General features: G+C 41.6%; 52 protein-coding genes and 1 tRNA gene (2 of these 53 cut by a window edge). 35 read left to right on the plus strand and 18 right to left on the minus strand.

What is annotated here, in order from left to right; all coding sequences use genetic code 11:
- The 6 genes from rssA to ACHUGF_RS10395 form a co-directional block, all read left to right on the plus strand.
- Positions 1–315, plus strand: partial view of a patatin-like phospholipase RssA gene (gene rssA, locus ACHUGF_RS10370; RefSeq protein WP_394130956.1) — the final stretch only. 663 nt of this gene lie to the left of the window's left edge; 315 of the gene's 978 nt are visible here — the last part of the coding sequence; its start codon lies off the left edge, out of view; the stop codon is at positions 313–315.
- 338 nt (positions 316–653) lie between these two features.
- Positions 654–2,771, plus strand: coding sequence for an anaerobic ribonucleoside-triphosphate reductase (nrdD, locus tag ACHUGF_RS10375; protein WP_394130958.1), 2,118 nt, complete (start codon positions 654–656; stop codon positions 2,769–2,771).
- Positions 2,771–3,250 carry an anaerobic ribonucleoside-triphosphate reductase-activating protein gene (gene nrdG, locus ACHUGF_RS10380; protein ID WP_394130960.1) on the plus strand — a complete coding sequence of 160 codons (480 nt, stop codon included), beginning with the start codon at positions 2,771–2,773 and terminating at the stop codon, positions 3,248–3,250. The genes nrdD and nrdG overlap by 1 nt, the downstream gene beginning before the upstream one ends.
- Before the next feature lie 239 nt (positions 3,251–3,489).
- Positions 3,490–5,025, plus strand: a complete 1,536-nt coding sequence (locus tag ACHUGF_RS10385) for a response regulator (RefSeq protein ID WP_394130961.1) — start codon at positions 3,490–3,492, stop codon at positions 5,023–5,025.
- 153 nt (positions 5,026–5,178) lie between these two features.
- Positions 5,179–10,725 carry a response regulator gene (locus ACHUGF_RS10390; protein ID WP_394130963.1) on the plus strand — a complete coding sequence of 1,849 codons (5,547 nt, stop codon included), beginning with the start codon at positions 5,179–5,181 and terminating at the stop codon, positions 10,723–10,725.
- A 41-nt stretch (positions 10,726–10,766) separates the two neighbouring features.
- Positions 10,767–11,879 (plus strand): response regulator, encoded by a 1,113-nt coding sequence (locus ACHUGF_RS10395; RefSeq protein WP_394130964.1) that lies wholly within the window; start codon positions 10,767–10,769, stop codon positions 11,877–11,879.
- Positions 11,880–12,101: 222 nt separating this feature from the next.
- Here the strand turns inward: ACHUGF_RS10395 and ACHUGF_RS10400 are convergent, their stop codons facing one another.
- Complete coding sequence (locus ACHUGF_RS10400) at positions 12,102–13,670, minus strand: methyl-accepting chemotaxis protein (protein ID WP_394130966.1); 1,569 nt, start codon at positions 13,668–13,670, stop codon at positions 12,102–12,104.
- A 522-nt stretch (positions 13,671–14,192) separates the two neighbouring features.
- Here ACHUGF_RS10400 and ACHUGF_RS10405 point away from each other — a divergent pair.
- From ACHUGF_RS10405 to ACHUGF_RS10415, 3 genes are all read left to right on the plus strand, one after another.
- The gene (locus ACHUGF_RS10405) at positions 14,193–14,549 is read left to right on the plus strand and encodes a YibL family ribosome-associated protein (protein ID WP_394130967.1); all 357 of its coding nucleotides are present in this window, start codon (positions 14,193–14,195) and stop codon (positions 14,547–14,549) included.
- Positions 14,550–14,631: 82 nt separating this feature from the next.
- Complete coding sequence (gene ribA, locus ACHUGF_RS10410) at positions 14,632–15,249, plus strand: GTP cyclohydrolase II (RefSeq protein ID WP_394130969.1); 618 nt, start codon at positions 14,632–14,634, stop codon at positions 15,247–15,249.
- Positions 15,230–16,126 (plus strand): hypothetical protein, encoded by an 897-nt coding sequence (locus ACHUGF_RS10415; RefSeq protein WP_394130970.1) that lies wholly within the window; start codon positions 15,230–15,232, stop codon positions 16,124–16,126. Before ribA ends, ACHUGF_RS10415 begins: the two co-directional genes overlap by 20 nt.
- A 47-nt stretch (positions 16,127–16,173) precedes the next feature.
- Here the strand turns inward: ACHUGF_RS10415 and ACHUGF_RS10420 are convergent, their stop codons facing one another.
- From ACHUGF_RS10420 to suhB, 9 genes are all read right to left on the minus strand, one after another.
- Entirely contained in the window at positions 16,174–16,521 is a 348-nt protein-coding gene (locus ACHUGF_RS10420; RefSeq protein WP_394130972.1) for a VF530 family protein, read from the minus strand.
- Positions 16,522–16,745: 224 nt separating this feature from the next.
- The gene (locus ACHUGF_RS10425) at positions 16,746–18,206 is read right to left on the minus strand and encodes a carbon starvation CstA family protein (protein ID WP_394130974.1); all 1,461 of its coding nucleotides are present in this window, start codon (positions 18,204–18,206) and stop codon (positions 16,746–16,748) included.
- A 129-nt stretch (positions 18,207–18,335) separates the two neighbouring features.
- On the minus strand, positions 18,336–19,046 hold the full coding sequence (btsR, locus tag ACHUGF_RS10430) for a two-component system response regulator BtsR (protein WP_394130976.1): 711 nt from the start codon (positions 19,044–19,046) through the stop codon (positions 18,336–18,338).
- A complete protein-coding gene (locus ACHUGF_RS10435; RefSeq protein WP_394130978.1) occupies positions 19,043–20,719 on the minus strand; it encodes a LytS/YhcK type 5TM receptor domain-containing protein in 1,677 nt (558 codons plus the stop codon). The genes btsR and ACHUGF_RS10435 overlap by 4 nt, the downstream gene beginning before the upstream one ends.
- 36 nt (positions 20,720–20,755) lie before the next feature.
- Entirely contained in the window at positions 20,756–21,124 is a 369-nt protein-coding gene (locus ACHUGF_RS10440; protein ID WP_394130979.1) for a replication protein RepA, read from the minus strand.
- Entirely contained in the window at positions 21,105–21,779 is a 675-nt protein-coding gene (locus tag ACHUGF_RS10445; RefSeq protein WP_394130981.1) for an AAA family ATPase, read from the minus strand. The genes ACHUGF_RS10440 and ACHUGF_RS10445 overlap by 20 nt, the downstream gene beginning before the upstream one ends.
- Before the next feature lie 147 nt (positions 21,780–21,926).
- Positions 21,927–22,229: a PilZ domain-containing protein gene (locus ACHUGF_RS10450; protein ID WP_394130983.1), complete on the minus strand. Its 303-nt coding sequence runs from the start codon at positions 22,227–22,229 to the stop codon at positions 21,927–21,929.
- A 102-nt stretch (positions 22,230–22,331) separates the two neighbouring features.
- The gene (locus tag ACHUGF_RS10455) at positions 22,332–22,736 is read right to left on the minus strand and encodes a phosphate-starvation-inducible protein PsiE (RefSeq protein ID WP_394130985.1); all 405 of its coding nucleotides are present in this window, start codon (positions 22,734–22,736) and stop codon (positions 22,332–22,334) included.
- A gap of 169 nt (positions 22,737–22,905) precedes the next feature.
- A complete protein-coding gene (suhB, locus tag ACHUGF_RS10460) occupies positions 22,906–23,709 on the minus strand; it encodes an inositol-1-monophosphatase (protein WP_394130987.1) in 804 nt (267 codons plus the stop codon).
- A gap of 155 nt (positions 23,710–23,864) precedes the next feature.
- Here suhB and trmJ point away from each other — a divergent pair, with 155 nt between their 5' ends.
- The 15 genes from trmJ (at position 23,865) to ACHUGF_RS10535 (ending at position 39,817) form a co-directional block, all read left to right on the plus strand.
- Positions 23,865–24,587 carry a tRNA (cytosine(32)/uridine(32)-2'-O)-methyltransferase TrmJ gene (gene trmJ / locus ACHUGF_RS10465; protein ID WP_394130988.1) on the plus strand — a complete coding sequence of 241 codons (723 nt, stop codon included), beginning with the start codon at positions 23,865–23,867 and terminating at the stop codon, positions 24,585–24,587.
- 21 nt (positions 24,588–24,608) lie between these two features.
- A complete protein-coding gene (gene cysE / locus ACHUGF_RS10470; protein ID WP_394130990.1) occupies positions 24,609–25,430 on the plus strand; it encodes a serine O-acetyltransferase in 822 nt (273 codons plus the stop codon).
- A 242-nt stretch (positions 25,431–25,672) separates the two neighbouring features.
- Positions 25,673–26,134, plus strand: a complete 462-nt coding sequence (iscR, locus tag ACHUGF_RS10475) for a Fe-S cluster assembly transcriptional regulator IscR (protein WP_394130992.1) — start codon at positions 25,673–25,675, stop codon at positions 26,132–26,134.
- 79 nt (positions 26,135–26,213) lie between these two features.
- Entirely contained in the window at positions 26,214–27,428 is a 1,215-nt protein-coding gene (locus ACHUGF_RS10480) for an IscS subfamily cysteine desulfurase (protein WP_394130993.1), read from the plus strand.
- A gap of 62 nt (positions 27,429–27,490) precedes the next feature.
- Positions 27,491–27,874 (plus strand): Fe-S cluster assembly scaffold IscU, encoded by a 384-nt coding sequence (gene iscU / locus ACHUGF_RS10485; protein ID WP_394130995.1) that lies wholly within the window; start codon positions 27,491–27,493, stop codon positions 27,872–27,874.
- A gap of 14 nt (positions 27,875–27,888) precedes the next feature.
- Positions 27,889–28,212 (plus strand): iron-sulfur cluster assembly protein IscA, encoded by a 324-nt coding sequence (gene iscA, locus ACHUGF_RS10490; protein WP_394130997.1) that lies wholly within the window; start codon positions 27,889–27,891, stop codon positions 28,210–28,212.
- Between the two features lie 41 nt (positions 28,213–28,253).
- Positions 28,254–28,778: a co-chaperone HscB gene (gene hscB / locus ACHUGF_RS10495; RefSeq protein ID WP_394130999.1), complete on the plus strand. Its 525-nt coding sequence runs from the start codon at positions 28,254–28,256 to the stop codon at positions 28,776–28,778.
- A 52-nt stretch (positions 28,779–28,830) separates the two neighbouring features.
- Complete coding sequence (gene hscA, locus ACHUGF_RS10500) at positions 28,831–30,690, plus strand: Fe-S protein assembly chaperone HscA (protein WP_394131001.1); 1,860 nt, start codon at positions 28,831–28,833, stop codon at positions 30,688–30,690.
- A gap of 8 nt (positions 30,691–30,698) precedes the next feature.
- Positions 30,699–31,034: an ISC system 2Fe-2S type ferredoxin gene (gene fdx / locus ACHUGF_RS10505; RefSeq protein WP_394131002.1), complete on the plus strand. Its 336-nt coding sequence runs from the start codon at positions 30,699–30,701 to the stop codon at positions 31,032–31,034.
- Between the two features lie 182 nt (positions 31,035–31,216).
- Positions 31,217–32,476, plus strand: a complete 1,260-nt coding sequence (locus ACHUGF_RS10510; protein WP_394131003.1) for an NRAMP family divalent metal transporter — start codon at positions 31,217–31,219, stop codon at positions 32,474–32,476.
- 77 nt (positions 32,477–32,553) lie between these two features.
- Positions 32,554–32,967: a RidA family protein gene (locus ACHUGF_RS10515; protein ID WP_394131004.1), complete on the plus strand. Its 414-nt coding sequence runs from the start codon at positions 32,554–32,556 to the stop codon at positions 32,965–32,967.
- A 448-nt stretch (positions 32,968–33,415) separates the two neighbouring features.
- Positions 33,416–34,984: an amidohydrolase family protein gene (locus ACHUGF_RS10520; protein ID WP_394131006.1), complete on the plus strand. Its 1,569-nt coding sequence runs from the start codon at positions 33,416–33,418 to the stop codon at positions 34,982–34,984.
- Positions 34,985–35,417: 433 nt separating this feature from the next.
- A complete protein-coding gene (locus ACHUGF_RS10525; protein ID WP_394131008.1) occupies positions 35,418–36,050 on the plus strand; it encodes a TetR/AcrR family transcriptional regulator in 633 nt (210 codons plus the stop codon).
- Positions 36,051–36,217: 167 nt separating this feature from the next.
- Positions 36,218–36,649, plus strand: a complete 432-nt coding sequence (ndk, locus tag ACHUGF_RS10530; RefSeq protein ID WP_394131010.1) for a nucleoside-diphosphate kinase — start codon at positions 36,218–36,220, stop codon at positions 36,647–36,649.
- Between the two features lie 498 nt (positions 36,650–37,147).
- Entirely contained in the window at positions 37,148–39,817 is a 2,670-nt protein-coding gene (locus ACHUGF_RS10535) for a TonB-dependent receptor (RefSeq protein ID WP_394131012.1), read from the plus strand.
- A gap of 505 nt (positions 39,818–40,322) precedes the next feature.
- Here ACHUGF_RS10535 and ACHUGF_RS10540 read toward each other — a convergent pair.
- The gene (locus ACHUGF_RS10540; RefSeq protein WP_394131014.1) at positions 40,323–40,691 is read right to left on the minus strand and encodes a TraR/DksA family transcriptional regulator; all 369 of its coding nucleotides are present in this window, start codon (positions 40,689–40,691) and stop codon (positions 40,323–40,325) included.
- Between the two features lie 159 nt (positions 40,692–40,850).
- Positions 40,851–41,786, minus strand: a complete 936-nt coding sequence (locus ACHUGF_RS10545; protein ID WP_394131015.1) for a tRNA-dihydrouridine synthase — start codon at positions 41,784–41,786, stop codon at positions 40,851–40,853.
- 328 nt (positions 41,787–42,114) lie between these two features.
- Between ACHUGF_RS10545 and ACHUGF_RS10550 the strand changes: the two genes are divergently transcribed.
- The 7 genes from ACHUGF_RS10550 (at position 42,115) to ACHUGF_RS10580 (ending at position 49,418) form a co-directional block, all read left to right on the plus strand.
- Positions 42,115–42,588 carry an HvfA family oxazolone/thioamide-modified RiPP metallophore gene (locus ACHUGF_RS10550; protein WP_394131017.1) on the plus strand — a complete coding sequence of 158 codons (474 nt, stop codon included), beginning with the start codon at positions 42,115–42,117 and terminating at the stop codon, positions 42,586–42,588.
- A 183-nt stretch (positions 42,589–42,771) separates the two neighbouring features.
- Complete coding sequence (locus ACHUGF_RS10555; protein ID WP_394131019.1) at positions 42,772–43,644, plus strand: HvfB family MNIO-type RiPP peptide maturase; 873 nt, start codon at positions 42,772–42,774, stop codon at positions 43,642–43,644.
- Positions 43,641–44,399, plus strand: coding sequence for an HvfC family RiPP maturation protein (locus tag ACHUGF_RS10560; protein WP_394131021.1), 759 nt, complete (start codon positions 43,641–43,643; stop codon positions 44,397–44,399). Before ACHUGF_RS10555 ends, ACHUGF_RS10560 begins: the two co-directional genes overlap by 4 nt.
- 385 nt (positions 44,400–44,784) lie before the next feature.
- Positions 44,785–45,153: a YbaN family protein gene (locus ACHUGF_RS10565; RefSeq protein WP_394131022.1), complete on the plus strand. Its 369-nt coding sequence runs from the start codon at positions 44,785–44,787 to the stop codon at positions 45,151–45,153.
- Positions 45,154–45,291: 138 nt separating this feature from the next.
- Positions 45,292–45,840 (plus strand): adenine phosphoribosyltransferase, encoded by a 549-nt coding sequence (apt, locus tag ACHUGF_RS10570; protein WP_394131024.1) that lies wholly within the window; start codon positions 45,292–45,294, stop codon positions 45,838–45,840.
- 148 nt (positions 45,841–45,988) lie between these two features.
- A complete protein-coding gene (gene dnaX / locus ACHUGF_RS10575) occupies positions 45,989–48,928 on the plus strand; it encodes a DNA polymerase III subunit gamma/tau (protein WP_394131026.1) in 2,940 nt (979 codons plus the stop codon).
- Between the two features lie 160 nt (positions 48,929–49,088).
- Positions 49,089–49,418, plus strand: a complete 330-nt coding sequence (locus tag ACHUGF_RS10580) for a YbaB/EbfC family nucleoid-associated protein (protein ID WP_394131028.1) — start codon at positions 49,089–49,091, stop codon at positions 49,416–49,418.
- Positions 49,419–49,659: 241 nt separating this feature from the next.
- On the opposite strand, the gene ACHUGF_RS10585 is transcribed toward ACHUGF_RS10580, so the two are convergent.
- Both ACHUGF_RS10585 and ACHUGF_RS10590 read right to left on the minus strand, forming a co-directional pair.
- On the minus strand, positions 49,660–50,265 hold the full coding sequence (locus tag ACHUGF_RS10585; protein ID WP_394131029.1) for a hypothetical protein: 606 nt from the start codon (positions 50,263–50,265) through the stop codon (positions 49,660–49,662).
- A 616-nt stretch (positions 50,266–50,881) separates the two neighbouring features.
- Complete coding sequence (locus ACHUGF_RS10590) at positions 50,882–51,244, minus strand: S24 family peptidase (protein ID WP_394131123.1); 363 nt, start codon at positions 51,242–51,244, stop codon at positions 50,882–50,884.
- Positions 51,245–51,306: 62 nt separating this feature from the next.
- Here ACHUGF_RS10590 and ACHUGF_RS10595 point away from each other — a divergent pair, with 62 nt between their 5' ends.
- From ACHUGF_RS10595 to ACHUGF_RS10605, 3 genes are read left to right on the plus strand one after another with little or no spacing between them, the layout of a single operon-like run.
- Complete coding sequence (locus tag ACHUGF_RS10595; protein ID WP_394131030.1) at positions 51,307–52,152, plus strand: hypothetical protein; 846 nt, start codon at positions 51,307–51,309, stop codon at positions 52,150–52,152.
- Complete coding sequence (locus ACHUGF_RS10600) at positions 52,145–52,402, plus strand: hypothetical protein (RefSeq protein ID WP_394131031.1); 258 nt, start codon at positions 52,145–52,147, stop codon at positions 52,400–52,402. The genes ACHUGF_RS10595 and ACHUGF_RS10600 overlap by 8 nt, the downstream gene beginning before the upstream one ends.
- Positions 52,403–52,446: 44 nt before the next feature.
- Positions 52,447–52,881, plus strand: coding sequence for a phage virion morphogenesis protein (locus ACHUGF_RS10605; RefSeq protein ID WP_394131125.1), 435 nt, complete (start codon positions 52,447–52,449; stop codon positions 52,879–52,881).
- 194 nt (positions 52,882–53,075) lie between these two features.
- Here the strand turns inward: ACHUGF_RS10605 and ACHUGF_RS10610 are convergent, their stop codons facing one another.
- Together ACHUGF_RS10610 and ACHUGF_RS10615 are read right to left on the minus strand one after the other, a co-directional pair.
- Positions 53,076–54,011, minus strand: coding sequence for a hypothetical protein (locus ACHUGF_RS10610; RefSeq protein ID WP_394131032.1), 936 nt, complete (start codon positions 54,009–54,011; stop codon positions 53,076–53,078).
- A gap of 127 nt (positions 54,012–54,138) precedes the next feature.
- Positions 54,139–55,328, minus strand: a protein-coding gene (locus ACHUGF_RS10615; protein ID WP_394131034.1) for an IS3 family transposase whose coding sequence is annotated in 2 segments (ribosomal slippage) — positions 54,139–55,061 and positions 55,061–55,328 — 1,191 coding nt in all. Because the reading frame shifts where the segments join, the coding sequence is not laid out codon by codon here.
- A gap of 75 nt (positions 55,329–55,403) precedes the next feature.
- On the opposite strand from ACHUGF_RS10615, the gene ACHUGF_RS10620 reads away from it, so the two are divergent.
- Positions 55,404–56,099 (plus strand): DNA adenine methylase, encoded by a 696-nt coding sequence (locus ACHUGF_RS10620; protein WP_394131127.1) that lies wholly within the window; start codon positions 55,404–55,406, stop codon positions 56,097–56,099.
- A 199-nt stretch (positions 56,100–56,298) separates the two neighbouring features.
- On the opposite strand, the gene ACHUGF_RS10625 is transcribed toward ACHUGF_RS10620, so the two are convergent.
- Positions 56,299–56,375, minus strand: a tRNA-Pro gene (locus ACHUGF_RS10625).
- A gap of 282 nt (positions 56,376–56,657) precedes the next feature.
- Positions 56,658–57,671, minus strand: the 3' portion of a protein-coding gene (locus ACHUGF_RS10630; RefSeq protein WP_394131036.1) for a DUF3413 domain-containing protein. The gene runs 780 nt beyond the window's last position; 1,014 of the gene's 1,794 nt are visible here — the last part of the coding sequence; its start codon lies beyond the right edge, outside the window — the gene reads right to left on this strand; the stop codon is at positions 56,658–56,660.

A 57,671-nucleotide genomic window follows, 5' to 3' on the forward strand; every position in this document is an offset into this window, starting at 1 on the left:
CAGCAACAGCATGATATTTCAGGTTTCATGGATCTGTGGGGCAAGGGTAAAGAGTATATGAGCAGCTTTACCGAGAAGTTGTCACTCGGTAGTAATGACCCAGGTATGTTAGCTGTGATGTCACAATCGATGGATATTCTTGAACAGCGTCATAAGCGCTCGAGATTGATGGGCGACCCACCAGAGATATGTATTGTGCCGGATTTAGTTGATATTGGCACATTAGAGTTTCATCGCGCTCAAGAGGCGATAGATGCCGGTCAACGAGCCGTTGAAGATATTGCTCATATCATTAAGGCAAACCTTGCTTTATAACGTTTTTTAAAAGTGCAGTTTTAAGTATTGCGAGTAAAGTTTTGAACTTGCTCGCAAAACATGCTCTATCTAGCGCAAATTTTGCCAGTAAAATGTGCACTACTTCAATGTCACTCTTTTGCTATCTAGCTGCCAATGCTTCATTGGTCAAGTGCAAATTTAGTATTCGTTGCACCTGATAGCAGAAATAAATTTATTCCTTTCTTAACCTGAAAAAACTGATCTAGATCAAAGCATAAATCATCTCAATAACGCCTAATGCACCACATATAGTGTTCTTTGTTATTTTATATCCAATATATAGTGATTGCTAAATGGGTAAGAGGAGTTTGATAAATATGCTTGTTGTCATTAAAAGGGATGGTTTTCGCACTGCATTTGATAAAACGCGTATCAAAGACGCGGTCATTGCAGCAATGGAGTCAGCAGGTCAATCAGACGATGATTATGCATTTACGCTTGCAGAAGTGGTTTACCAACAGTTTGCTTCACAAGCTGAAGTAGAGATCCATCATTTACAAGATGCGGTTGAAAATGAGCTGATGTCCGGCCCATATAAGGCGGTTGCCCGTCACTATATTGAGTATCGTCATGACCGCGATATTCGTCGTGATGCTAAAAGCAAACTGAACTGCCAAATCCGTGGTTTGGTGGAGCAAAGCGATTCGAGCATTTTGAATGAAAATGCCAATAAAGACGCGAAAGTTATTCCAACTCAGCGTGATCTGTTGGCGGGTATTGTGGCGAAGCACTATGCTAAATCGCATTTACTGCCTAAAGATGTGGTTGCTGCGCATGAGAGCGGTGAGATCCATTATCACGATTTAGATTACGCGCCTTTTTTCCCTATGTTCAACTGTATGTTGATTGATTTAAAAGGCATGTTAACTCATGGCTTTAAAATGGGTAATGCTGAAATTGAAACACCAAAATCCATTTCAACTGCAACCGCTGTCACCGCTCAAATTATCGCGCAAGTGGCTAGCCACATCTACGGTGGCACCACAATTAACCGTATCGATGAAGTGTTAGCAGAATTTGTTCAAACCAGTTACCAAAAACATAAAGTAGTGGGTGAGCAATGGCAGGTAAGTGATGTTGAAGCTTTTGCTATGGCGCAAACGGAGAAAGAATGTCATGACGCTTTCCAATCACTTGAGTATGAAGTAAATACCTTGCATACAGCCAATGGTCAAACACCATTCGTGACCTTTGGTTTTGGCCTGGGTACTAGCTGGGAAGCACGCTTAATTCAAAAGTCTATTCTCACTGTCAGAATGGCTGGCTTAGGCAAAAATCATAAAACAGCAGTATTCCCTAAACTTGTGTTCGCTATTCGTGATGGCGTTAATCACAAAGCTGCGGATGAAAACTATGATGTAAAACAAATGGCGCTGAAATGTGCAGGCATGCGAATGTACCCAGATATTCTTAACTACGAACAAGTTGAACGAGTAACAGGTTCATTTAAAACCCCAATGGGTTGCCGTTCATTCCTTGGTGCATACGAGCAAGATGGTGAGCTTGTGCACGAAGGTCGTAATAACTTAGGTGTTGTCAGTTTAAACCTGCCACGTATTGCGCTAGAAGCAAAAGGCAATGAAGCCGCATTCTTTAAGTTACTTGATGAACGCTTAGTGATTGCACGTAAAGCCTTGGATACACGTCTAGCACGCTTAGTTGGTGTGAAAGCACGCGTTGCGCCGATTCTATACATGGAAGGTGCCTGTGGTGTGCGCTTAAAAGCTGATGATGATATTTCTGAAATCTTTAAAAATGGCCGCGCATCCATTTCACTGGGCTTTATTGGTTTACATGAGACAGTTAATGCTTTGTATGGCACTGAGACTCATGTGTATGACTCTGAGGAATTACGTGAAAAAGCCATCGCTATCATTGAACGTTTAAAACTGGCGACTAATCAGTGGAAGCAAGAAACCGGTTATGGCTTTAGCTTGTATAGCACGCCTAGTGAGAATCTATGTAGCCGTTTCTGTGGTATTGATGCGAAAGCGTTTGGTGTGGTTGAGGGCGTGACTGACAAAGGTTACTACACCAACAGTTTCCACTTAGATGTGGAAAAGAAAGTTAATCCATTCGATAAAATTGATTTTGAGTTGCCATACCCAGAAATTGCGAACGGCGGCTTTATTTGCTACGGCGAATATCCAAATATGCAACACAATATTGAAGCATTAGAGCAAGTGTGGGATTACAGCTATAGCCGTGTACCTTACTATGGTACCAATACCCCAATTGATGAATGTTATGACTGTGGCTTTGTGGGTGAATTTAACTGTACGAGTAAAGGTTTTGTTTGCCCTAAATGTGGTAACCATGAGCCAAGCCGCGTGTCAGTGACACGTCGCGTTTGTGGTTATCTTGGTAGCCCTGATGCGCGCCCATTTAACTATGGTAAGCAAGAAGAAGTGAAACGCAGAGTGAAGCATATCTAATGCACTACCATGTTTATCACCCTATTGATGTCGTCAATGGCAAGGGCACGCGTTGTAGTTTATTTGTCAGCGGTTGCGAGCATGAGTGCCGTGGCTGCTACAATCAATCAACATGGCGAGTCGATTCAGGCCATGTATATGATCAAACGCTAGAAGATCAAATCATTGCCGATTTGAATGATAGCCGCATCATACGCAAAGGCTTGTCACTCAGTGGCGGCGATCCACTTCATCCTGCTAATGTATCTGCTGTATTACAGTTGGTGCAGCGTGTGAAGGCTGAGTGCCATGGTAAAGATATCTGGTTATGGACTGGCTACCAGTTAAATGATTTATCTGTTTTACAACAGCAAGTTATTGAACATGTTGATGCCTTAATTGATGGTAAATATGAGCAACAATTTGCAGACCCTTCGCTCAAATGGCGCGGAAGCAGCAATCAACAAATCCATTGTTTTAATGAACAAATTGAAGTTTAGTTTTAAGTTGCCGAGTTAACTCACCGATTAAGGCCAATGCATTTGCATTGGCCTTTTTGTTTGCCAATTAACCTGTACAGACAATTATTGCTATTCTTTGCTTGGTTGTTGTAGGGCGTTATCATCTGGTATTTTGTATAATTAATAGTTGATTTTTATGCAAATATCACCGATAAAATCTAATACGCCAAATAAGAATAATATGCGACTAAGTCTACGTTCATTACTGAGGCACTGAAATGCAGCAAGGTTATAAGTTAGTCAGAAAGGAATCCCCTTATAAAGGCTTGTCAGTATTGATAGTCGATGATTTTGATTCTGTTTTACGTGCCCTGTATAAAGCGTTTGAATCACTTGGGTTTAAACATATATACAAAGCAAAAGATGGAAAAGAGGCACTACTTCGACTTGAAAATAATACGGTAGACATCATTATTTCTGACTGGAAAATGCCCAAAATGGACGGTTTAGAGTTACTCGGTGTTATTCGTAAACACAAAAGCTATAAACACCTGCCGTTTGTGATGTTGACAGGTAACCTTGTTCAACACGATGTCGTTAAAGCAATTGAAGCCGGCGTATCGGAATACCTCATTAAACCATTTTCGATGGCCACGTTATCTGAGCGGGTACATAAAGCGTTTGTATCGCCAATCCGCAGCAATATTACAACCAAGCAAGATGAGCAGGTTGAGCTACCTATTGAAGATAAAAAGCGAACAGTACTTATTGTGGATGACGAACCCAATAATTTGCAGGTATTAAGCGGGTTACTTAAAGACGACTACAAGGTCATTGCCTCTCGCTCAGGTGCGAGTGCAATCGAGTTGTGCAATAAGCCTGAAAAACCAGATTTGATATTACTCGACATCATGATGCCAGAGATGGATGGGTTAAGTGTATGTAAAGTATTAAAAGATAATCCTGAAACTGAATTTATCCCAATTATTTTTGTGACGGCATTGTCGCAAAATGAAGACATCGTCAATGGCTTGAATCTAGGTGCAGTGGATTACATCACTAAGCCTATTTTTCCAGAGGTGGTTAAAGCAAGAGTGGCGACTCACGTGCAAAGTGTGGTTCAAAGAGAAAAATTAATTCACCAGTTAGATGCATTAGTGAATAGCATGCGAGCACGTGATGAATTTCTACACACTTTTAATCATGATATGCGCAACCCGCTTACGGCTATTGAATCAGTTTTACCAGAGCTAGCAAATGAAGTAAATGCAACCGATGCGAGTCAAGTCGTCGCTGAAAACGTGCAAGTTATGGCAGATATGTTGAATAACCAAACCTTATTACAAGACGTCGAATCGGGTGTTTTTAAAGAGCCTTTGAACAGCGTTAATCCGGTAAATGTTGTTCGAAAAGTCATGATGAGTTTAAAGGCAAGTATTCAGCAAAAATCACTTAAACTGGCTATTGAACTTTCTGCTGATCATCAATATTTAGGCCATGAATTGTTAAGTTTCATTATGCTGTCTAACTTGGCGAAAAATGCAGTTGAAGCAGCACCAGAAGCAAGCACAATAACGGTTAAGTCTCAGTCAGCTGGTGAGCTGGTTAGATTGACCGTTACCAACCTTGGTGAAGTACCTGTGCATATTCAGGGGAAATTTTTCAACAAATTTATCACGGCTAATAAAGAGGATGGTACGGGCATTGGCGCCTATTCCGCCAAGCTGTGTGTCAGCGCGCAGCGGGGTGAAATCCAATTAGTGAGTAACGATGGTATTCAGACCAATTTGGTGATGTTATTTCATAAAGCGTAATAACTTGCCCCAGTTAGCAAAATATAACGGGTGTTGGTAGTGTTTAAAACAGTACTTTTTGCCGAATAAATAGCGACTTAAAGCGTTGCCCTCATGGCTGATGTAAGCTAGATTAACGGATACGAATGTAGATAGGATGTTTACAGAATGCGAATGGCAGCCACCCTTGTATTTAGTCAAATTGCAGCAAGTTTGAATAATAAAAGACCTAAAAGTTTACTGCTCTTGAGCTTGGTATTTTTGTTCAGTGCCATTATTCCTGCGCATAGCCAATCCACAAATGACAAGCTATCAGATTCAGATAGTCTTGCTGCTGAGCAGGTAGACATTCCACCATCAATTGATTCTCAGGCAATTAACTCACCGTCACAATCTCGCAAGACAATAGAAAAGTTCTCCTCTGTAGAAGAAGCACTACTGACTGAGGTGGAGCTGCTCAATATCATTCTTGATTTGAAATATTTAGATGAGGTATTAACCGCCTCAGTATTGAGTTATACCTTTTCCGGCGATGAGCGCTGGTTAACCCGCTATTATGAATTTGAACCTAAACTCACAGCACAAGCTAATCGGCTACTAGAAAACCAATATCGAGATGAACAGCGTTATATTCTCGAGTTCCAAAAAGTGTCAGATGAGTTATTTCAGCTCGAAGACACCGCCATTAGTATGGTGAAGCAGGGTGAACGTCAACGTGGTATGAGTGTGTTAAATAGCGATGAATATCATGATGCTAAAGCACGCTATATGGATTTATTGATAGTGCTAGAAAGAGAGTTTAAAAAGCGTGAGCGCGCCAGTGCAAATAAGGGCGGTATCGCGCTTACTGCACAAGAAGAACAGTGGTTAGCAACCCATACCGTTAAAATTGGCATAGAGGATTTACCGCCGATTTTATATCTTGAAGACAATGGCGAGATAGCAGGGCTTGCTGGAGTCGTTGTTAAGCAAATCATTGAAAAAACAGGCATGAAGGTTGAATTTGTTGAATTGCCTTGGGAAACAATGCTTGAGCAGTTTCGAGCGGGGGAAATTGATGTTGTTCCTCATTCTTATTTAAGTGAAGAACGAAAAAAGTACGGCCAATATTCCACCCCTTACTACCTAGTGAGAGAAGTATTTTTTGTTAAAGAGGAAAATGAACAATTTCAAACCGCGAAAGATCTCGCATTAGCTAATATTGCTGTTCAAGCAGGTTATACCACCATAGATAAAATCTTGGCTGTGTACCCAGATATCACTATTACCGAAATTCAAAACGTGGAAGAAGGCATAGAGCTCGTGCTCAATGGCGTAGTCGACGCTATTTTGGACTCCGAGTCTGTGATATTGGATCGCATAGAAAAGCGCAATGTCACAGGATTACGCCTGATTGATGAAGATGTCATATCAGCGACATCTGTACATATGCTATCAAACAAGCAATCACCCATTCTTGGCAATATACTGCAGAAAGGTCTAGATACTTTAAAGTTAAAAGATTTAATCATTACTCGTGAAGATTGGTTTAAATCGACGGCAAAAAGTCATCAGGATGTAAGCCGCAGCAGCTACTCCATGACAACGATATGGCGAGTGATCGTTATCGTAGTGGTTTTATTGATTATCATGGCTTGGTTTATGGCAAAAGTGTTCCAAGCAAGTGATAAAGAAATTGCGCGTAAATTTGGCAGTAAAAGCTTTAAACAATCTTTGGCCTGGGCTCAAGTTTTTCTTTGTGCTTGCTTGATTCTATTAACGTCAATCGTCACACAGTATGCACAGCAGCGTAGTGATGAAACTGTAGAGTATAATTTGCAAACCTTATTGAACTCTACCCATGACCGACTGCAGGGGTGGGTTGATCTTGAAATGTCTTCCATAGCCTTAATTGGTGAATCGCCCAAATTCGTAGATTTAGTACAACAACTACTGGAGGTACCGGCAGACCCTAAGTCGTTAACGGGGTCGGCGTTACAAGCCAAAATCTATGATTTTATCGAATTACGCCATGGAAGCAGTGATTCTATTGGGTACTTTGTCATATCACCTGAACACATTAGCTTAGCATCTAGCCGAAACAGCAATATTGGTAGTATTAATGTGATTCAGCAAGCTAGACCAGAGTTGCTCAAAAAAGTGTTTGCTGGAGAAAATGTTTTTATTCCACCTATCCGATCCGATGTGTTTTTAAATGACTCACGACAACACATCACGCGTGATTTACCGCCAACCATGTTTTTTGCTGTACCAGTTAAAGATAGCGCAGGCAATGTGATCGCTGTATTAACCAAACGTGTTGATTTTAATGGTGCGTTTTCCTCGATTTTGTCAGCTGGATTTATCGGTCACTCAGGTGAAACCTATGCCCTTGATAAAACGGGTATGCTGCTGTCGAATGTTCGCTTTGAAAGCGAGTTAAAAGAAATAGGCTTAATTGAACCCCATCAACAAGCCTCACTCAATTTACGTATTGCTAATCCTGGCGTGGATTTGTTGAAATTTCCTCAACCCGCTAACCATAACTGGCCATTAACACTCATGGCTGCTGAAATCGCCAAAGAAAGAGCAGGGATAAACTTGAACGGTTATAACGACTACCGCGGTCAAGTGGTGGTTGGTAATTGGATGTGGGACGATAAGCTAGGTTTAGGGATCGCAGCTGAAATGGACGTGTCTGAAGCGAGGCAAGTTAATACCATTTTCAAGTACACGGTTTGGTCAATGTTATGCTTGTCTATTAGTGCCATGTTCGGTACCAGTTTGTTCACTTTGCGCATAGCCAGTCGAGCAACTAACTCATTAAAACATGTGCAGTCAGAACTTGAAGCGCAAGTGAATGAACGTACGGCGGAATTAAAACTCAATTCTGAACGCACGCGAACCATCATTGATAATGCATCCGATGGGATCATAGTGGTGAATAAAAAAGGAATTATTCAAGAATTTAGCCCAGCAGCAACGGATATTTTCGGTTATAGCGCTAAAGACATGCTAGGTGAACCCATTGAAAACATCATGGAGCAGGCATTTCATGAACTCTATCAACAGCGTAAATCAGAGGCAATTGAACAACATCTCATCTTAGCTATTACAGGTTATTGCAAAGATGGCCGCAACATTGAAATAGAAGTGGCTGTGGGAGATGCTGAACTTGCGGGAGAGCATTTGTTTACCGCCATTGTGCGTGATGCCACGGAGCGTAAAGAAGCTGAGCGTGAGTTAATGCTTGCTAAGCAGAAGGCCGAAGAAGCCACTCAAGCGAAAAGTGATTTCCTCGCGAATATGAGCCATGAAATCCGTACCCCAATGAATGCGATTATTGGTATGAGTTATTTAGCCTTGCAAACAGGGCTAAATCGTAAACAGTCTGATTATATAAATAAAATACAAACTTCCTCAGAGTCACTATTAGGCATTATTAACGATATTTTAGACTTCTCAAAAATTGAAGCAGGTAAGCTTGACCTTGAATATATAGATTTTCAATTGGCTGATACCTTAGATAATTTAGTGCAGGTAGTGAGTCAAAAGTCGCAACAAAAAGGCCTAGAGTTGTTGGTTGATGTTGACCCACAGTTGCCCTTAGCCTTGATTGGTGATCCACTACGTTTAGGGCAAATCCTGCTTAATCTGACAAACAATGCCATTAAGTTTACTGAGCAAGGCGAGGTTATTGTCAAAGCTGAGTTGATGTTCAAGACTCGTGATTCGGTGAAAGTGAAGTTTATGATTAGTGATACTGGCATCGGCATGAATGAGCAACAACTTAGCCGGTTGTTTCAGTCATTCAGTCAAGCAGATGCCTCTACTACACGTAAATATGGCGGTACTGGATTAGGACTCACAATTTGTAAGACATTGACCGAGCTGATGCAAGGCGACATTTGGGTTGAAAGTGAACAAGGTAAAGGTAGTCAATTCTATTTTACAGCCCAGTTTAAACCATCGAATATGGTTACTCCACAAATAGACGCTATTGCATCAAGCATGGAAAAATTACATGTATTGATTGTTGATGACAGCACTGCGGCAAGGGAAATATTACTGAATATTTGTGAAAGCCTTGGCTTTGTGACTGATATTGCATCATCGGGCTCTGAAGCGTTAGAAAAAGTAGCTGCTGCAGATGCGAATGGGCACCCATTTGGGCTTGTGCTTGCTGATTGGAAAATGCCTGAGATGGATGGTATTGAGTTTGGCCGTCAATTACAAAGCGACCTCTCGTTACGTCACCAACCTCATTTCATTATTATCACGGCTTATGACCGAGATGACATGATCAAGCTTGCTAAATCCATTAGATTGGATGCATCTATATCTAAACCCGTTAATGCTTCAAACTTGTATGACACTGTGATGCGTGTGATGGGTAATCAGGTCAGTAGTGAAGTTGAACAATCATCACATTTACTGGATGTTTCTGCTGCTAAAGGCATTGTAGGAGCCCATGTGTTGTTGGTTGAGGATTACATCCTTAATCAGGAAATTGCCACTGAGTTACTCCAATTGGCGGGACTTGAAGTCTCATTAGCCAATAATGGTCAAGAAGCTGTCGATGCTGTTAAAGCAAATCATTATGATCTGGTATTAATGGATATTCAGATGCCTGTAATGGATGGCTTTCAAGCAACAAGAGAAATTAGGCAAACGGGTGAATTTGATGATTTACCGATTATCGCCATGACTGCTAATGCCATGGCCGGTGATAAAGAACGATGCCTTGAAGCTGGTATGAATGACCATTTACCTAAACCAATCAATCCACAGCAAGTGTATCAAACACTGGCCAAATGGATTACGCCAACAGGTAAAACATTGGATACGCCGCTCCAACAATCAGAAATCAATCCTAAAGATGTGTACATTGCAGATTTTGATACAGATGCAGCAATACAAAGGATGGGCGGTAGTGTAAAAAGTTATATCAAAGCATTGAAGCGAGTCCGTGAAACTGAAGCTGATGTGATTGAGCGTGTTCAGCAGCATTTAAATGATAGTGATATTCGCTCGGCTATTATCGCTATCCATTCGCTGAAAGGTATTGCGGGCAACATTGGTGCACAATATTTATTTGAGCCAAGTAATCAGCTTGAACTCACATTGAATGATTTAGAAAAATCTGACTCAGAGCAACTAGAAAAGTTAAAAACTGACACTGAAATAGCGCAACAACTGCAAACCATAGAAAAGCTTGTTAGCAAGATGGTGAGTGAAATTGACGTAGCATTACAAAGTAAATGGGCTAATAGCACTAGTAAACCGTCGCCTCAATTATCTGTGGCTGAAGTCATTGAACTATGTCAGAGCTTGATGGTACAAATTGACGACTTTGACAGTACTGCTATTGATACATTTGAGCAAATCGAAGCCTTGATAAAAGACACGTCTAACTCTGAGTTTTTACAGTCAGTCCATAATGATCTTTCAAACTTTGATTTTGATAGCGCACAAGACAAAGTGCAGCAATTACAGCTCAGTTTACAGCAGCATTCGGCAAGTACTCAGGAAAATATTGATATAACTAGTGAGCTGGACAAAATTGATCAAATGATTGCGTCTTATGACGCCAGCATTCTTGAGTTAGTGGATGACTTACTTGAACAGTCAGTACCTGAACCTCAACACCAATTACTATCGAAAATGAGGCAGGTATTGGAGTTATATGACTTTGATGCCGCGCAGGAATATGCGACTGAATTGAGGCGTGAATTAAGCTAGTATCAATAGTGAGCAACATGGATTAGTGATAAGAAGGCAGAATGAAAATGGATGTATACAATAGTAAACAAGCTACAGTGCTAGCCGTGGATGATACCGTAACCAATATTGAAGTGGTTAAGGGGGTTTTAGCCAATGATTACCTTGTTCAAGCTGCAATTAGTGGCCCTGTCGCCCTGAAAATTATCGCAAAACAAAAGCCGGATCTGATTCTTTTAGATGTGATGATGCCGGAAATGGATGGTTATGAAGTTTGTCGCCAATTAAAAGCTGATCCAGCCACTAAAGATATTCCCATTATATTTCTTACCGCTAAATCCCAGGAAGAAGATGAGGCAAAAGGGCTTTCGCTGGGGGCAGTTGATTACATTGCAAAGCCAATAAGTCCACCAATCTTAAAAGAAAGGGTCAAGAACCATTTATTGCTCAAAGCATCTCGCGACTATTTAGCTAAACAAAACGAAGTGCTTGAAGAAAAAGTCTTAGAGCGCACATCGCAGCTTTCTAGTTTGCAAGATGTGGCCATGGTGGCCATGGGGGCGTTGGCTGAGTCGAGAGACCCTGAAACGGGAAATCACATTCGCAGAACACAGTACTATGTCAAAGCGTTATCACAAAAGCTGGCGCAAACGGAAAAGTATCGCGAGTATTTACAGCCAGATATAATTTCTGCTTTATTCAAATCAGCGCCATTACACGATGTCGGTAAAGTTGGGGTAGTTGATAGCATTTTATTAAAACCCGGTAAACTCACCGAAGAAGAGTTTGAAGAGATGAAACAGCATACCACATATGGACGTGATGCTATTGAGGCTGCTATTGGTTCGCTGGGAAGCGCAGATAATTTTCTACAGTTTGCCAAACAGATAGCCTATTCACATCATGAAAAGTGGGATGGCTCTGGCTACCCTCAAGGGCTTGCTGGCGAAGATATTCCTCTTTCTGCAAGAATTATGGCGGTTGCAGATGTGTACGATGCTTTGATCAGCACTCGTCCATACAAAGTGGGCTTTGGTCATGAAAAGTCTGTTGCTATTATTTTGGAGGGGAGAGGCAGTCATTTTGACCCCGATATCATTGATTGCTTCAATGCAATCACAGAGGAGTTTCAACAGATTGCTCAGCGTTTCCAAGATAAAACTACTCTAGAGTGATGGCAATGGAATGAAGGCAGAACGTAAAGTGCCCAAGGAAGCGCTCATTTATCCTCATCATGAGTAAAAACTCTGAGCATTGACTTTATCGACGTGCTTACATAATGCTGACATAGGTAGATTTGGTAATCAGCTTTGGTGTGATTGGTCTGCTGTAGATTCCGTGAAAGCGTCCTTGCTATCACATTGTTTATTAATCAGAAATTGACAATTATCCGTACTCTATTTTACAAGCTTGAAGCGTTTGATCAGTGAATTGAAAATGGCAACCGTGTTGTCCAGTTTCTGGCTAGCCATTTGTGATTGTTCAGCGGCTTTAGCTGTCTCATTTGCACTGTAATTGATATCATCAATTTGTTGGTTAATGTGCTCTGCTACTTGAACCTGCTGACTAATTACACTGGATATATCCTGGTTCATTTGGCTTATATTCGTCACTGTACGTTCGACATTTTCGAGTGCATCACGGGTACTTTCAACAATGGCTAAGCCTTTTCTAGCCGCAATCTCTCCTTCATTAGAAATAGTAGCAGCGCTTTGAGTTCTGTCGCTTAATTGGCTAATGACTTGATGAATTTGCTCCGTTGACTCACGGGTCTTGAAGGCTAGCGCTCTTACCTCATCAGCTACGACACTAAAGCCGCGGCCCTGTTCGCCTGCTCTGGCTGCCTCAATAGCGGCGTTAAGTGCAAGTAGGTTGGTTTGTTCGGCAATGGTGTTAATTAAGCTGGCTGCTTTATCGATTTGCTCGGTTGACTCTACTAATTCTTTAATGGTATCGGCAATGTTTTTTACTGATTGACTCAGCTCATTGATGGAGTTAATTGACTCATCGGCTAAGTTTGTCCCTTTAGCAATATGTACAATAGTTTCATCGGCATGCTCACTATTGATATTGACCTTCTCGGCTATTGATTGCGTTGCGTGTGCCATATCAGCCACCGCCGTTGCAATGCGCTTGGTAGATGAGTTTTGTTGTTGTATTGCATTCTGGGTGGTATTGACCTGTGTATGATTCGAGTCTGCAATATCTGATAAGCCGGCAACTGACTCTTCAATTCTGGTGAGTGCAGTTCTACAACGGGCAATTTCACATGAGAAGGCTAATTTGGCTTGAGCCGCATAACCCGTGTCATCAAAGTATGTGTGAGCAACAATTTCATCGGCAAATGAGTTTGGGCTAATCGCTAGCATACTCTGCCATTTTCTATATTGCCTTTGTAAATTGATAAAACTACTCAATATAGCAATACCCACCACAGTTAGACCGAATCCAGTGTTGCCAGTCATTGCTAAGTAACCTGCAAAGAGTCCACTAGGTAAAATAATAGGCAGCGAATCTATTAATGTGGATCTAAATTTTTTGCATTTACTTATCGGCGCCTTGCCATCATTAATGCGCTGATATAAAGCAAAGGCTCTGTGCTTATCTTTAATATTGGGGGCTATTCTTACGGACTCATAACCAACCAGTTTTCTATTGTCGTAAACAGGTGTAACAAAGGCATTGACCCAATAAAAACCACCATCTTTACGGCGATTTTTTACTAGCCCCATCCAAACTTGCTTTGACTGTAATGTTTGCCACATCGCTTTAAATACGGCGGCAGGCATATCTGGATGCCTGACAATATTATGGGGTTGCCCGATTAATTCTTCGCGTGAATAACCACAAGCTTCAATAAATGCGTCATTACAAAATGTAATATTACCTGCAGGGTCTGTACTAGAAACTAAGGGCTTATCTGGGGAGACCAAAAATTCTTTCTGGGTTAGATATGGACTTGTCATTGTTATTATTTTTATCCTACAAAGTTCTAAAATATGTCAATAATGCGAACTAAGTGTTGTTAGTGACAATAATGTATACCAAGACTTCATGTATTTAAATCTAGGATTTACTCATTTAAACAGTCATTTATGTAATTTCAATTTTACAGAATGATAAACGATAAGGTAAACAGTGGCTTAACATTTTTGCCATGCGTTTGTGTGATACAAAGTGTTGCAGTTGTGGCTTATACGCCTATGTACACAAGGTATTGATGGTAAGTGAATAGTGCATATTGAAAGTTTTATTCTACTTAAGCTTAGTTCGAGCAATAAGTTACCAAGGGATTGAGAGCATTGTCATGACAACATCAGTTGAGAAAAGGTTTGCCGGCTTAAAAGTGTGCAGCTGATACAGGTTAATGCATTTATATGAAGCGTATATTCGCACTCAGTGGGTATTGGGTATATAATCTGCCTCCAAATTCGTGTCGTTATTCGCTTTCAAAATCAGTAGCACACACAATTTATTAAGGTAGTACGATGAACTTAAAGCAAGAACTGCAAACGTTAAATGATAAACTTGATAAGTATCGCCGCAAGTTGGCTGCAGCAGAGCAACGCGGTGATAACGCTGTTATCTTGCAGTTTAATAAAGAAATTGCTGCATTAACTAAACGTATCAATAGCATTAAAGGCCAACAAAGCCGCCAAATGAACAGTCAGAGTGCTGATATTCGTGCTATGAAGTTTAATCGCGTGCTCACTAAAGCTGAGCAAGCCGATATGGGCAAGCTTAAAAAGTCGGTTCGTGGTTTGGTTGTTGTCCACCCAATGACAGCGCTTGGGCGTGAAATGGGTATTGATAAAGTGACCGGTTTTGCCCCAGCTAAGTTCTAAATACCAGTCTGGCCAATAACCCATCTTTGTGGATTCAGGAAGTGATGGCTCAAGGAATGAGTGTTGTCGTAAAGGTTATTTCATGTCGATAAAATATATCGCAACATCTAAATTACCCACACCTTGGGGTGTATTTGAAATGCATGGTTTTGAGGACGAAGAGTCTGGTAAAGAGCATGTTGCGTTGACATTGGGTCAATTTGAACCCGAGCAGGCGATACTAGGGCGTATTCACTCTGAATGTTTAACGGGTGATGCGTTGTTCAGTTTACGTTGTGACTGTGGATTTCAGTTACAAACAGCAATGCAAAATATTGCTGAGCAAGGCCAAGGCTTTATTTTATATCTACGTCAAGAAGGCCGTGGTATTGGATTATTGAACAAAATACGTGCTTATGAATTACAAGACGCGGGTGCTAATACTGTTGAAGCAAACGAACGTTTAGGCTTTGAAGCCGATATGCGTAAGTACGATATGATTTTGCCTATGCTGTCTAAAATTGGTGTCAGTAAAGTAAGGCTGATGACCAATAACCCGCGTAAAGTGGTTGCGATGCAAAATGTCGGTATTGAAGTTGAAGAGCGAGTGCCATTGCAAGTCGGTAAAAACCGCTATAATGAACAATACCTTAAGACAAAATCGACTCAGCTAGGGCATATGATGTCCGAGCATCACTTTAATGATGAAACCGCAGACTGATCTAAATATAAAAAAGCCAAACATCTTTTTAGACCATTCGGTATTCAATAAAGCTGCACTGTTGAGTGTGGCTTTTTTAATACCATTTCCCACCAAGGTGTACGCAGATTCCCCCGACGCATCACATTACGCCTTTGCCAACTATATGGGCACAGGATTGTATAGAACTTCGGGGCAGAATGCTTCAGTGCTCAATGTGCCATTTAGCTTTTTGCTCGATGAAGCTGATGATCACAACTTATATCTGCGGATGCCGTTGTCGCTAGGCTTTTTTAACTACTCTTTTGATGATTTACCTTCAGGCGAGTTACCGGAAAGTGTTGGTACCATGACATTGAGTCCGGGTATTGAATACCATTGGTTTGTAAATGAGCAAGCTACATTAGAAAGCTACGTAGATTTAGGTTATGGGCATAATTTCACCAATTCTTCGAGTGTAGGGATCTTCTCAACTGGCACTTCTCTAGTTTATGAGTTTGAACAAGATACCTATTCGCCAATATGGGTTAATAGGCTGTATTACGCTGCCTATCGTAGTAGCTTAAATGACAGTTCGGATAGTTTTGCTGTATTCCAAAGTGGTGTTGATGTTGGCTTAGGTATCGATTGGCAATGGGGGAACCAGACTATTGAGCCTAGAGTGTTTGTCAGTGGCCGCTGGTTCTTTGATACACTCACCTTCATAAATCCTAACCCTAATGAAGAAGATATCTCGACCAATCAAACCTATGAGGTTGGAGCAACATTAAAGTTTTCCAAACCATTAGGCTGGGAAGTGTTCGGTTGGGATGGCATGATGGTGGATAGGCTTGGATTGAGTTACCAAAATGGCGGTGGCTTAGAAGCTTGGCGTTTAATTTTCAGCTTTCCTATTTAGCTAAGCTCACCTGTCAGTATAAGTTCACCATTCATTTTTTATGAGTCTTATTTTCCCCATATATGAGCATTAACAGGTTTATCTGATTGTGATGAATTGGATGAGCTTATACTGTGTTTAGTGCTCGTTTGAGATGTCGTTTGTGCTGGCTTACTTTCAAAAGGTTTAGGAGTCGGTAAGGGCAAGTCATTAGTTTTAAGCCATAAGTATTCCACTTTTTCTCTCGCCCATGGTGTGCGTCTTAAAAACTTTAAGCTGGACTTCACACTTGGATTACTCTTAAAACAATTAATATTGATATGCGTCGATAAAGTTTCCCAGCCAAACTCATCAACTAAATCATTGACGATTTTTTCTAACTTAATGCCATGTAAGGGGTTATTTTTCTGAGTCATGTTGCAAACTTAAAGAGGTAAGGGTGAGAAGAGTCGTCTTAGGGGACGCATTATTTTCTGTCAATACAGCAATAGATTATACGTTACTTCTGTATACTTTTGGCAGGAAAGTGAGGAGTTTGTTTATAAGAAACCTATTTGTGTTTTTCAATGAGTAAAGTCATCAGGTTTATATACGAAACAAAAAAGGTGCCACATGGCACCTTTTTTAGCAAGAAGTTGATTTAGTTAGCTTCTATAGCCACGTCATCTTTTCCTTCTTCACGTTTAGTCTTTAATACTAGAGCTGTGATAACTAGTGTTGAGATAATACCTGCTAGGGTTGCTACTGTCATATTTAAGCCAAATCCTAGGTCTGTATTGCTTAAAATAAATGTGATGACAACCGTTGTCATAAACATTGCAGGTACAGTTGCTATCCAATGGAATTTATTATTGATATTTAAGTATGCAGTCGCAGTCCACAACATCATGACTGCAGTGGTTTGGTTAGCAAAACCGAAGTAGCGCCAAATTACACCGAAATCCACTTGGGTTAAGATGCCACCAATTATGAATAGTGGAATTGCCATCATCAAACGCTTTGGTAGTTGGTTCTGTGGCATTTTGAAAAACTCAGCTAGAATCAAACGCGCAGAACGAAAAGCGGTATCACCCGAAGTAATTGGTAGGATAACAACACCTAAGAAAGCTAAGAAACCACCGAATAGGCCCATTAAGCCAAATGCAGAGTCAAACACAACTTTACCTGGACCACCGTCTTTAACCGCTTCACTCAATAGCTCAAGGCTGCCAAAGAAAGATAGTGCGATAGCACACCAGATAATAGCAATGATACCTTCACCAATCATCGCGCCGTAGAATACAAAGCGACCATTTTTCTCATTTTCCATACAACGTGCCATTAGAGGTGATTGTGTTGCGTGGAAACCAGAAATTGCACCACAAGCAATGGTGATGAATAGTGCAGGCCATAATGGCATATCATTAGGGTTCATGTTGCTAACAAAATCTTTTGCTTCAAAACCGCTTAGCATTGCATGGTCAGGGCTCACAGCCAGTGCGACTACCATACCAACAGACATGAATACGAGTAGGGCGCCAAATAATGGGTAGAGACGGCCAATGATTTTATCAACTGGAACAATTGTTGCGATGATGTAATAGATGAATACAACTGATACAACCATACCTAGCGCAACCGTGATTTCGGTTTTGCTGTTAATCAAATTAGTTAACATGCTTGATGGTGCAGATACGAATACGACACCAACGAGTATGAGTAGCACTAATGCAAAGAAGTTCATAAAGTGCTTAGCACTGTTACCTAGATAGCGACCGACGATATTGGGGACTGATGAACCACCATTACGAACAGACAGCATACCTGAGAAGTAATCGTGAACAGCACCTGCAAAAATACAGCCTACAACAATCCAAAGCATTGCCGCAGGTCCGTATAAAGCACCCATAATCGGACCAAAAATTGGGCCTACACCCGCAATATTAAGTAATTGTATTAGGTAAACACGGCCTTTTGACATAGGGACGTAATCGACCCCATCTTGTTTTTCAAAAGCAGGCGTTTGGCGTTGGGTATTAATGCCAAATATTTTTTCTACAATGGCGCCATAAATAAAATAGCCACCGATTAATAAACCGACACACAGTAAGAACCAAGTCATCTTATTACACTCTATCTAGTTTTCGACGCTAGCATTTTATTAAATATAAACAGAAATTAATCGAAGAACTAACCGAGCGGTGCAATTGAGGGGGTAAGCGGTACAATAAACAATTAAGCGGTTTTACCATTATTGAAATCCGAGTTGTTGCTTGATGGATTTTAGGTATCGTCGAGAAATCGGCACTGTTGCGCCGCTATGTGTTGTGAGTTGTGCGCCAGTATCTAAGATCTCGATTTCAGCAATTGCTGTCAGTGCAATCAGATACTGTTTATGGCATCGAACCAGTGGTGTTTTTTCTTCTAATACTTTTAAAGTTAGCTGTGTGTGGCACTGGCCATTGGCTGTGCACACATGAATACCACCGAGATCGCTATAGGCATACTCGACATCAGATGTATTAGTGACTACTAGTTTTGAGCCGCAATAACAGGGTAAATGTACTAGTTGACTTGGGGACACCGGCGCCAGTTGTTGTGGGGTTAAGTCCTGTTTAACTTTCTCTAAGGTTTTGGCGAAGCGCACTTCATTAATGGGTTTTAATAGATAATCAAATGCGTTGTTATCAAATGCTTTTACCGCAAATTCATCATATGCAGTGACGAATACTACACGGGGCATATTCTCCGGACTCAGCATGGCGATGAGCTCCATACCGGTAATACGTGGCATTTGAATATCTAAAAAGACTAAATCAGGTTGCAATTGATTGATTTGCTGCAAGGCATCGATTGCGTTGCCACATTCTGCAACCACTTCCATATCTTTATGTTCTAAGAGAAGGTCAGCAATCTCTTGGCGCGCGAAGGGTTCGTCATCAATTATTATACAGCGGATCATGGTTTGATATCCTCAAGTGGTAAACGCACTTGTATACAGGTTTCACGGTCGGGTTGGCATTGAACATTAACGCCAAAATCGTTACCAAACAGGTTTTGAATGCGCTTGTGGACGATGTTCATACCCAGCCCCTCATTATCTGGTTTTTCTTTATATAACCCCGCATTATCACAAACTTGAAGTACTAAAGCGTCTTGTTCAATTAACGCCGTCACGTTAATCACACCAGCGTCCATCATATGAGATGTGCCATGCTTAACTGCATTCTCAATCAAAGGCTGCAGTGTAAATGCTGGCATTTTATGGTTTAACAAGGTGTCATCAATGTCGATATTGACGGTCAGTTTGTCAAAAAAACGCGCTTTTTCGATTGCGAGATAAGCATCAATATGTTCGAGTTCATCTCTTAAGGTAACCAAGCCTGTCGTGCGTTTTAAGTTTATCCTCAAAAATTGGGACAATTGCTGCAATAATTGCTTAGATTTCTTAGGGTCACGGCTAATAATTGCACTAATGGTATTAAGTGCATTAAACAAAAAATGTGGGTTAACTTGCGCTTGTAATAGCTTGAGTTCAGATTGCGTTAACAGGTTTTGCTGTTGCTCGAAGCGGCCATATAAAATTTGATTAGATAATAAGCGTGCAATACCTTCTCCTAAAGTACGGTTAATATTTAGGAACAACTTATTTTTGGCTTCATAGAGTTTAATTGTGCCAATGACTTCGTCATCATAGCGCAGCGGGATCACCAAGCTTGAACCCAGTTTACAATCTTGCGACAGCGAGCAGGCGTAGGTGTGCTCAACACCATCAGCAAACATCACGGTATTATTGTTGATGGCATCTAATGTGATTTGAGATGATATGGGGGTACCAGTTAAATGGTGATCGTCACCAATACCAATGAAAGCGAGTAGTTTTTCCCTGTCGGTAATCGCCACGGCACCGACTTCAGTTTCTTCAATAATGATCTGTGCAACTTGACCACTACTTTGTTGGTTAAAGCCTTTAGATAAAATACCCACGCTTCTTTCTGCAATTTTTAATGCTTTGGTTGAAAAGCTTGATGACAACTTATCATGCATGGTTTTTTGGTCGCGGATCATGCTCATAAACATGGCTGCACCTAGAGAGTTGACTAAAAGCATGGGTGGGGCAATTTCAATAACCAATGCTTGTGCTTGCACAAATGGTTTAGCAACCAATAAGATAATGCACATTTGCATCATCTCTGCGCAGAAGGTGACTAAGAAAACCAACATAGGATGATAAATCAATTCAGAGCGTGCATTATTTTTTAAATACATGCACACCAAACCAGCCGACAAACCTTCGAGCGTAGTGGAAATCGCACAGGCGACATCAGTAAAACCGCCAAGGCTATATCGATGCAAACCGCCGGTTAACCCAACAAGAAAACCCGTTACAGGCCCACCCAGTAAACCTCCGAGCACCGCCCCCATAGCACGCGTATTGGCAATGGCACCTGTTGTTTGCTCACCGAAATAACTTGCCATGATACAAAAGCTAGAAAAAATCAGATAGATAAAAATCTTGTGGGGTAAGCGCTTGGAAGTTTCAGTGAAAAGCTTAAATAGAGTGGTTTTACTAACTAAGTAAACAATCACTAGGTACAAGCACATTTGTTGAGTGAGAAGTAGAATGAGTGACATAGTGAATGCTTGATTTAGAGTGTTAAAAGTAATTAATTAAGGCAAATTGACTTTATCATTGATAATTCGCGTTTTATTTTGTTCGCTGCGCTGACAAAAATCATCAATCAAGATGCGGATTAATTTTGACTTAGGCAAACCTGTATCTGTACTTAGTTCGTTTAACTGTGTAATGCAGGTCTCAGTTAATGTAAATGTGGCATGTCGATAGACTTTAGCTGACTTCTTATCTAGCCCTTTCGCACTCTTTTGGGGTTTGGAAAGGGGGTCAGTACTTGGCCTGCCAGTGTCAGTTAATGTTGACTTACCTTGCGCATAGTTATTGGCATCTTCGATAAAGTCATCGATGTTAACCGCTTTACGCCTCTGTTTAGGCTTTTTACGCTTAAGATCCGTTAAATTCATAACTATTCTCTGGCGGAATGGCGAGTAATTCGTCGGTAATTGCACGTATTTCGTCGGCCGCCTTACCTTCAGGATCTATTTCCATCACAGATGAGCCCGATTCTTCACTATCGTCGTAAATATTACGGCTGAAGGTCACCGAATTAAGTGCGCGTAAACCGTATGATTCAACGACTTCTTTGGCTTCAAGTATTCTTTTAAATTGCGAAGGTAATGAAGGGCATTGGGTGATGACAATGGTCGCTACCATTTTAGGATTGACCATTTTACAAGTGCTGAGCATGTCTTCCATATGCGGTAGGGTTTTTAAGTCACGGCGTTTAGGGCGCAAGGGAATAACCACATAAGTGGCGACAGACATAGCGGCACGCATGGCTAAATTATCTTGACCACCACAGTCAACAATGACGTAATCAAAACGTTCATTTAAGCTGAGCAAATCATTACGGATTTTGCCATAAAGTTGAATACAGTTGATTTTCGGTAAGTCAGGGTCATCATTACGCGCTTGGATCCAGTCTGAAGTGGTGCGTTGCGGATCACAATCTACCATTAACACATTGGCTTGATATTTTTCTGTGATATTCACGGCTAGGTTTTGGGCTAAACAGCTTTTACCGCTGCCACCTTTTTCACCGCCTACGAGCAGTATCATACGTGTCTCCTTTTGCGAATAACCCTAATAGGTATTGCAACCAACTTGTGATCCTGATGAGTATAATGTTGACATTCTAAGCTTATGGCTCAACCTGAATAATAGAACAATATCAGCAACTTTGCTTATTATCTGTGAGACAGGAACTTAAACTAATTGCATTGCGATATGGAAACTGTGCGGATTGGCTTCCTGACAACGGCAAACTTGACCTTTTATGGTATTTTGTTGGCTGGTACCTTCATTAAAGGTTAATGCGACTAAATCACCAATTTTGAAAGGCTTACGGTAATCGAAAAGCACACCTTTACGCGCTAAATCTAAACAAACACCTTCACCTTCACAAGATTCACCTTGGTCATCAATCCAGTGTAATACAACACGCTCTGCTTCCATGTCGACACGTAATGATGTGCGCTTTTCTTCAAACCCGGGTGGTTCGTGGGTCATAGTCGAGACTCCTTTAAATGAGGTTATACCCTAGTTTTAGCATAATTAGTTGTATAAGCAATAGCTTGGGTTAATCCCAAGCTATTTACTGGTAACATTTTGCTAATCTTCCTTGCTTTTAGGGTAGGGCAGCTTTAACTGTCCCCAGCGGATAACAATTACCGTACTTGCTAATACGATAGTCGACACTGAAATAGCTAATACGCGCCAATCTTCCATGCTCTTCATATCTAAAATCAAGTAACGAGCCAAGGCAACAATGGCAATATAAAGCGGCATGCGGATTGGAAGTTTGCCTGACTCTAGGTAGTTGACCACCATTGCGAGGACTTCTAAATAAATGAACAGTAAAAGTAGGTCAGCAAGTTCAACGGTCTGACGTTTGAACATATGCATGATCTCTTCACCTATGGCGTAAAAAGTCGCAAGGGAAATAATAAATAAAACAAAATGTTCAATCATTTTTAGTGATTTAACACCTAATCGACTGAAAGCGGTGTGAGGCATATTCCTTTTCTCTGTAGTCACAACATAAAATGCAGTATATGCCTAGCTAACCTAATAGTAGGAGTGATCTAGATCAAAAGAACACAAAAAGGCCGCCTAAAGTCATATTTAGGCGGCCTTTGAAGAAGTGATTTAATATATTAAGCCAAAGAAGCGGCCTTTGTATTAATTAGCGCTTTAAACCATCGTTTAATAGTGGGCGCATTGTTTTTACAAGTTTCGAAGTGATTTTAGGGCTACCTGCAACAATATTGCCTGAAACAAGGTAGTTATGGTTACCTGTAAAGTCAGTTACTGTACCGCCAGCTTCACGACAAATTAAGTCGCCAGCAGCGATATCCCATGGTTTTAGACCAATTTCGAAATAGCCATCCATACGACCTGCTGCAACATAGGCTAAATCGAGTGCTGCAGAACCTGCGCGACGTAAATCCGCACATAATGGGAATACGGCACCTAAAATGTTCATGTATGATTCAGTGTGCTGACGTGCTTTAAATGGGAAGCCAGTGGCAATGATAGTATTTTCTAGATCATTGTTATTGGTCACACGCAAACGGAAGTCGTTTAGTTTTGCGCCATTACCACGCACTGCTGAGAATAGTTCGTCACGAATTGGGTCGTAAACAACGGCAACTTCAGTTTTGCCTTTGTACTGTAACGCAATAGAAACTGCGAAATGAGGAATGCCACGAACAAAGTTGGTGGTGCCATCCAGCGGATCTACAATCCATACATAATCTTTATTTTCACCGCGGTTTTCACCTTCTTCTTCACCCACGATTGTATGGTCTGGGTAAGATTTACGGATCTGATAGATAATTGCTGCTTCTGCTTCCTTGTCTACACTCGTAACAAAGTCGTTAGTCCCTTTTGTACTAATCTCAATACGGTCAAGATCAGTAAAAGCGCGCATAATAGTTTGGCCCGCAGCGCGCGCAGCGCGTGTGGCAATAGTGAGCATCGGATGCATAGCAATCCCCTGGATGTTAAAGAACGAGTAAAATAGCGGCGGTATTATACTCGATTTGTCAGTTATATCAAATGTAGATTTTCGTATAACCGTATAATGTCAGCTTGTGTTAGTATTCAAAAATAAATTTTTAGTGTTCACAGAAAGTTAGTTAAATGCTCAGTAATATTCGTGTTGTATTAGTTGGAACGTCTCACCCAGGCAATATCGGCTCTACCGCAAGAGCCATGAAAACCATGGGCTTATCAAATTTATATCTTGCTGAACCAAGAGTAGAACCAGACGGGCAATCGATTGCGTTGGCTGCTGGTGCATCTGATATTTTAAGAGATGTCACGATTGTAGACTCGCTTGAAGCTGCGATTGCTGATTGCAGTTTAGTGATTGCCACGAGTGCAAGAAGCCGCACATTAGATTGGCCAATGTTGGAACCTCGAGAAGCGGGTGAAAAGCTTTCTGTGCAAGCCACATCAGGCCCTGTTGCCATTGTATTTGGTCGTGAGAACCACGGTTTAAGTAATGAAGAGCTGCAGAAGTGTAATTACCATTTGGCGATTCCTGCTAACCCTGAATACAGTTCACTTAATTTAGCGCAAGCGGTGCAGATCATTTGTTATGAAACTCGCGTCGCCCATTTAGCTTTACAAAATAGTGGTCAAGAAAAGCAAGCTGAAGATTACCCTTTATCTGAAGATCTAGAGCGATTTTTTGTGCACCTTGAGTCAACGTTATCTAAAACGGGTTTTATTATTAAAAATCACCCTGGGCAGATCATGGTGAAGCTACGTCGCTTATTTACTAAAGCGAAAGTTGAAGCCGCTGAAATGAATATTTTACGCGGTATTTTGACATCTATTGACAAAAAGATTGATAAGTAAGCAGGACAATAGGGGGAAGTTATGGGTGTTATTTCCAGAATGAAAGAAGATATAGAATCTATCTATCATCGTGATCCTGCTGCAAATAGTACAATTGAAATCTTGCTCAATTATCCAGGAATGCAAGCCATTTGGCTGCACCGTATTAGCAATAAACTCTGGTTAAAAAAGTGGAGTCTGCTCGCAAGATGTTTATCGACCTTTTCTCGTTGGTTAACAGGAGTCGAAATTCATCCCGGTGCCACAATTGGCAGGCGCTTCTTTATTGACCATGGTATGGGTGTTGTAATTGGTGAAACAGCTGAAATTGGTGATGACTGCACGCTTTATCATAGCGTGACCTTAGGTGGCACGACTTGGCAATCAGGCAAACGTCATCCAACCTTATGTAATAATGTTGTTATTGGTGCTGGAGCTAAAGTACTCGGTCCAATTACCATGCATGATGGCGCTCGTGTTGGCTCTAATTCCGTTGTGGTGAAAGACGTAGAGCCAGGTAAAACTGTTGTCGGTATCCCTGGTAGAGTCGTCGCTTCGCCATCTGTTGAGTCTAAGGAAACATCTGAACGACGCAATCAAATGGCTAAAAAATACGGTTTTGATGCGTACGCAGTTTCGCCTGACAACCCCGACCCAGTTGCCAATGCCATCGGACAGATGCTTGACCACATGCACTTAATGGATTCTAAAGTTCAAGAGCTTTGTCAAGCCGTACAAACCATGGGAGGAGAAGTCTGTACAGAGAAACTTCCCGAGTTAAATGTAGATGAGTTTGATGAAGCTGAACGTGCAGCAGCACATAAGCGTAAACAAGAGCATGATGGATTTGACCCAATAATCTAAATTGCGACAAACGTGCTTATATTCACACTTCCTATTAAATAAGGCTAAATATTTTACATTAGCCTTATTTAATCTCTTCACAATCATTGAATCTTGATTGATAAAAAGGTTAAATACCCGTGCAAATTACTAGGGTGTTCTAACAAGAACAATACTTGAGTAAAATAGTAGGTTAAATACTTGACTAATTTACTCGGGTATGATGAAATTGCACCATACATTTTGGGAGCAGTACAACGTTTATGAAACTCACATCAAAAGGTCGCTACGCAGTGACTGCAATGCTAGATGTTGCAATTCATTCATCAATGGGTCCAGTTCCCTTGGCCGACATTTCTGAGAGACAAGGTATTTCTTTGTCTTACCTAGAACAACTCTTTGCCAAATTAAGAAAACAAGGTTTAGTCGCGAGTGTTCGCGGTCCAGGTGGAGGATACCGCCTTGGATTAGAACCACAAGACATCTCGGTAGGCATGGTCGTACATGCAGTTGATGAGTCCGTAGATGCAACTCGCTGCCAAGGACAAGGTAATTGTCAAAGTGGCAGCCGCTGTTTAACTCACTCTCTTTGGGGTGACCTAAGTAAACAGATTTCAGAATTTTTAGATGGTATTTCGCTTGCTGGCTTAATGCAAAAACGAGACGTGCAATTTATCTCAGTTAAGCAAGATGAATTACAAAAGGAGCACAGAGCGACTATCTAACGCGATGTGTTTAATACAATAATTATTTTTATGTACGTTGTTTAGAGCCAGACTTTGGTGACTAAGTACGGAGTGTGAAATGAAGCTTCCTATCTATCTTGATTACGCAGCAACAACCCCTGTAGATCCACGTGTTGCAGAAAAAATGGTGCAACATATGACAATGGACGGTGTGTTTGGTAACCCCGCATCGCGTTCACATCGTTACGGTTGGCAGGCAGAAGAAGCTGTTGATGTTGCACGTAACCAAATTGCTGAGTTGATTAATGCTGATCCGCGTGAAATCGTGTTTACCTCAGGAGCGACTGAGTCGAGCAATTTAGCGATTAAGGGTATTGCGCATTTTTATCACAAGAAAGGCAAGCACATTATTACTAGCAAGACTGAGCATAAAGCAACGCTTGATACTTGCCGCCAATTAGAGCGTGAAGGTTATGAGGTGACTTACCTAGAGCCAGACGCAAACGGCATCATTCCATTATCTCGTATTGAAGACGCGTTACGTGACGATACTATCCTAGTCAGCATCATGCATGTGAACAATGAAATTGGTGTAATTCAAGACATTGAAGCCATTGGCGAGTTATGCCGCAGTAAAGGCATTTACTTCCATATGGATGCAGCTCAAAGCGCAGGTAAACTGCCATTGGATGTGAAAACCATGAAGGTTGATCTCATTTCAATCTCTGGTCATAAAATGTATGGACCTAAAGGTATTGGCGCGCTTTACGTTCGCCGTAAGCCTCGTATCCGTCTTGAGTCGCAAATGCACGGCGGTGGACATGAGCGCGGTATGCGCAGTGGTACTTTGGCCACTCACCAAATTGTCGGTTTTGGTGAAGCTGCGGCAGTCGCTAAGCAGGACATGGAAACTGATAACGCACGTATTTTACGCCTACGCGAAAAATTATGGGCAGGTATCAAACACATTGAAGAAACCTATATCAATGGTGATATGGAGCAACGTTACTGCGGTATCTTCAATGTCAGCTTTAATTTTGTTGAAGGTGAGTCTTTGATGATGGCACTTAAAGATTTAGCCGTATCATCAGGTTCAGCATGTACTTCAGCAAGCCTTGAACCAAGTTACGTTCTACGTGCACTCGGTTTAAACGATGAAATGGCCCATAGCTCAATCCGTTTCTCTATCGGACGTTTCACTACAGACGAAGAAATAGATCACGCAATTAAAACAATTACAGATTCTATTGATAAATTACGCGCAATGTCACCTCTTTGGGAAATGTTCAAAGATGGTATTGACCTTGAGAAAGTACAGTGGACTCACCACTAGGTAGAGTCACCTCTCACCTTAGGCATTGTTAACGTTAAACGAACAGATTTTGGAGCAGTATCATGGCTTATAGCGAAAAAGTAATCGACCATTATGAAAACCCACGTAACGTAGGTTCTTTTGAAAAAGATGACCCATCAGTAGTGACAGGTATGGTAGGCGCACCCGCTTGTGGTGACGTAATGAAACTACAACTTAAAATTGATGATGCCGGCATTATCGAAGATGCTAAATTCAAAACCTATGGTTGTGGTAGCGCAATTGCATCTAGCTCTTTAGTTACTGAGTGGGTGAAAGGCAAATCTGTTGAAGAAGCTGCAGCGATTAAAAATGCTGATATTGCAGAAGAGCTGGCATTACCACCAGTAAAAATCCATTGCTCGATTTTGGCTGAAGATGCCATTAAAGCAGCGATTGATGAGTACAAAACTAAACAAGATAAGTAATATCTGGAGTACACATGGCTATTACAATGACCCCAGCGGCGACGGACAGAGTAAAATCGTTTCTCGCTAATCGTGGTAAGGGGCTTGGATTGCGCCTTGGGCTTAGAACATCTGGATGTTCGGGTATGGCTTACGTATTAGAGTTTGTAGATGATCTTAACGATGATGATGAGCTTTACACTATTGATGGTGTGAACATCATTATTGATGCTAAAAGTTTCATTTACTTACAAGGTATTGAGCTGGACTTTGTTAAAGAAGGCCTCAATGAAGGCTTCCAGTTCAATAACCCGAATGCAAAAGGTGAGTGTGGTTGTGGTGAGAGTTTCACCGTATAATCGTCCCCATTTACTGATATAAAGCTGTGCGATAACTGCCCATGAACTATTTTGAACTGTTCCACTTTACGCCTGCCTTTGATATCGATACCGCCTTACTTGCAGAACGCTACCGCGAACTGCAAAGGGCGGTTCATCCTGATAAGTTCGCTCATGACTCTGAGCAGCAAAAGTTGCTTTCTGTGCAACGTACTGCACAAATCAATGATGGATATCAAACTTTAAAAGCCCCATTACGCCGAGCTGAACATATGTTGAGTTTGCGCGGCCTTGATCTCAGCCATGAAACCACCACTGTAAAAGACACGAGTTTCTTGATGCAGCAAATGGAATGGCGAGAAGCAATAGAAGACATCAACCATAGTGACGAGCCACAAGACTTGATTGATGAGCTATATGACTCTTTTGCTGACTTTGAAAAGCGCCTGTTCACACTCCTTGCTGAATTATTACTAAAGACAAATGAGCAGGATGATTTGTTAGCAGCAGATCAAATACGCAAGTTAAAGTTTATGGCAAAATTACAAGATGAGCTATCTCGTATAGAAGATAAGCTACTCGATTAAGTGCAACTCAAAGAGAGCTTGCACATAGATGAATGATTAAAGTTGGAAGATTATGGCACTGTTGCAAATTGCAGAACCCGGCCAAAGCGCTGCTCCACATCAACACCGCTTAGCTGTAGGTATCGATTTAGGTACAACAAACTCTTTAGTTGCTTCAGTCAGAAGCGGTGAAGCGACAACGCTTGCTGACGAACAGCAACGTCACTCAATTCCTTCAGTAGTTCATTATGGCAATGATGCTATTACTGTCGGCTATGATGCTGAGCAAGTATCTGCAAAAGATCCTGCGAATACTATCGTCTCAGTAAAGCGTTTTATGGGACGCAGCTTAGCAGATGTGCAAAGCAAACAGCAGCAACATACTTATCAATTAGAAGCCAGTGAAAATGGCTTGCCGCTATTTGTTACTGCCCAAGGTAAAGTTAACCCTGTACAGGTTTCTGCCGAAATTTTACGTCCATTAATTGAACGCGCTGAGACAACATTAGGCGGTGATTTACAAGGTGCGGTAATTACTGTGCCGGCGTATTTTGATGACGCACAGCGTCAAGGCACAAAAGATGCAGCTGAATTACTCGGTGTGAAAGTGTTACGCCTGTTGAATGAACCTACTGCAGCAGCCATTGCCTATGGTTTAGATACTAAACAAGAAGGCGTGATTGCCATTTACGACTTAGGTGGTGGCACGTTTGATATCTCGGTTCTACGTCTAAACCGTGGTGTATTTGAAGTACTGGCAACCGGTGGCGATTCTGCGTTAGGTGGCGATGACTTTGATTATATTTTACAGGAACACCTCCAGCATCAGTTTGGTTTTGATGTATTAAGTGCACAATTGTCGCGACAGTTATTAATTGAAGCAAGACGTGTTAAAGAAGCTCTTACAGACAATGATACAGTGACTGCCAGCGTTGAGTTTGAAGATAACCAATTGCAATGCCAGGTCACTAAAGCACAATTTGATGAATTGGTTACAGTTCTAGTCAAGAAAACAATTAGCAGTTGCCGCCGTACGCTCAGAGATGCAGGTGTTAGTGCCGATGAAGTACTTGCAACTGTCATGGTCGGTGGCTCTACACGTGTGCCATTAGTACGTGAAAAAGTGGCTGATTTTTTCAAAAAACCACCATTAACTTCAATTGATCCAGATAGAGTCGTGGCAATTGGTGCGGCAATCCAAGCTGATATCTTAGCCGGTAATAAGCCTGATTCTGACCTACTTTTATTGGATGTTTTACCGCTGTCGTTAGGCATTGAAACCATGGGCGGTTTGGTTGAGAAAGTCGTGACCCGCAATACCACTATCCCGGTTGCCCGTGCACAAGAGTTTACTACATTTAAAGATGGTCAAACCGCGATGGCTTTCCATGTAGTGCAAGGGGAGCGTGAGTTAGTTGACGATTGCCGTTCATTGGCTCGATTTACCCTGAAAGGCATTCCGCCACTGGCAGCGGGTGCAGCACATATTCGTGTTACATTCCAAGTAGATGCTGATGGCTTGCTTAGTGTAACTGCAATGGAGAAATCCACAGGTGTACAAACGAGTATTCAAGTGAAGCCATCATTTGGTTTATCAGACAGTGAAATAGCCACTATGCTGAAAGACTCAATGAAGCATGCTAAAGAAGATATTAGCCGTCGTATGTTAACAGAGCAGAAAGTCGAAGCTGCTCGTGTGATTGAATCACTGACTGCGGCTTTAGCAAAAGATGGTGAGTTATTAACTCAGCAAGCTCGCGTTAAGCTTGATGAAGCCATCCTAGCACTTGCTGAAACGGCCAAAGGCGATGATGCCGATGCCATTGAAGCAGCAATTTCAGCATTAGATGAACAAACACAAGATTTTGCGTCAAGACGCATGGATAATTCAATCAAGGCTGCGCTTACAGGTCAGTCTGTAGAGAACATATAGGTGAAACGATGCCACAGTTAGTATTTCTACCCCACGAAGAATTATGCCCAGATGGTGCAGTATTAGAAGCAGAAGTGGGCGAAACTATTTTAGACGTTGCACTGCGCAATGGTATTCACATTGAGCATGCATGTGAGAAATCATGCGCTTGTACAACATGCCACTGTGTTGTACGTGAAGGCTTTGATGAACTTGAAGAAAGTGATGAATTAGAAGATGACATGCTTGATAAAGCATGGGGATTAGAGCCAGAAAGCCGTTTATCTTGTCAGGCTAAAGTGGTTGAATGTGATCTTGTTATTGATATTCCAAAGTACACGATTAACATGGTTAGTGAAGGCTAGAGTACGTCGGTATTTATAAAGAGCAGCTTTTAGCTGCTCTTTTCTTAAGTGAGAATATGATAACTTTGGTTTATCAGCAGTATCTACAATCCTCTTTCTAATCATTAATACCTCCCTAAATGTTGCAATTATTTAACATTTGAATTAACTTAATGTGAACTCACATTCGCATTGAGGCGCTAATGTCATTAAGTCGTGTTTTTGCAATCCTTGGCCCTGGTATCGTTTGGGCAGCCACTAGTATTGGTGTATCGCACATTGTGCAAGCAACTCGTGCAGGTGCTGATTTTGGCTTTGCATTAATTGGCTTTATCATTCTTGCCCATGTGATTAAATATCCTTTCTTTTTATTTGGCCCACAATATGCCGGATTAACCGGTAAAAGTTTGCTTGATGGTTATCATTCCATTGGCCGCTGGGCATTTGTCCTTTTTCTAGTGCTCACATTTATCACCATGTTCTTTGTTCAGTCTGGTGTCACGATTGTGACAGCCGCATTAGCAATGAACTTATTTGGTGATGTATTGAATTTGTCTCAATGGGCATTGTTTATTTTAATGGTCGTGGGTGCGGTATTAATTGTTGGCCACTATAAACTGCTAAACACTCTGCTTAAGTGGTTGATGCTTATTTTTGCTATGTGTAGTGTTATTGCTTGGTTCGCAGCAATAGGGCGATTAGGCTTTTCACCGTCGGGGGCTGCACCGGTAATAAATTTAACTTCAGCAGCGAGCATTGCATTTATTGTCGCTCTCATCGGCTGGATGCCAACTGCAATAGAAATCTCTGTATGGCACTCTTTATGGGTATTGTCTAAAGGGCAAAAAAGCGGTGTCGAAACATCAAAAAATGCCAAGCTAGATTTCAACGTCGGTTATGCCACGAGTTTTATTCTCGCTATCGTCTTTATGTGGTTGGGGGCTTTATTACTGTTTGGCTCTGGCACAGAGCTGGCGTCTTCGGCTGCTGCATTTGCAGGTCAGCTTGTTGGTCTTTATAGCGAGGCGTTAGGCAGTTGGAGCTGGATGCTGATGGCTGTCGTGACTTTTGTTGCCTTGTTTTCGACAACCTTTGCCGTTGCCGATGGTTTTTCGCAAGTATGGAAACGTGCTGCAGCCATCTTATTCGCTGAAAAGTCAGAAGCTGTAGTGCACAAATATAGTCGTCAAGCCTACATTATCACTCTGATGATATTGTCATTTGGTAGCTGGTGGATTATCAGTGCCCACAGCGCCAATATCAAAGGTTTATTGGACTTTGTGACCACGGTTTCATTTGTCAGTGCGCCATTGTACGCCTGGCTGAATTACAAAGTGATGATGGGAAGTGATGTTGAAGATAATCATAAACCACAAGGCATTTTCAAGCTTTATACGCTGGGTTGCTTATTTATATTAACCGCCTTCAGTGTGTTCTATTTATGGTGGCGCTTTGGTGTCTAATCCCAAGCTTGGTTATATAACATGAGGTTTAAATGACATACATAATAAGATCTATTCCCAAATGGGCTTTTGCACTTATGTTAGCTGCTCCTATATCACTTTCAGTGTCAGCGACTGACGAGGTTGAGTTTATCAATAGTAAAGGGCAAAGTGCTTACCCTTTTTCTGAGGCTGTTAAAGTCGGCAATACCATGTATCTTTCAGGGCAACTTGGTTTTGACCCTTTAACGAAATCATTAGCCAAAGGTGGTGTTGGCGCTGAAACTAAACAAACGCTGCTAAATATTGAAGATTCATTACAGCGCATGGGTTATACGTTATCAGATGTTGTGAAGTGCACAGTAATGCTGGCTGATATTAAAGACTTTTCCGAATTTAATGAAGTGTATAAAACAATGTTTACAGCCCCTTATCCTGCTCGAAGTACCTTTGCAGTAAGTGGTTTAGCACTTGATGCCAAAATTGAAATTGAGTGTATAGCTGCAAAGTAAAGCATATTGGGGTATTCGAACAGTTAATTTTTTAAGGTCGAATGAATCTTCAAAATAAAACCTCTGCATAACGCAGAGGTTTTTGTTTTCAGCCCTAAACCACCTACTTCAGTAGGTGGTTATCATCAATTAGGATTTGCCTGTATCTTTGTTTGTATGGCATGCCAGCTTGAGGTTGATTCAGCTATGCAATGATATTTAAAGCACGCAGCAAGCACATCCCTGTGGGCTCGACGAAAACATCCATGTTTTCAACGGCTTTAAATATCATTACTCATAGATGCTACTGAGGCTACAAAATAACTGAAACGCCCCCTTTTAGGGGGCTGAATGAAAGCCACCTTCTTCAGAAGGTGGATTTTTTACTTATACACGCTAAACACACATTATGTGAATTCATATTTACATTTGTGTTGTTTGTGATTACCATCATGATACAAGGTGAAACATGATGAGCAGAAAAATGAAATCACAGTTAAAAGCAATCACATTATCTACGGCCTGTTTGTGTGCTATTACATTACCAACAATCAATATCGCATTGGCACACTCTGACCATAAACTGGATAATACAGATGCTGTCAGCATGACTAAAAAGGTGGATAAATCTCAGTCAGCAAACAATCATCCTGTTAGGGTCACTCCGAGTAAGCAGAATTTATCAGCTAATGTGTCGCCATATATCGCCTATTCGCAACCTAATATTGCCATCACAAATGTCAATCTGATTGATGGTACTGGCGCTAAAGTCAGTCGGCAGCAAACCGTGTTAATGCAAGAGGGTGTCATTACCAAGATTGCTTCGAGTAAAGAGGTGACAAACCTAGATAACTTTACGGTGATTGACGGGCAGGGCAAAACGCTAATTCCGGGTTTGGTGATGATGCATGAGCACATGTTTTATCCCACAGGTAATGCTCATTACACAGAAATGCTCCATAGTTTTCCCAAACTTTATCTTGCTGGCGGGGCTACTACGGTTCGTACAGCAGGCACCACATCTCCCTATGGTGATTTGAATGTTCGTGATGCCATATTAGCCAATCAAACAATTGGCCCGGATATGGAAGTTACTGCTCCGTATCTCAATGGCCCTGGTTTACCGATAGTTAAGTTAAAAGCGCTGCGAGATGAAGAAAATGCCAGAGCCATGATGAGCTACTGGATTTCAGAAGGCGTAACATCCTATAAAGCCTATATGCAAATACGCACCAATGAGCTTGAGGCGGTGATTGATGAAGCCCATAAACGTGATCATAAGGTGACTGCACATTTATGCTCAATTACTTATCGCGAAGCTGCCGAGTTAGGTATTGATAATTTAGAACACGGCTTTTTTGCGGCTACCGATTTTGTTCAAGATAAACAAAAAGACGTGTGTCCGGGCAAAGCAGGCCATCAATCATTGGTTGATTTGGATATCAATTCCAAGCAAGTAGATGACCTGATCGCTTTTCTAGTCGACAAAGGTGTTGCACTTACCTCTACTTTAACTGTTTATGAAACCTTTACCAAAGGTCGCCCCAAAGCCTACCCATTAGCACTGGAGGCTTTAATTCTTCAAGTGAGGGAGCAGTATGAACAGCGCTGGTTGAAGATTTCACAACAAGATGATGAACAAGCTACATGGCCAATTGTGTTTAAAAAAATGATGCAATTAGAACGTAAATTTGTGGAAGCTGGTGGTTTATTGATGGCAGGAACGGATCCAACAGGTTATGGCGGTGTCGTAGCAGGCTTTTCTAACCAACGCATGATTGAACTGTTACATGAGGCAGGCTTTACCGCTGAACAAGCGATCGAAATTGCCACATTAAATGGTGCTAAATATCTAGAAAGAGACCAACAAATCGGTTCTATTGAGGTAGGTAAGCGTGCTGACGTGGTATTAATTGACGGCGACTTATCAACCGATATTAGTGCTATTCAGCATATGCCTTATGTGTTTAAACAAGGTATTGGTTATGACACCCAATCTATCATTGCCGACAACAAAGCTGTGGTGGGATTGCATTAGGGCCTGTTGAACTTTCACGATTATTTTTGCAGCGACTTGTTGGAAATTTATACAAGGCAGCGACTTTGATGTGTGGTTATTCCACATGATAAGTCGTTAACGCAGTAGAAATGACAACAAGTGCTGCCTGTAAGGTTCGTTTAAAAGTACTTTCTTCTGCGTTGCGAGCCATTTGTTCAGACGACTAAACGACATAACTCACGCCTCGATTAAAGTGCTTTTAATTCGAACAAATTCTAATCAGCAAAGATCAACAGGCCCTAATATATAATAACAATAAGCGCCATGTATCAGTGGCTTTGGATGTTTGTGGACTGTTTTTCAGTCCGCTTTTTTTTTGGCAATTTATTGTAGGTTTAACAAGTCATGCTTGTTACTTAGTCGATGCATTGTGATAAAGTGAATACGTGTTTGTCACTATCACGGAATTTGCATGTCAGCTGTCGATTTAACGCCTAAACAACAACGTAGCCAACGCACCCATGAGAAATTTTTAAACGCTTTACAGCAAGCGTTAGAAACAAAATACTTTGAGCACATTAGCATCAAAGAGCTAGCTGAAGGCGCTGAAGTTTCAGTTGGCACATTTTATCGTCGTTTTGAAAATAAAGAGGCCTTGCTGCCTTTGTTATACGATGACTTCGGTCAGGAGTTGGCCCAGTTTGTCGAATTGTTAGAAAATACACCTTGTGAGGATTTATCACAGCAAGTGAGTGTGTTATGTCAGCAGACAGCGGATTTCTTATTACCACGTAAAAGTGTGTTCAGAACAATTCATCTCAATGCGAGATTACATCCTGACACTATGTTTAGTAATCCAAGCTTGGATAGGAATCACGCTTATGGGCGTATTGCGCAATTAGTTGTACAGCAGATGCCTGACACAGTGGCGTTAGATAAAAGGCAGCGCGCGGCTAATATGGCGGTGTATATGTTAGTTAATGGTTTACTTGATCAAATATTGTATCCGACACTTACGCCTGCAACAGCATGCCCAATTGCAATAGATGATTTTGTTACGGAGTTAAATCAGATGATACTCAGCTATCTGCAATCTCAGGTCTAATCGAGTTACCTATGAAATTAGTTAACGCTAAAGTAGGTTATTGCTCACTATTTCAGATCAGACTCACGTAATTTCAAACTCCGTCGGTTTTAACCCTATGCAGTTTGGTATTTATTACGTATAATCCGCGCGAAATTAAATAACTTGCTCACATAAGGAAGCTAGTCATGGCGATCGAACGCACATTTTCTATCATCAAACCAGATGCAGTTGCTAAAAACCACATCGGTGCAATCTATAGTCGTTTTGAATCAGCGGGTCTTAAGATCATTGCTTCAAAAATGGTACACCTATCTAAAGAGCAAGCTGAAGGCTTCTACGCTGAGCACAGCGAGCGTCCTTTCTTCGGTGCACTTGTTGAGTTCATGACTTCAGGTCCAATCATGGTTCAATGTCTAGAAGGTGAAAATGCCGTTCTAGCTAACCGTGAAATCATGGGTGCTACTAACCCTGCTGAAGCTGCTCGCGGTACTCTACGTGCTGATTTTGCTAACAGCATCGATGAGAACGCAGTACACGGTTCTGATGCTGTAGCATCTGCAGAGCGTGAAATTGCATATTTCTTTAGCGCTGAAGAGCTGTGCCCACGCACTCGCTAATCTCTGCTTTAGATTAAAAAAGGAGCTTCGGCTCCTTTTTTAATGCTCTAAATTTATGCCCCGCGTGTCTACCCGACTTACATAATTCATTACCATCAACATACCCATTAACAGCCCCCTTCAACAAGAGCATTAGCCTTAACCCTTCTTTTTCTGTATCTAGTATCAAAATGTATTTATTCATTTTTTTTGAATTTATAGGCGATGTTAACTTTTTAAATACCTATGTAACAGCTTGTTGCGATGCATTGAGTTTGTTATCAACTTGTTTATTTATGCGTAAGGTCCACAAGGAGTAGGTGTGTGGTGCCGGTATTGCGTATCAATTTTCAGACAAGTGTATCAAGTGTTTTCATTTGTTGATTTATCTCACTTAGTTCGTTGACCGGATTACGGCTATTTAACAGTATCGATGACAAGTGGTTAACGAGTCCTTAACCATTAAAACAATAAAAAACATAGCGTTATTATTTTTAACGTATTAAGGGAGATAAAAATATGAGTTCTGTATCCTTAACGGCTAAGGCGATTCGTCGCAGTTTGCTAGCCGCAGCAGCAACCTCAGTTGCTTTTTCTGGTGTAACGTTTGCTGAGGAAGAGCAAAAAGTAGAAAGAATTGAAGTAACTGGTTCACGTATTAAGCAAGTTGATATGGAAACATCTTCTCCAGTGACAGTTTTAAGTGCAGCGGATATCGCGCTTACTGGTGAGAAAACAGTTGCTGATGTTTTGAATAATTCATCAATTAACGCATTTGGTTCATGGCGTGGTATGTCTGGTTATGGCTCTGGAGCGAGTGCAACTAGTTCTATTAACATGCGTGGTCTAGGTTCTCAAGCAACGCTAGTATTGCTTGATGGTCGTCGTATGCCTGGTACTAGCTCAAGCTCTGGTGCGACAGCTGATACTTCTCAAATCCCAATTGCAATTGTTGAACGTATTGAAATTCTACGCGACGGTGCTTCAGCTGTTTATGGCTCTGACGCGGTAGCCGGTGTAATTAACATTATCACCAAAAAAGAATTTGAAGGCTTACAGTTTGATTATAGTACTGAGCAACCATCTGTTGAAGGTGGTGATGCAACACGCTTCTCTATCGCTACTGGCTTTAACACTGACAGCGGTAATGTCACCTTTACTTACGAGTATTATGATACTAAAGCAGTGATGGACCGTGATATCTGGAATATGGATGATCCTACTTATGGTGACTATAGCTCATTCAGTTCAGTACCAAATGGCTACTACGACACAGGTGAAGTAGATGAAGATGGCAAAGCAATTTATGCCTTCTATTCAAATTCAGAAATGTGTGAAGAAACTGAAAATGTATCGAATGGAACAGACGGCGAAAATAATGGCCGTTGTTTCTATAGCTACGGTGAAGTAACTAAGCTATTTGGTGACATGACCCGTAACTCGTTCATGACCAACTTCAACTATGAAATTACAGATGATATTCAGTTCCGTGGCCGTGGTTCAGCATCTTTGAGCGAAACTCATACTCGTTATGCAGGTACGCCGGTTTCAACTAACTACCCAGTGTTGAGAGCAGACAACCAATATAACCCAACGGGTAAAGACATGACGCTTTACATGCGTTCTGTTCAAATCGGTGAGCGTGATACGTTAACTGAAACTAACAACTATGACATCTTAGGTGGCTTCGTTGGTTTCTCTGATGTAGGTAATGGTATTGATTGGGAGTTAAATGCACAGTACTCAGGTTCTACAACTAACTCGTTCAACTATAACCTAATCAATGACAACATCATTCAAAGTGAACTTGACACTGGTAACTACGATGTATTTAACACCAGTGGCATGAGCTATGCTGAGTGGGATCAGCAGATGACTGCACTGTATAGCGCAGCAAACCACACTGGTGTATATCAAGGTAAATTTGACAGCACACAGATTGACGGTTTGGCATCAACCTTACTAATGGAAAGTGATAACTTCTCATTAGCAATGCTAGTGGGTGCTGAATATGAAATGATTAACTTCAAGCAAACGTCTGATCCAGAATCTGCTGCAGGTATTATTTCAGGTGGTTCAGGTGGTGATGATGTTGATGCAACTCGTGACCGTACAGCGGCATATACCGAAATCCAAATGGGTCTGCCAGCAAACTTTGATGTGTCATTAGCTGTTCGTTATGAGCGTTATGACCAAGAAGGTACATTAACAGGTGCAGAAGGTCAGGTTGTAAACTCTTCTACATTTGATGCAGTTGTGCCTAAGTTAGGTGTGAGCTGGCGTCCAGTTGATTCTCTACTTGTTCGTGCAAGCTATGGTGATTCGTTCCGCGCTCCAAATATGGGCGAAATGTTCTCGTCTCAATCATTAAGTTTCGAACGTGCTTATGACTCGGTATGGTGTGAATCAAACACAGATGAAAATTACTGTGCTACTGGTAACCAGCACAAAACTTGGTTCGGTGGTAACCCGAATCTAGAAGCTGAAGAAGGTAACTCTTTAACGCTTGGTGCTGTATGGAATGTGACTGATGCTTGGAGTGTTGAACTTTCTTACTACGACATCACATATGACAACAAGATTGAAGCAGTAAGTGCGGATGATGTTATTCGTGAAGAAAACCTCAACGGTGGCAGTGAATTCGTTCACCGTGGTGCAGATGGCAAGATTGAGTACATCGAAAGTGGTTACATCAATATGTCATCAGTTAAAACCAATGGTTTTGATTTCGCCACATCTTATAACTTAGAAACTAATTATGGTGACTTTAACTTCAAAGTTGATATGAGCCACGTTCTTAAGTTTGAAGAGCAAGCAAATGCTGAGTCTGAAGTTGTCGATAACGCAGGGTTGCAAGATTACCCACAATGGCGTGGTAACTTAGCTGCAGCATGGTACTACAATGACTTCAATGCCGCTTGGACAACAGTTTATATCGGTAGCCAGTCAGGCCAATACTGGCGTGACCTAGGTTATAGCTACATCACTGATACGCCTGATTACTTCAAGCATAACTTCCAAGTAGGTTATACCCACGATTGGAATGGTACTATCACAGTCGGTGTAAACAACTTGTTCGATAAAGAAGCACCAACTTGGTACAACTTTGCAGGTTACCGTGATGTGAACACTGGTCTTTATGACGTATTAGGTCGTACTTTCTACCTACGTTTAAACCAAAAGTTCTAAGTGTAAATAACACATAGTTCATCTCTCCCTAGATGACCCAAAGCCTCCGTTCGCGGAGGCTTTTTTCGTTTTCAGCCCTAAACCACCTACTTCAGTAGGTGGTTATCATCAATTAGGGTTTGCCTGTATCTTTGTTTGTATGGCATGCCAGCTTGAGGTTGATTCAGCTATGCAATGATATTTAAAGCACGCAGCAAGCACATCCCTGTGGGCTCGACGAAAACATCCATGTTTTCAACGGCTTTAAATATCATTACTCATAGATGCTACTGAGGCTACAAAATAACTGAAACGCCCCCTTTTAGGGGGCTGAATGAAAGCCACCTTCTTCAGAAGGTGGATTCTTTACTTTATTGACTTAATTAGCTATATGGAAGATGAAATAAGTCATTTTAAATAGAATGACTATGTCTGTTATCGGGGGTGATCGAATTAGGGGAAGGTCAAGCTTTCTGAGAAGGTAATCTGAATTCGCTTGTATTTCGAAACGGTAATTGCGGGAAGGTTAGTGGCTCAATCGAAGTTCATGTCGATGTTCGGCATTATATTTTTCGGCGCAATTTGCACAACGCTGCTCTGTGGGGTTGATTAATAAGCGTTCTGGTTCAATTTCCATTTCACAATCTGAGCAAATACCATAAAGGCCAAGTTCTAATTGACAAAGGGCCGCATCTAATTGGACGAACTTGTCGAAAATTGCGCTATCAAGCATGTGGGTTTTGGACAGTTGCTCAATTAACTCATTCAGTGGTGCATTGATATCAATCATTGATTTTTGTTGTGCTATGAGTGGTGTCTGTAGTTGAGCTGTTAACTCAATACGAAAACCTATCTCAAGTTGAATCAATGTTTGTTTGATATTTTGCTCGTTCACAAATGGCCCCTCTGCCGGTATAACTGTCGAGTCGTATCAGCCATCATATTTTTATCAGCTAGAACTGCTATGACAAAGATCAATTCTCTGCCATATAAGTGAATAAATATCACCTTTTATTGATATTAATACTAAAGCTTTAGCACGAGGTATTGTGAGTTAACACTGAGCTTGTTTAAGTGCTTGTGTTATCTCTTCTGTTGTTTTCAATGTTCTGATTTGTCTAAACAGGGTGTCTGCTTCAGGATATTGCTTATTAAGGTAACTAAACCATTGTTTAATTCGTGAAGGGAAGTAACAGGCTTTACGGCCTTGCAACTCTTTATCTGTAAACTGTTGTAATAAGGCTAATACCTGTTGCCATTGATAAGGTTGAGTATCGTGTTTAATGGTTTCAGCTAGGTTTGGCATGGCAATCGCACCTCGGCCGACCATGATATCAGTTGTTCCTGTTACTTCAATGCAGCGTTTAGCGTCTGCACTATTCCAGATTTCACCATTTGCAATTACAGGTATCGGTATAGCCTGTTTGATTTCAGCAATATATTCCCAATATGCCGGTGGCTTATAACCATCTACTTTACTGCGAGCATGTACAGCAAGTTCGGTCGCGCCAGCTTCATATATCGCGAGCGCATTTTCCATAAAAAGGCTCTTGTCTTCAAAGCCTAGTCGAATTTTAGCTGTGACAGGTTGCGTTTGTGGCACTGCCTGTCGCATTGCCTTAACAATGTCATGAATAGTATCTGGATATTGCAATAATACGGCACCGCCTTTACTACGGTTGACCATTTTGGCTGGGCAACCAAAGTTGGCATCAACACCATGAGATCCAAGTTCAATCGCCTTTTGGGCATTTTCAGCCATACATTGTGGTTCTTGCCCGAGTAGCTGAACTCGAACTGGGGTGCCAGATGGCGTAAATCCATCGTTATGTAGCTCTGGGCACAATTTATAAAACACTTTATCAGGCAATAGTTGCCCAACGACGCGCACGAACTCAGTCACAACAAGATCATATGGATTAATAGCAGAAAGAAGATCACGCATGTGATCATCTACCACACCTTCCATTGGAGCCAAAATAACGCGCACGTAGATACCTAAATAACAGTTAATAGAGTAAGGGGCGCTATTTTAGCGGTTTTATTTATTGATACCAGTGGCATTCATCATTATCAGTGAGTATTTATTCACAATGGATATATTTGGCTTGAAAATCAAATTGATAAGCTTATTTTGCGAATTTAATGTACAAATAAACTTGCACAGTCTCTAACAGCCTATTAACTTGTAAAACATGATCTGGATTAACTTTTTCAACTTTTTTGAAATAAAAGTTACGCCGTACAGGTCTATTTAGACAAGTCAGCGCAAAGTGAGTTGACCACCCATTACAAATTGATATGAAAGGAAGAATATTATGAGCTCAATCAAACAAACTACAGTTGCTGTTGCTTTAGGTGCGGTTGTAATGAGTGCTGGTCTTGCTACAGACGCTCAAGCTAACCCATTTGGTTTTGAACAATTAACGTCAGGTTACCAGCTTGATGGTGGTGAAGGTAAATGTGGTGAAGGAAAGTGCGGTGAAGGCAAATGCGGTGCTGACAAAAAAGCCAGTAAGAAAGCCAGCAAAGAAGGGAAGTGTGGCGAAGGTAAATGCGGTGAAGGTAAGTGCGGCGCCGACAAAAAAGCCATGAAAGAAGGTAAATGTGGCGAAGGTAAATGCGGCGGTGACAAAAAAGCCATGAAAGAAGGTAAATGTGGCGAAGGTAAGTGCGGCGGTGACAAAAAAGCCATGAAAGAAGGTAAATGTGGTGAAGGTAAGTGTGGCGGTGATAAGAAAGCCAGCAAAGAAGGTAAGTGTGGCGAAGGAAAGTGTGGTGGTAGCAAGTAAGGTTGCTAACTAACCCTGTCTTCACACTAACATGATGATTGTATACATTCTCATGTAAAATTAAGGCCTGTTTTGCAGGCCTTTTTATTTGCTAACTAGGGCAAATTAGAATTAAAGTTTAAGTGTGTTTTAGACTTTGATTTGTCGTGTTACTAGCTACCGTTTACCCGTAAAGGAGTGCAGATGTTGTCCTATGAAACTACTCGTACCCAACCTAGTGTTGGTTTAGGTCTGCGAAGAGAAATGTTAGATGAATTTTGTCAATCGGTGCCCAATGCAATAGAGTTCTTTGAGGTTGCGCCAGAAAACTGGATGACGTTAGGCGGAAAATTTGGCCGTCAATTTAAACAACTCACTGAACAACACACATTTTTCTGCCATGGGTTATCGTTATCGATAGGTGGACCTGAAAAGCTGGATCTTGAGTTTGTCAGAAATGTTAAACAATTTCTCGATGAGCACAATATAGATATTTATTCAGAACACCTAAGTTATTGCTCTGGACAGGGTCATATGTATGACTTGATGCCAATCCCTTTTACCGAAGAAGCTGTTAAGCATGTTGCTCAGCGGATAAATCAAGTTGAAGACATTTTAGAACGTCCATTTATTCTAGAAAATGTATCTTTTTATGCCGCACCAGGTTCAGAAATGTCAGAACAGAGCTTTGTGAATGCCGTGCTCACTGAGGCTGACTGCAAGCTGCTTTTAGATGTGAATAACATTTACGTCAATAGTATTAATCATCAATATGATGCCGATGCATTTTTAGCCGCGATGCCGAGTGAAAGAATCGCGTATCTGCATATTGCCGGTCATTATGAAGAAGCCCATGATTTACGTGTCGACACCCATGGTGCTGATGTTATTGACCCCGTTTGGCAATTATTACAGCGCTGTTATCAACTTCATGGTGTTCATCCAACCTTGTTAGAAAGGGATTTTAACATCCCTAAAACGGAAATATTGTTAGAAGAAATCGATAAAATTCATTACTTTCAGCGTCAAGCATTCGAGTCAAAATCAGCTACTCGTGAGCAGGAGGTGACGTTATGACACTTGAAAAAGATTTTATTGTCCAACAGCAGATTTTCATGGATTACATTAAAAACCCTCAAAATCCGTTACCTGAAGGTATTGAGCCGCGCAGGATGAGAATTTACCGGGAATTATTTTTCAATAATATTGATGGTTTTGTTTCTAATGCATTTCCTGTGTTGAAGTCACTCTATAGCGATGATGATTGGCAACGACTGGTACAAAAGTTTTTTGAACAGCACCATTGCCAAACCCCTATCTTTATTGAAATTGCTGGTGAGTTTTTACAATTTTTACAGCAGCAGTATCAACCTAGCGATACCGATCCCGTGTTCATGCTGGAATTGGCACACTATGAACATTTGGAGCTACTGGTAGCCATTGCAAAACAACCTGACACTGAAAAGTCACTGGCATCAATAGGTGTTACTAACAACAAATTGTATATTTCATCTGCTGCAAAAGTGGCACAGTATCAATTTGATGTGCAGCATATCAGTGTCGATTATCAACCGGTTGAACCACCAGAGCAGCCACAGTTTTTCTGCGTATATCGTGATGAACAAGAAGAGGTTGCATTTTTACAACTCAACCCACTCAGTGCCCAAGTGATGGCTTATATTGATAGCTGTGCAGATAATGGGGCTGATTATGAAACGCTGAGTCAGTGGCTTTGCGAGCTTTACCCGCAAATGACAATGGATGTTTTACAATCTGGCTGCATACAATTACTGAGTCAGTTAGCAGAAAAGGGGATTTTGGTCACGCGCTAGTCAATGAATTAACAACTCCCTGTTTGTGTAGCATTAAACACTGATAAATTTTATGGTTTTTATTCCTTAAGGTTATGTATAGAATGTCGCCGCTTGTGATGTGTGTCACAAATTTTTGTAACTTTGATTACCCCTAATTCAGTTAGTTGCAAAAAATATCAAACGCCCTATAGGAATTGCTATGAGCCAGCCTTTTAAAGATCCATTTAACTTTCTCTATTTTATTGGTTTTATTCTTGTTTTATTGTTGCCAACTTTGCCAGCAAGTTTATCTTGGTTAAAGTTTTCAGGGTTAATTTAATGACTAATTTAGGGTAAAATAAACCTGAAATTGAACAGTTTTCTAAACCACTCAATTGCTGAGTGGTTTTTTTATGGGTGCATAATGGTATTAAAGCGTGGTTTTTTTCTGATTGTCGGCTTATGTAGCTTAGCACTGGGAATGACGGGAATTGTGGTTCCCTTGTTGCCAACAGTGCCGTTTATTTTGCTTTCAGCTTACTGTTTTGCCCGCTCAAGCGATCGCCTATACAGCTGGTTAATGACGCACCCTTGGTTTTCAGAAGCACTGACAAATTGGCAACAAAAAAGGGCGATGTCAAAGTCGTTGAAGCGAAAAGGGATGTTTATGACAATCTTGAGCTTCGCTTTTAGTATTGCCATTGTGCCCTTGTTATGGGTTAAGGTGTTGTTGCTCTGCTTGTTATGTGGCTTGTTACTCTTTTTGAAAAGCATTCCTGAATTGGAAGAATGAGGCGTAGGTCAATTTAACGCTATTGCAACCCTTTCTAAACGCGAATATGATCAAACCCATCTAATGTACGCAGTCCACCAAAGTATGTGGACTTTTTATTGCGCGTAATGCCGAATATTTTTCAAAAAGAGTGTGACTATGATTAACAAGCACAGTTTAGCGCTGATTAAAAACAGCATCAAAACCATTCCTGACTACCCAAAGCCTGGCATCATGTTTCGTGATGTCACTAGCTTGCTTGAAAATGCTGAAGCCTATAAAGCAACTATCGCGTTATTAGTCGCCCATTATCAATCAAAAGGTTTTACTAAAATTGTTGGTACAGAAGCCAGAGGCTTTTTATTTGGTGCGCCATTGGCGTTGGAGCTAGGCATTGGTTTTGTACCCGTGCGCAAACCTGGCAAACTACCCCGTGAAGTGATTGGCGAAACTTACGAGTTAGAATATGGCATGGATACTTTGGAAATCCATACTGATGCTATCAATGCTGATGACAAAGTACTTGTGATAGACGACTTACTTGCCACTGGTGGCACAATTGAAGCAACGGTAAAGCTTATTCGCCGTCTGGGTGGTCAAGTTGAGCATGCCGCTTTTGTTATTTCATTACCTGAAATCGGTGGTGAAAAACGTCTAGAATCTCTAGGGTTAGAGTTACTTAGCTTATGTGAATTCGAAGGCGAGTAATCGCCTTTTTAGCTGGCTTTAAGACGGTTTTTCTGTGTCGATAAAGTCAGCTAATAATTCCTAAACAATAGATTGCAATGTGTTTGCATGTTATTGTTTGAGCTAAATTACAGGAATATCTTCTGTTGTATTTAGTTCGGGGAAATACATGTCTTATCAGGTGTTAGCGCGCAAGTGGCGCCCAGCCAAATTTGAACAAATGGTTGGTCAGTCTCATGTTCTTCTTGCGTTAACCAATGCGTTATCTCAACAACGATTACACCATGCCTATCTGTTTACCGGTACTCGCGGTGTCGGTAAAACCAGTCTTGCACGTTTATTTGCTAAAGGTCTGAATTGTGAACAAGGTGTCACTGCTACGCCATGTGGCCAGTGTGCGAGTTGTGTAGAAATTGCACAGGGACGTTTTGTTGACCTTATTGAGGTGGATGCAGCATCACGTACCAAGGTCGATGATACCCGTGAATTGCTTGATAACGTGCAATATCGTCCCTCACGTGGTCGTTATAAGGTGTATTTGATTGACGAAGTACACATGCTTTCTCGAAGCAGTTTCAATGCGTTGTTAAAAACCCTTGAAGAACCGCCTGAGCATGTGAAGTTTCTACTAGCAACAACTGATCCGCAAAAGTTACCTGTAACGGTATTATCTCGGTGTTTACAGTTCAATCTGAAAAGCTTATCGCAACAACAAATCAGTGATCAGCTTGAATATGTATTAACGCAAGAGCAACTGCCATTTGAGACACAAGCGCTACAATTATTAGCCAAAGCGGCGAATGGCAGTATGCGTGACGCGTTAAGCTTAACAGATCAAGCCATTGCTTTTAGCAGTGGTCAAGTCAACCTTGAACAAGTGCAAACCATGCTAGGCAGTATTGACCAGCATCAAGTCATTGCACTGCTTCAAGCCCTGTGTGATGCAAAAGTCAAACCTTTGATGGAACACATTGCCAAAGTGCTTTCATTCGGTGCTGACGCCGATGAAGTGCTTCGTAGTCTGTTAGAACTGCTGCATCAAATCACATTAACTCAGTTTGCTCCCGCAGCAGCGCAGCAATCTCTGTTTAGTGAACAGATTGTCGCTTTCGCCAAAGCGATTCCAGCTGAACAAATTCAACTTTACTATCAACTGCTGCTCAGTGGTCGTAAAGATCTAGCTTATGCACCTGATCCTAAGTCTGGTCTGGAAATGGCTTTATTGCGAGCGGTGGCATTCGTACCAGAAAAGCCAACGCAACGCTGGGCTGTTGAACACCCAGCGAAACTCGATTTAACTCAGCAGCAAGAGGTCATTGAGACTGGCCCAAAGCCCAATGAGCATGTGCAAACTGAAGCGCTGGAAAAACCTGATTTAGAGAGTAAAAAGCTCGACAATGCTGACGTAAAAGTTGGCGGGAGTACAGGTACCGATCTAAATACGTCTTCTGATACTAATGCTAATTTAACTCACGCCAATTCAAATGACGCTAGTTCAAATAATGCCAATGCAGAAGCTGAAACGACCTCGGAGCTTGAGGCGCTTAATGCTGAGCAAGCCATTTTACTTTCTCAAGCCAGTTCGATGGGCTACCAAGAACTGCAAAAGCCAGTACCTGCACAAGTTGAACTTGATAATAAACCAACAGCAACACAAATAGAAACATCACCAGAGACCAGCACTCAGACCAGTACCGAGAATGATGCTCAGCAAAGCGTTCAAACTCCCATTGATGATGAAAGCTGCAAAACTGAAAGCGTGCCAAGCGCTAAACTTGAGTCCAATACTGATTCTGCATCCAGCTCCAACCTTAAGCCCAGAAAAGGGCAGGAAACCGTTTCAGAAAGTAACACTGCTTTAAGTCAGGACATGCCGGTTGATACTGCGCAAGGTGACTCAGATAGTGCCGCATCAATGGACGATTTTTATATGGCGATGTCGCAGGCAAGCGAGCAGTCGCAAGATGGGGATTACTATGATGCTCAATTTGAGCAGCAAGCGGCTTCTCAAGACTTACCTATGTCCATAGAATCAACCTCGCAACTTACTAGTAATGATCCAAGCGCATCACTAAAAACTGATAACGCCATTGCAGCAGAAGATGACCTTGATTTAGATGACGTACTTGATGCTGTGCTCGCCAGTAATGAGTTGCTCATTGCGGACATTGATTCTCACCATGCAAAAGAAGAAGCTGAAAAAAAAGCGGCAAGTAGTAAATCTGTCGAGATAAAAAAACCGATTGCTAAACCTGAAGTTGTCAACTTAACCTCAAATATAGATGGCTCAGTTTCAGGTTGTTTAGACGCAAATCTGTCGACCAGTTCGAATGATGATGTAAGTGCTGCAACTGTTGATAGTCAACGCATCGCTTCACAAGCAAGTATTAGTGATAAAGCTGCGACTAAAGAATCAGGTATTGATAATCCTCAGTCAACTCAAACTCACACCGATGATAGACCTCCTTGGGAACCCGCACCTGCAGGTGAACTGGCTGATGTTAAGGTGACTCAAAACAATGATGAGCCCAAATTAACTGATGTTTCAGTGACAACGACCGATACACCAGCTCAAGTCACACCAGCTCAAGTCACACCAGCTCAAGTGAGCTTACAGCAGCTTTCGACTACGGGGCATCAGGTTACGGGTGAGCAACAAGATTTACAGTGGTATCGTGTCATGAGTGAAATTAAGGTCGGTGGCAGGGTGCGTCAACTTGGGGTCAACTCGGTGAACCATAGCCTGCAATCGCCCATTAAGCTGACATTAAAACCTAATCAAAAGCATTTAGCTGCACCTGTTGCGATTGAACAACTCGAAGCGGCATTGACAGAATACTTTGCAGAATCGACTACCGTTGAGATTGAGGTCGGTAGTGTTGATCAACGTGAAACACCGTTGGAGTTGAGAAAACGTTTCCATCAGGAATTAACCACACAAGCGACGCATTCTTTGTTAAATGACTCTAAGGTTCAGTGGATGATACAAAGTCTTGGGGCTGAACTTGATCAAGATTCAGTGCTTTATCCAACTGAACAATTGACGCAAATTGCTGCTCGATTACCAGCAAGTAACGCTAACGACGACTCAAGTGAGCATAGCGAATAAATATCGTGTGAATAGATTTACAGTGAATGGCTAAATAAGTAAAAGATGATCAAACCTTCATCTCAATTTACTTATCATAGGATTGCCATTCATGAATATTTCAGTAAGATGGCAGTCAATTAGCAGCTTGCTGACAACCTTAGATTAAAGAGAAAATATTATGTTTGGAAAAGGCGGCATGGGCAACTTAATGAAACAAGCCCAAATGATGCAAGACAAAATGGCCAAAATGCAGGAAGAAATTGCCCGCACAGAAATGACTGGCGAAGCCGGTGCTGGTCTTGTAAAAGTCACCATGAATGGTGCCCATAATGTGCGTAAGGTTGAGATTGACCCAAGCCTAATGGAAGACGACAAAGAAATGCTTGAAGATTTGATTGCTGCAGCGTGTAATGATGCCGCACGTCGAATCGAAGAGAATCAAAAAGAGAAAATGGCTGAAGTGACCGGCGGTATGCAATTACCACCAGGTATGAAAATGCCATTCTAATTGATTGATGATAAATCAAAAAAGCTCAAGCAATGCTTGAGCTTTTTTGTGTCTAAAATCTGTTTCTAATGGTGAGAGTTATACCAATTGGGGTAAATAATTGATCAGAGATAGCGTAGGATAAATCGCTTATAACAAGGCTGGTATTGCAGTTAGCTAGTTGTGCTAACTTCAAAGTTTATAACAAGGTTATAAGCGATTTTAACCAGTAAGAATAATTACATACTTGTGCTAATTGGTATTAATTAAATTCAGCATCAATATCCGCTTGTTTCTGCTTTTGTCGAACAAAGGCAATCACGTTATCTCTATCAAAATAATCCCGTAATGAAATGGCTTGCTCTAAATCAAAATGCGGTTCTTTGGGATGATAGTTGATGTACTGATTATCAATACTTTGTAGCTTAGGGATAACGAATACTAATTGGTGATGTTTGGCTGACTGAGAATAAAAGTGCAGACTTAAATCAACCGAGCGCCCAACACGCCACGGACTATTGCCTAAGCGCCAAAAAGTATAGCCAGTATGTACTTTGGCAATTTCTTTATCGAGAGTCACAGCTTTAACGGTGGCTTTTTTATTCCACGATTCATACTTATCAATCATTGCAATTAATGAGTCAGCTGCAGAGCGAGATAACCTTAAGCCCACCACATACATACCTTCATAGAAGTAGATGGTAAATTCATCTTTTTCTGCGTTGTAATCTATGCTCGCATCAGCCGTTTTTAAACGATTAACTTCTTCATCAAAGTATTGTGGCTGAATATTATTGACGTATCGCTCATCTGCACCGTAGCTCGAGTACGACAGTAAGAGTAATACTAAAGTCACCAATAATCTCACGATCTCCTCCTTGATTAATTATTCTACAACACTAAATTAAATAAAAATGAGTAATTACTCAATCAAAAAATTATCATATAAGTAATTAAATTGATGGAAAATTCATCAGCTAGCAATTTTCAGGGATAGAAATTAAAGTGCTTTTTCCATTTTGAAGATGGCTCAGACTTAAGTGTTATACCTAACCTTAATACTTATTTAAACAAGCGCTAATAAACGCCACAACTAATAGAATTTGTGATTGCCCTTGCAATAGGAGCCATGCAGTAGCGGTTTCTGATGTAAGTAATTAAAAAATATATAGTTTTTTGCATCAGTTTGCTTCGGTGAGATTGAAGAATCTATTCGCCATGAATAAGGCGATTTTCATTTAAAACAGTTAGGGCACTTTTACGCAACTTTTTGCATCAACATGATTGGAAGTCGCTAGATGTGTAATGGGTCTAGTGATATGAGAAAAACGGGATCAAACGAGAACAAATAAAACTTGGCGGGAGTTTTCTAGATTTAATGCGGGTTTGAGAGAAGTTTAAAGCTGGTTTAACTCGGTTTCCTTTTGAAAAACCTAAATGATAAAAAGGTGGCTAAGCTTGAAGCCGTGCCACCTATATGAGAATTACTTGACGTCTTTCCCAATCCATACGACTTTGCCCACAATATTGAGCATTGGCAGATCTTCAATAGAGACAACTTGTTCTTTGTATTCCTTGTTGTCGCTTATGATCGTCACGCTACCATCGATATGCTTCTGTAACCGCTTGGCATATAGCTCATCACCCAGACGTAAGACAAAGATGCTGCCATCGGTCAGTGTTGTCTGCGTGATATCTACTAAGATAGAGTCGCCGGTGTGGATCGTTGGCTCCATCGAATCGCCTTTGGCAAATACCACTCTAAGGCTTTCGGGCTGCAAGCCTCTATAGCGGAGCCACTTGGTTCTGAATGCTAGCTTACGTTTGACTTTCTCATCATCCCAGATCGCGCCGTGGCCTTAGCGTCAGCCAACGGCCAGAAGACGGTAGCCGCGAATGGCTCGACAAAGTGACAGGTGAAGTACATAAAGTGCCGAAAGGCATAGATCCAGGTTTTGACTACACCCCACAGCGCGAGGTGAATCTTGCTAAGGTCCAGCAGCTTGCAAAGCAAAAGGCGGTGGTTTATCACGCGCCAGAACGTTTGGTACCTAGCGCATTCAGTACCGTTAATGGCGTTAACGTCGACAGCCTAAATCAAGTATTAACCGCCATGGCCGATACCAAATCGGCACCACAAGTGGCTAAACTGGCTGAGTTCATCAAGGCGCATGACATCAAAAGCGTATTTGTTAAACAAGCCGGAATGGGGTTATATAACAAAGGCGCGAAGGCCATTAAGCAGGCAGTTAAGGGGTACCTTAAACCTAGCCATTATCATGCAAGGTACCTTTATGCGCTCAGGGGTTACAAAACCACCAGAGGCTTTACTTCTAAAGGTTTCGATCATGTTGTGGTTAAGGTGGGGGCCACCATTAAGCTGGCCAAAGTAGATATTAACGAGCTGCGCCAATTGGTGCCCTTGGCTCATGAGTTTCAAAAACGTGGTAAGTCCGAGTTCTCAATGTCCCACATCGTTAGAACCTATGGAGAGGCTAAAGACCACGGCGGCACTATCGTCACTTGGTTACATGAATTAGGCCATCAGCTACACTATAAGGCAGGTGGGCCTAATGCGCCCGATATAGCAGGGCTAACCCGTTACGGTGGAAGTAACGCTGCGGAGTGGCATGCGGAACACTTTGCTGCCTGGGTGCTCAATCGTGATGCCCTGGCCGCGTATAATACCGATATTGCCGATTATTTTGATAACCTAGTGGCACAAGCAATTGCCAATGGAGGCCATCGTGAATAAAGCATTCGCCGCCATGCTTGCCAGAGCCGAGGCTGATCCACTGCAGGGGCAGTCCACGCCGCTGCTTGATGCCGCCTTGGTCATCGTGAACGATAACGCCTTAAGCTATTGTGATAAGCGCCAGCAGATTGAGGCGTTAGCGCAGCAGGCCAACGGGCGTGAACAAGAACTGTTTGGTGAAGTGTGGGAAAGCCTTATTGCAGCAACGCCAATCGCTGAACATATTGCCGCCGATGGAAACCTTAAGTAGAGGCCGGTGCGTCAATAAAGGTCAGTGTTAGGGGCGAGCGTACAATTGCCAAGGCGCTTAACAGCTTACTTAAGCAAGGTCACAACCTAGCGCCTGTGCTAGGGGATATTGGCGAGAATCTGCTGACCAGTACCCAGCAGCGCTTTGTCCAGATGCAAGCGCCCGATGGCACGCCTTGGGAGCCACTGAGTGGCACCACGTTAGAAATAAAAGCAGCTAAAGGCGTACGCCTAGACCGTATCCTAACGGACTCGGGTACCCTGGCAGATACCCTGCATTATCAAATCAGCAGTGATACTTTAAGCCTGGGCAGCAACCAAGAGTATGCCGCCATGCAGCAGCTCGGTGGCATTACAGCCCCCAACAGCATGATCCCCAGTGTTGAAATTCCCGCTCGTGAGTTTTTAGGCATAGCCCCATTTGAAAAGGATGAGGTAGAGGCCATGGTGGGCGACTATCTCATCAGAGGTTTGCCTTAGCCTTTCTAGATTTATGTCGAAACCGTCAGAAGCGATTTAAGTGCTTTAAATGGTTTGTCTACGTCATCGTGTGCAATCGGTCTGGTTAATGCCCTTAAGAGAGATTTAAACGGGGTTTAAACAACACTGTGATAGATAGCTTTAAAGATTTTTTAGAGAAGAGGGCCAAAGATAGACATTGGCCCTGAATGGCATTATTTGCAAGCGTAAATAAAGTAGTATCTACCTTCGATTACGATTGTCTCCTTAACATATAGGCTACAACCTCCAGAGCCGCCTGCAGTCGAACCGCCTACTAGCGTACTTGAATATCGCTCGAATTTTTCTTTAATATTACCTGACCCACCTAGTGAGAAACCGCCACCTAATACCTGGCTAGCAGTCATCGGAATATCATTTTTATTCACATCTTTACCCGATAAAGGGACAAAGCCTCGCTCCAATGCGTCTATACCAACTTGAACAACACCATTAGGTTGCTCGCCAAGATCATCTGAGTAAAACTTCACATCAATAAAGACACCTAAGTCCAATATTTGGGGAATGCTAATAGTGTTTAGCACATTATTAGCAGTAGCCTGCAATATACCTGAATTTGTTTGAATATGGCGTTCAAATACCGTATTACTTATAGCGCTAAAAGTTAAAAAATCATAAGGATCGCCTTTAGTTTTTATTTCGCCAACATAAAGACGGCTTTCATCGGCCTTATCTGTCGATGAGTATTGGATGCTAACTTTTTGTGGCGCAGCATAAACATAATTCGGGTATAGTTTCTTATTGATTTCCTCAGCTTGCTTTACTGTTTCGACTAAAAGCCCTCTATATTCAAATAGAGAAGCAACGCTTGCTCTTTCTTCATTACTTAGATTGCTCTCATATGCATATCTGATAGGTTCTCCGCGATCTCCTTCGTCGTTGACTACGGTGAACTTTCGAGAAGATTTATTAACAAAATCCACAATAACCACATGGCTTGTGCCAAATTTAACTTGTGCAAAAGTTGCTTTTTGCTCCATTTCAGAGTAGCTACAACCATTACAGACTTCAGTTTTAGTGATTGCCAGACTTTGAGAAGAGAAAGACAAGAGGCCGCACAGCAAAAGTGTGCTATATAAAACTTTTTTCATTTTAGATAACTCCATTCCATGTTATTACAACAATTAAAGCTCTCTTCATGAGAGCCAACCGGAATTATGTCGTGTTTGATGTATTTTTCAAGTTTTGTTAAGCTTTGTGGTGATTTGTATGTAGTGGTCAAGTTAAATTGGCCACGGTTTTATAGTTGAGCCAGTATCTTTTCTCTGACTCATTTGGTGTCAAACCACCATTATGTTGATGGGGCCGAACCTGGCTGTAATAGCCAATAATATATTTTGTGATACCTATCTTTGCTTCGTTAAAACTTCGATAGCCTACCGTTGGTATCCATTCCGTCTTTAAACTTCTAAAAAAGCGTTCCATAGGGGCATTATCCCAACAGTTACCACGTCGACTCATACTTTGTGTTATTTGGTAACGCCATAGTCTTTGCCTGAACTTGCGGCTTGTATAATGACTCCCCTGATCACTATGAAACATCACGTTACTCGGTTTACCACGCAGCTCGTAAGACATTGTTAATGCTTTTGCTGTTAACTCACTGTCTGGTGAGAATGACATTGCCCAACCAATAGGTTTGCGGGCAAACAAATCGATAACTACAGCTAAATAGGCCCAGCGATTGCCTGTCCAAATATAAGTGATATCACCACACCAGACTTGATTGGGCTCAGTCACAGCGAACTGCCTATCAAGCAAATTAGGTATTGCCACGTGCTCTTTAGAGCCCTTCTTATAAGCGTGTTGAGGTAATTGACAACTAACCAGCTCTAGGTCTTTCATAAACCTTGTGGCACGGTATCGACTCAACTGAAAGCCTCGTTGCGTCACTATGTCTGCAATGGTTCTAGCGCCTGCTGAACCACCGCTTAGTTCATGAGCCGATTTAACTTCGGCTCGTAATGTCACTTCTTCAGTTGATAATGACGTATCTCGTAACCGCCAGTATTTATAACTACTGCGGTGAACATCAAATACATCACATAAGGCCTTAATCGAATATTTTGCTTTATGGCTCTGGTTGAGTTTTTCGATTAATTCGAATTGTTCAGTGAGTTCGACATCAACAGAGCCGTAGCCTTTTTTAGAATTTCCTTTTCTAATTCAATACGCTCTATTTTCTTCTCAAGCTCGCGTATTTTAAGCTGCTCAGGTGTCATTGGGGTTGCTTTAGGCGCTTTGCCCTGACGCTCATCCTTTAACTGTTTTACCCATTTACCAATCGTAGAAAAACCAACATTCATGGCCTTGGCTGCTTCTTCATGGGTATAGCCATGATCGACCACTAGTTGTGCCGTTTCTAATCTAAATTCAGGGCTGAAATTTTTACGTGATTTCTTAGCCATTGTCTTTACCTAATATTGCTATGAAAGCGATCATAGCATCCTCTAATTAGGTGGCCAAAATCACTATGCCACTACATCCCAGAGCACCACACCTATGTGGAACCCTTTTGCGGAGGAGCTGCGTTATTCTTTGCCAAGGGCGAGGCCAGAGTAGAGGTGGTTAATGATGTGAATGGTGACCTGGTCAATCTATATCGAGTGATCAAATATCATTTAGAAGAGTTTTTAAGACACTTTAAATGGGCGTTAATAAGTCGGGAAGAGTTTCTTTGGCAGAAGGATACTAACCCTGAGACATTAACCGACATTCAGCGAGCTAGCCGCTTCTACTACCTACAGAAGCTGGCATTCGGTGGAAAGGTTTCGGGGCAGAACTTTGGTTGCTCGCCATCCAGACCAGCAGGTTTAAACTTGTTGCGGATTGAGGAAGACCTAAGCGCGGCCCATCTTAGGCTGGAGAGGACTTATATAGAGCAACTGGACTGGGGCGATTGTGTCACTCGATATGATAGGGATGAGACCTTGTTTTATCTTGATCCACCTTACTGGAGTATAGCTGGCTATGGTGTTGACTTCGACCTCTCTCAGTATCAGCGCATGGCAGAGCTGGCCAAGGGGATTAAGGGCAAGATGATGATTAGTGTTAATGATGTGCCAGAGATGCGAGAAGCCTTTGATGGACTATCGATGAAGACGCTGGACATTAACTACACGGTAGGAGGTAACCACAAGGGGAAGGGCCGCAAAGAGCTGCTAATCTGGAACTGGTAAACGCATTAAAAAAGGCCCGCTATGGGCCTTTTGTTTTTCTCATTTAGGTGAATCGTTTTCTCATTTTGGGCGGCGCGCTACATTTTTGCATCAACATGATTGGAAGTCGCTAGATGAAATAAGCACTTTCATTGAGTTATGGGATTAATCCATAGAATAAAATGCAAAAAGCCAGCAATGATGCTGGCTTTTTTTAATTTGGTCGGTATGAGAGGATTCGAACCTCCGACCCCTGACACCCCATGACAGTGCGCTACCGGGCTGCGCTACATACCGAGTCACTTATCGTTATAAGCAGCATAATATAGGGGACTGCTTAATAAGCTGCCTGAGAATAACAAAGGCTGTGTGCTGCGTAAAGCTAGCATTGTTATTGGATTATTTAATTGCTTAACTATTGAGCAAAGGGGCTAGATAATATTTAGCCGTTAGAAAAATAGCGATGTCAGTCGTTTCCAATACTATGTGTGAATGAGCGGTGTACTAATTAGAAAGGCCATCACCTTAAAGATGATGGACTCTATTTTTATGCGGTCAATTAGCGTATTGATTGTCGCGTTAGTTGTTGTATAACCTGCGGCTTTCACGCATGACTTGAATAAGCTCAGGTGCACTCATGCGCTTATCCAGTTGTTTGGTAAACTCTAGGTCATAGATTTCGTATTTACCATGACGGTTTAGCACGGTGACTTCTTCACGTTGGTAAATTGCAAACACACGGCTATTACCTATGTAGACCCAAGTATCTGTACTCGGTTGGAATAAGCTTCTACCAGAACTATAGTCCGTGGTTGGGTTGGTGCAGCCAAATAGATGGGTTAGTAAGGTTGGTACCAATCCGTAGTGGCTGGTGCGATATTTTATATTACTATGTTTGGCTTCAGGTAATCTCATTATTAAAGGTACTTTGACATTGCCTGGGGAGAAGTCACGGCGTGCATCACGCTCATTACTGGTAAATACTTGCCCATGGGTACCCGTAATAATCACCGAGGTGTCAGCAGGTAAACTAGAGAGTAATTTTTCTAATTGTTGGTCAAGATAAAACAAAGATTGACGATATTGGTTGAATAATACCTTTTGAGCGGGCTTAAAGCTCTCTGGCGACTTGATAGTTTCAATTCCTAGGAAGCCAACAGGCGTATCGTAATCTCTAGGTGTTGTTAAATTTACTATGCTAAACCAAGGCTTATCTTGCTGTGATTGCCACTTGCTGAAATGATTAACTATTTCTGCATCAGTCGATGCGCTGCTAACGTTTTCAAAAACGTTAACCTCAAAACCTTCAAATATGGCACTGTTTCTAAGTGAGTCCACACTATCATCGGCCGAAAATATCTGTAATTCATATCCTTGGTCTTGCATGACACCCGTGATCACTGGTGGTGTATAGCTAAACTCAATGCGGTCACTGTAGTTAGTTTGCACACCATACAAGAGTGAAAACATACCAGTATAGAATTGATTTCCACCTGTATAGTGATTGTTGAAGTTGAAATGATTACTTTGGTAGCCACTTAAAAAAGGCATGGTTAATGGCGTGACCATATCCGCCCTAAAGCTATCCACAGT

The sequence above is a fragment of the Shewanella maritima genome, from assembly GCF_043643735.1.
Classification (GTDB): domain Bacteria; phylum Pseudomonadota; class Gammaproteobacteria; order Enterobacterales; family Shewanellaceae; genus Shewanella; species Shewanella maritima_A.

Excerpts from the sequence above, each read along its gene's own strand:
- ACHUGF_RS10580 (WP_394131028.1), top strand. The coding sequence starts at position 49,089 with ATGTTTGGAAAAGGCGGCATGGGCAACTTAATGAAACAAGCCCAAATG.
- dnaX (WP_394131026.1), top strand. The coding sequence starts at position 45,989 with ATGTCTTATCAGGTGTTAGCGCGCAAGTGGCGCCCAGCCAAATTTGAA.
- ACHUGF_RS10555 (WP_394131019.1), top strand. The coding sequence starts at position 42,772 with ATGTTGTCCTATGAAACTACTCGTACCCAACCTAGTGTTGGTTTAGGT.
- ACHUGF_RS10445 (WP_394130981.1), bottom strand. The coding sequence starts at position 21,779 with ATGATACTGCTCGTAGGCGGTGAAAAAGGTGGCAGCGGTAAAAGCTGT.
- ACHUGF_RS10535 (WP_394131012.1), top strand. The coding sequence starts at position 37,148 with ATGAGTTCTGTATCCTTAACGGCTAAGGCGATTCGTCGCAGTTTGCTA.
- ACHUGF_RS10395 (WP_394130964.1), top strand. The coding sequence starts at position 10,767 with ATGAAAATGGATGTATACAATAGTAAACAAGCTACAGTGCTAGCCGTG.
- ACHUGF_RS10610 (WP_394131032.1), bottom strand. The coding sequence starts at position 54,011 with ATGAAAAAAGTTTTATATAGCACACTTTTGCTGTGCGGCCTCTTGTCT.
- fdx (WP_394131002.1), top strand. The coding sequence starts at position 30,699 with ATGCCACAGTTAGTATTTCTACCCCACGAAGAATTATGCCCAGATGGT.
- iscA (WP_394130997.1), top strand. The coding sequence starts at position 27,889 with ATGGCTATTACAATGACCCCAGCGGCGACGGACAGAGTAAAATCGTTT.
- ACHUGF_RS10425 (WP_394130974.1), bottom strand. The coding sequence starts at position 18,206 with ATGACTTGGTTCTTACTGTGTGTCGGTTTATTAATCGGTGGCTATTTT.
- trmJ (WP_394130988.1), top strand. The coding sequence starts at position 23,865 with ATGCTCAGTAATATTCGTGTTGTATTAGTTGGAACGTCTCACCCAGGC.
- ACHUGF_RS10455 (WP_394130985.1), bottom strand. The coding sequence starts at position 22,736 with ATGCCTCACACCGCTTTCAGTCGATTAGGTGTTAAATCACTAAAAATG.
- suhB (WP_394130987.1), bottom strand. The coding sequence starts at position 23,709 with ATGCATCCGATGCTCACTATTGCCACACGCGCTGCGCGCGCTGCGGGC.
- cysE (WP_394130990.1), top strand. The coding sequence starts at position 24,609 with ATGGGTGTTATTTCCAGAATGAAAGAAGATATAGAATCTATCTATCAT.
- ACHUGF_RS10565 (WP_394131022.1), top strand. The coding sequence starts at position 44,785 with ATGGTATTAAAGCGTGGTTTTTTTCTGATTGTCGGCTTATGTAGCTTA.
- ACHUGF_RS10550 (WP_394131017.1), top strand. The coding sequence starts at position 42,115 with ATGAGCTCAATCAAACAAACTACAGTTGCTGTTGCTTTAGGTGCGGTT.
- ACHUGF_RS10515 (WP_394131004.1), top strand. The coding sequence starts at position 32,554 with ATGTTAGCTGCTCCTATATCACTTTCAGTGTCAGCGACTGACGAGGTT.
- iscR (WP_394130992.1), top strand. The coding sequence starts at position 25,673 with ATGAAACTCACATCAAAAGGTCGCTACGCAGTGACTGCAATGCTAGAT.
- ACHUGF_RS10415 (WP_394130970.1), top strand. The coding sequence starts at position 15,230 with ATGATGAAACCGCAGACTGATCTAAATATAAAAAAGCCAAACATCTTT.
- ACHUGF_RS10385 (WP_394130961.1), top strand. The coding sequence starts at position 3,490 with ATGCAGCAAGGTTATAAGTTAGTCAGAAAGGAATCCCCTTATAAAGGC.
- ACHUGF_RS10400 (WP_394130966.1), bottom strand. The coding sequence starts at position 13,670 with ATGACAAGTCCATATCTAACCCAGAAAGAATTTTTGGTCTCCCCAGAT.
- ACHUGF_RS10420 (WP_394130972.1), bottom strand. The coding sequence starts at position 16,521 with ATGACTCAGAAAAATAACCCCTTACATGGCATTAAGTTAGAAAAAATC.
- ACHUGF_RS10390 (WP_394130963.1), top strand. The coding sequence starts at position 5,179 with ATGGCAGCCACCCTTGTATTTAGTCAAATTGCAGCAAGTTTGAATAAT.
- ndk (WP_394131010.1), top strand. The coding sequence starts at position 36,218 with ATGGCGATCGAACGCACATTTTCTATCATCAAACCAGATGCAGTTGCT.
- ribA (WP_394130969.1), top strand. The coding sequence starts at position 14,632 with ATGTCGATAAAATATATCGCAACATCTAAATTACCCACACCTTGGGGT.
- ACHUGF_RS10525 (WP_394131008.1), top strand. The coding sequence starts at position 35,418 with ATGTCAGCTGTCGATTTAACGCCTAAACAACAACGTAGCCAACGCACC.
- ACHUGF_RS10440 (WP_394130979.1), bottom strand. The coding sequence starts at position 21,124 with ATGAATTTAACGGATCTTAAGCGTAAAAAGCCTAAACAGAGGCGTAAA.
- ACHUGF_RS10560 (WP_394131021.1), top strand. The coding sequence starts at position 43,641 with ATGACACTTGAAAAAGATTTTATTGTCCAACAGCAGATTTTCATGGAT.
- ACHUGF_RS10405 (WP_394130967.1), top strand. The coding sequence starts at position 14,193 with ATGAACTTAAAGCAAGAACTGCAAACGTTAAATGATAAACTTGATAAG.
- btsR (WP_394130976.1), bottom strand. The coding sequence starts at position 19,046 with ATGATCCGCTGTATAATAATTGATGACGAACCCTTCGCGCGCCAAGAG.
- ACHUGF_RS10510 (WP_394131003.1), top strand. The coding sequence starts at position 31,217 with ATGTCATTAAGTCGTGTTTTTGCAATCCTTGGCCCTGGTATCGTTTGG.
- nrdD (WP_394130958.1), top strand. The coding sequence starts at position 654 with ATGCTTGTTGTCATTAAAAGGGATGGTTTTCGCACTGCATTTGATAAA.
- iscU (WP_394130995.1), top strand. The coding sequence starts at position 27,491 with ATGGCTTATAGCGAAAAAGTAATCGACCATTATGAAAACCCACGTAAC.
- hscA (WP_394131001.1), top strand. The coding sequence starts at position 28,831 with ATGGCACTGTTGCAAATTGCAGAACCCGGCCAAAGCGCTGCTCCACAT.
- apt (WP_394131024.1), top strand. The coding sequence starts at position 45,292 with ATGATTAACAAGCACAGTTTAGCGCTGATTAAAAACAGCATCAAAACC.
- ACHUGF_RS10435 (WP_394130978.1), bottom strand. The coding sequence starts at position 20,719 with ATGTCACTCATTCTACTTCTCACTCAACAAATGTGCTTGTACCTAGTG.
- nrdG (WP_394130960.1), top strand. The coding sequence starts at position 2,771 with ATGCACTACCATGTTTATCACCCTATTGATGTCGTCAATGGCAAGGGC.
- ACHUGF_RS10480 (WP_394130993.1), top strand. The coding sequence starts at position 26,214 with ATGAAGCTTCCTATCTATCTTGATTACGCAGCAACAACCCCTGTAGAT.
- ACHUGF_RS10520 (WP_394131006.1), top strand. The coding sequence starts at position 33,416 with ATGATGAGCAGAAAAATGAAATCACAGTTAAAAGCAATCACATTATCT.
- hscB (WP_394130999.1), top strand. The coding sequence starts at position 28,254 with ATGAACTATTTTGAACTGTTCCACTTTACGCCTGCCTTTGATATCGAT.
- ACHUGF_RS10450 (WP_394130983.1), bottom strand. The coding sequence starts at position 22,229 with ATGACCCACGAACCACCCGGGTTTGAAGAAAAGCGCACATCATTACGT.